Below are 57,671 nucleotides of genomic sequence, written 5' to 3'. Positions count from 1 at the left end.
GTACCGGCCAGCATTACCATTCCCGGCAGCCAGGGAGCCGCTTCTGCTCCTGCTATTACCGCCATCACTAATATCATACTGGATGATGAAGGTAAACTGGTGATTGATGGTGACAACGGTAACAGCAATATGCCGGCTACCAGTGCAGGTATATTTATAAAAGACTATACAGAGAAACAACCAAACGCCAGGAAAATGACACTTACTCCCGATGCCACACTGGTACCGGAAGGGAATAAAGTGATGGTAACGGTAACCGTGCCTTATGCATCTACAAAAGATGTAAGCATACAGCTGGCAGTTGATAATGCACTGACCACGGCCAGGAACACCGGCGACTATACAATGTCTGCTGCTTCCTATGTATTGCAGCGGGGACAAACCACCGCTACCTTTGAACTGCTGAAAACAGTAACAGATAAAGTGCTGGAAAAGAATGAAGCACTGGTGGTGAATGCTACTGCCAACAGGTATACGGTAAATAATCTGCCGCTGACCATACAGGATCTTACCCGTACAGATGCGGCTAACCTGGCGTTGAATATAAGCACCTGGAAAACGCCGCTCGCGGAAGGCGACAGCGGGGCATTAACCGTGAGCCTGCCTGCGGGTGTTACCACGGAAGTGCCTGTGCATATACTGCTGCCTCGATCGGGCGGCAATGCGGAAGCAGGACCAGATTATGTACTGGCCACCGATGTATACCTGAACAGCGGCAACAGCATGGTTACGGGGTTGAAGTTGAATAAAGATAACTTCACAGAAGGCCCGGAAAGCCTTACCCTTAACGCCAGCGCAACTGATGGTATCAGCACCTTTGCTATCAATAAACCTGTGATCACTATTAACGATGATCCAACACAGTATCCGTTGCCGGCTCCTGTAATACTGAACAGCACCCTGGTAGCTATTGATGAAAATGGCACCGGCGCCATACTGAGCGCGCAATTGCCCAATAACCTGCAGGCAGGCAAGGACATTACCATTCATGTAACAAAAGACAATGCGCTGAGTACTGCAATAAATGCGGATCACAATGCTTTGCCATCTCCCTATGATATTGTTATCAAAAAAGGACAGAACACAGGCACCCATACGTTTGCGCTGAAAGCGGTGAAAGACCTGGTGCTGGAAGATGATGAAACAATAGTATTAAAAGGCAACATTACGGATGCTACTTTCAGCACCGCCGTTGTAAAGGACACCACTATTACTATTAAAGACAGAACGCATGATGACCCGGTTACGGGCTTCATACATCTTACCGCTGTTACGCCCGGAACGAAAGTGCTGGAAGGAAATACCTACCAGATGAAGGTAAGCCTGGCGCCCGGCGTTACCGCCAGCAAGGATATTGTGGTAACATTAAACATAGGGGCAGGATCAGTGGCAACAGCAGGGGATATTGACCAGTTGCCTGCAACGGTAACCATTCCGGCAGGTATCCAGGATGCCACCTTCTTCTTTATTGCAAAGGCGGACCTGGTGCTGGAGAAACCGGAACTGTTGTGGATAGCTGCTGAGCCAAACGGTTTTGCCGGAATGAAAGGCGATAAGTTATCAGTAACAATTGATGATGGTACACGCCTGAACCCTGATAACCTGAAGATTGAAATGCGTGTAGACTCTTCCGTTATACACGAAGGCAGCGGAAGCGATGTAACTATCGGGTTTGCGAACAGCCAGATCACCTCATCAGAGGATGTGATAATTAATATAGGCAGGAATGTAGCATCTACTGCGGATGATGCTGACTATGGCGGCGTTCCCGCACAGGTAACGCTGGCCGCCGGCGAGCATAATATAGTTTACCAGCTGAAAGTAACCGCTGATAATATCCTGGAGGGAGATGAACAACTGCAGTTTACTGCGCAACTGGTAACAGCAGGTTATACGCTTACCCAGCCGGGTATGGTGCTGATCCCTGAAACAGGCGACATGCGGGTGCTGCTGCAGAAAGATAAAGATGCGGCTGAACCTGGTACCAACGGGGTTTATACAGTAAAACTACCTGGCTCCGGCACAGCAGCAGCCGATGTAAAAGTTGTATTCTATGTAAGCAGCATAGCAGGTACTACTAACATAGCGCCCATACAAACTTCCGCTGTAATACCGGCCGGGCAAAACAGTATATCCGTTCCCGTTAATGTGATAGATAATAAGGTAATTGAGGGAGATGAGCAGGTGAGGATGTCGCTCATGCTGGCGCAGATGAAGCGGTTCAACAGGAACATAGCGCTGGATGCGGCCGATAAGGATACCGTTACTTTAATTGTGCATGACGATGAAAGCAATGCGCCAGGCCGTGAAATGATGATCATCAAAACAGCGGATGCCACTGAGCCGGATATGCCCGGCGCCTTCAGAGTGAGGTTTTCTGATACGCAGTTATCTGCTGTGAAAGATGTGAGCGTTAACTATGCCGTAAGCGGTACTGCCATTGCGGATACCCGTTATCATAAGCTGAGCGGAACCCTGCTGATACCAGCTGGTCAGAATGGTGCAGACATTAAAGTAACGCCGATCGATAATAATATAGTAGAGGGAGATGAAGATGTGAAAGTGCAGCTGCAAACCGTTAGCAGCAACATGGCGGGTATTACGTGGCCGTTATCAGCCAGTGCATCAGCCGGTGTGATCATCCATGATAATGATACACTGGTAGTAGAAATATCGGCAGAAGCAATAACAGCTGAAGAAGGAAGTGGTGTGAAATTTACATTGAGCTCGCCTGCCTCCGCCGCCTATGATGTACCGGTAAGGCTGCGCATAACCCAGGATGCTGCGCGCACGTTTACTGCCGGTGAAGGAACGGTGAGCGGTAACATTTTAACCATCAATATGCCGGCCCTGGTAAAGCAACATTCGTTTGTTATTACTACCGGCGATAATGATATCAATGATGACGATGGATTCCTGAAGGCGGCTATACTTCCATATATTGGCGGCAACAGCACACTGGTATACAAAGCCGGCGCCACCGATACAGCGAGGGTGGCGATCACTGATAACGACCCGCTGACGCTTTCTTTCGCCGCTGATAAATTCAGTGTGAAAGAAGGTAACACAAATGAGAATACACCACTCCGGTTTAATGTACAACTGAGCAGGCAAAGCTCCCGCCCGATCACCATTAACTATGATTTTGAAGCGTCCACAGATGGAGTGTCATATCCTTATATGGACTTCAAAGCCACGCCGGGTGTAGATTTTGATAATACCATAAAACAAACGGTGATCGCCCCGCTGCAAACCATCGGGCAGGTAACGGTGAATATAAAAGGCGATACAAGCTTTGAACAGCATGAGACCTTTATCCTGAAAATGACTACTGTATCCGTTCCATCAGGGCAACATACACCCGCTTTAGGAGAGCCTTCCAAAGCAACAGGGGTGATCCTGAATGATGATCCGATGTGCAACAGCTGTGATACGGATGGGGACGGACTGTCAGACAAGCAGGAAGACATCAATGGTAACGGCGATCCTTTTGATGATGACACCGACGGTGATGGTATACCTAACTTCCTGGACCTGGATTCTGATGGCGACGACGTTGCAGATTCCGTAGAAAAATACACAACCGATGGCCGGCAGATTAATAACAACAGCGGTAAGATCAGGGTACACCCGGCGCTGTCGCCCAACAACGATGGTATTGGAAATGACGTGATGTACATTGAGAATATAGATAAGTACCCGGATAATGAAGTAGTGATATTTAACCGTTGGGGGGGTACCGTATTTAAACAGCAACACTATGATAACAAGTCGAAGAACTTCCGTGGAAAGGCAAATGCCGGCGGCAGTGCGGGGAATGATGTGCCTGATGGCTCTTATTTCTACAATATTGAGGTAACGATAGATGGTAAGAAGGAACGTTATACCGGGTTTGTAGTGATAAAACGTTAAGGGTTATACGAATTTGAAGCAGATGTATCTGAACAAAAATAATTAAGCTGATACCTATGAAAAAGCGCCTTATGAAAGCTTTAGGGATTACTATCTTATGCTGGTGTTGTTGTCTGCAGGTTGCTGCGCAGCAGGAACCGCTGTACTCTCAGTATATGTTCAACGGCATGATCATCAATCCGGCTTATCCTTCTATGGATGAATCTTCCAGTCTCACGGCAGTGGGCCGTAACCAATGGGTAGGAGTGGAAGGCGCCCCAAAAACAGCTACCGCTTCCTTTTATACGCCGATCAAGGCTACCAACACCAGTTTTGGCGTATCGCTGATGAATGAAAAGATTACTGTGAATTCGCAAACGGCGGTGAACCTGAATGTTTCCCAGCGGGTGAAGCTGAGTGAGAAAATTTACCTGGCGCTGGGACTGAAGGGCGGTATGTCTCATTTTAAGGAAGACAACAGTTCACTGAGCACTACCGATCCTGTTTTTGCGCAGAACCAGAGTTACTGGAAAACAGATGTAGGCTTTGGGTTCATGTTGTTTACAGACCGTTTCTTTATAGGGTTGTCGTCACCTACTTTCAAGAGCTTCGACCTTGGCAACAGTGTGAATAAAGTAGTGGTGGAGTCGCACTACTATCTCCAAACAGGTTACCTGGTGAATATTAATGATGATGTAAAGCTGAAGCCAAACGTGTTATTGCGGCAGGTGAAGGGCGCAGGTTTCCAGTATGATCTGAATGCCAATATCCTCCTGAAGAATGTAGTGTGGCTGGGCGCATCCTGGCGTTCCGAGAAAACAGTGACAGGACTGATACAGGTGCAGGCCACCAAAAACCTGCAGATAGGATATTCTTATGATACGCCTATGCAGTCGAACCTGAAAGGCGCGCAAACGGTGTCGCATGAAGTGATGATCAATTACCGCTTCTCGTGGTCGAAGTGGAAAGTGGTGGCGCCGCGTTATTTCTAAATTTAAAATCAAGAATGGTATGCGAAAATACAAATTCTCTTCCCTCATACTTTTCCTGGGTATTATTCCCCTGTTTGTTTCCTGCAGCTTTGTAAAGGACCGCGTGCAGCTGGGCGGTGTAGGCAGTATGGCCAAGGTAAAGCGTGCCGAACGGCTTTATAAAAGACAGGAGTATGAAAGAGCTATCTCACTGTGTAATGAAGTGATTAATAATGGCAGCAGTGAGGAAATATTACGCCGTGCGAAGTTGCAGTTAGCCCGGGTGTATTTTGAAACCAGGCAGTTTGAGAAAACGATCAGCCTGTGCGACGAGTTATTATATAAACCAGGAAAAGATGTACTGGTAACAGATGTAACCAATTACATTGATCTGCTGAAACGTACCGGCAGGGTATTGAAAGCGCAGGAGATCAGTGCAGTGTATGCCAATAACTATAAGAACAATGCACGCTTTACCAACCTGAAAGAGTCCCTGGTGAACTATTACAGTTTCTTTAACCGTGATTCCATGGAGAATGTGAAAGTGGACAGTTTGCGCCTGAATTTACCCGGTTACCAGTATGGCCTCGCTTTATACCGTAATAATATTGTATTTCTTTCCAACGACATCCGGAAAAACGAACAGCAATCTTTCTATACCAACTCCAGATTATACCAGATCTCTGAAGATGGGGTAGAGCCTTTTAACAACAGCCTGCGTGGTGTGTTACAGGTAGGACCTGCCTCTTTTTTTGATAACGGGCAAAAGGTGATCTATACTTCCAACCGTTTTACCGATGTAAAGAACGACAAGAACTCCTATATTAATTATAACAACGGCACACAATTGTTATCGGCTGTTTACCAGCAGGAGCATGATATGTGGAGTAAGCCGGTGCCGGTGAAGCTGGTGAAGAATATGGACACTTATTCTTTCCTGCATCCGTCAGTTGCTCCGAATGGTAAACGTTTGTACTTTGCATCCGATATGCCTGGCGGTCAGGGGGGTACGGATATTTACTATGCCGACTGGGACAAAACCGCCAAACGGTGGAAAACGCCGGTGAACCTGGGGCCGCAGGTAAATACCAATGGAAATGAGCTGTATCCTTTTGTAGTGGGTGATAAGCTGTTCTTTTCCTCTAATGGCCTTCGCGGGTTTGGAGGATTGGACATCTTCATGATAAATATTAAAAAACCGGAAGAAGGAACCGTACATTTGCCCTATCCTGTGAATACACAGTTTGATGATCTGAACCCTGTGCTGGATGAAAATAAATTGTTACTATACTTTACATCAGACCGTTCTGGAGCTCATGATAATGATCACATTTATGTGCTGAACCTGAAGAAAAATCCTTTGAAACAGCTGGATCTGCCTTATCCCGGCAAACCAGTAAAAGAAGACGACCCTGTGCCTTATACCATGAACCAGACGGATAGCCGCCGTCAGCTGACTTTAGTAGGAACCAGAGAATACGACAATCTCCCTGTGCAACAACCGGTGGTGGATAGCGCCGTGTTAAAACTCATTCCCGCTATAGCCGTTACCGTTAGTGCTGAGCGCAACATGGCAGACTATGCCAGTGAAGTTACAGACAGTTCTCCCGAAATGATTCCCTGGCAAAACGATCATCCCGGTACCACCACTACAGCATCCACGGTTACAGTTACTACTGCTGCCCAGGCAGCAACTATTGGCGGAACAACTTACAGTAACCCGGCAATGGTGCCCTGGCAACAAGCAAGCAAAGCTTTCGCTATACCTAACGGTACCGGTTACACGCTGATGAAAGACAGCACCGTAAAGGCCCTGGAAGCCTTGTGGAAAGTGCCCGGCGTGATCTATTATGACCTGAATTCCTTTATACCACAAGACCAGGAATGGCGTAAGCTGGATTCTATATTCAGAATATGGAAGGCTAACCCTCACCGGATCATACTGGTGAACGGGCATACGGATATTATTGGCACCGAGCGGTATAACCTGTCGCTCTCAAAAAACCGTGCGGTATATATCCAGGAATGCCTGCTCAGCAGGGGCGTAGCGGCAGATAAAGTAAAGATCAATTATTTCGGATCTACCCGCCCGGTATGGATGGCCGGGAATCTGAGGCTGGAAGAGAACAGGGATTATTTTATACAACTGCTGGGTGTAAACAGAAGGTGCGAGATCAGGATTCAATAAACTATTTATCGGTTATTTTTTAGCGTATATCAAACTAATACAAATGAACAAATTTTCCTCACTAATGCTATTACTGGCGGTAGGCACACAAGCCTTCGCACAGGAGATGCCTGTTGTGTTCAACAAGAGTTTCAGCGCTCCCAAAAACCAGTACAGGAAGCTGGCCATCGCGGAGAACAACGCTATTGTTGCCATCGGGGGTGGAACAGATAATGGTTGCATTACTAAATTATCTGCCACAGGCACGCTTATTTACAATGCCAAATTGAATAAAGGCGGCCTGGTAGCGTACCAAGACCTGTTGCTGCTGCCCAAAAATGAACTGGTAGCAGTAGGCGGTGGTACCATTGCCTATGGCAATGCACGTATTACAAAACTATCGGCCACCGGTGAAGTAGTATTTGACAAAAGCATCGGTAACGGCCAGGGTGGCTATTTTACCAGGGTGATTACCGACCGGCATGGTAATTACATTACCGTGGGCGTTGATGGCAGCAAGCCCGCACAGGCACGCATCACGAAGATGTCGCCCGATGGTAAAGTAGAATTCGACAAGGGTTTTGGCGCGCATAATGTGTTTACCAATGTGCTGATAGATGAAGATGAAAATATTGTTGCTGTAGGCGGCGATGTGGGTGACGGACAGGGAAAGGCTTATATGGTAAAAGTAGATGGAAAGGGAGAGAAACAATTTGAGCTTTCCTTTGGTAAACCAGGCGCTACATTTGAAAAGATGTTACTGCTGGAAGATGGCGCCGTACTGGCTATGGGCGGAGGTGCTTATGGCACCGGCAATGCCAGCCGTATTGCTAAAGTAAACGCTGAAGGACAAGTAGTATTTGATAAAGAGTACAGCACGGCGGATGGTAAGTTCAACGCCATGAAGGTGAACGACCTGGGGCAGATTTTTGCATGCGCAGAAGAGAAAGACAAAGGCCGTATTGTGAAACTGCGCCCGGATGGTACAGAGCTGTTCAACAGGGAAACAGATGCCGCATTATATGCACTGGAAGTAGGCAAAAACGGGAAAGTTGTAGCTGCCGGTGGCAATGTAAGCAACAACACGGGTAAGATCGTGAAGCTGCTCCCTGACGGTACTGTTTCCATTGATAAAAACCTGGGCTCTGTGTTCCAGCACCTGTTACTCACAGAAGATGATGAGATCTGCGTAGTGGCAAAAGAAGGCTACCGTATGATCAAGCTAAGCCCCGACGGTGAAATGATGTTTGATAAACAACTGGGCAAATACGATGCAAAAACTACATTGGCATCGTTGCTGATGAGCCCTTCCGGCGAGATCCTGGCAGCAGGCGGCGGTGATGAAGACGGTAACCGGATCATCAAGATCAGTCATGGCGTATCCATTAATGATATTGCCGTTTCCGAACCATTGAATGGGTTATCCAATGCTACACTGACCATTACCTTATCCGGTTTTTTAAGAAGCAACGGTGTTCGTACGCCCGTTAACGTGCATTATAAAACCATCCCGCATAAAGGTGGCGCCGGTGCATCGGATTTTGATGTAACCGAAGGAACCATCTCTTTTGTGCCTTCCGAGTTTGCCGCAGGCGCTATCATTTCCAAATCTATCCAGATCCCTGTTAAAAGCGATAACCTGCTGGAAGGTAAAGAAGCTTTCCACGTAGAAGTACTGGATGCTTCTGAGCTGTACCTCACCAAGGCAAAGGGCGAGGTAACCATTTTGGATCAACCGGCTATGGTAAAATTCATTGGCGGCAACAACGGCGCAGAACCGGCTACTGATGTAGTATTTTCTGCGGGTTTGTTTAAACGCGATAATACCCCGCTGATCAATGCCACTTCCAAACCGGTTAGATTAACTTATAAGTTCGGTAACGGAACAGCTTTGCCCGGCGCTGATTTTATCAGCAGTATCAAAGCGCCTTTTGTGATTGACAGTGGCGCCACCACTGCCAGCCTGAGCGTGAAGGTAAAAGACGATAACCGGTTTGAACTGGCTGAAACTATTGTGCTGGTGTTAAGTGAAATTAAAGCGGAGAATGAAGCGGTGGTTGGATATAATGGAGATGTAACTTCTATATCTGCTTCACAATACATACAGGATCAGGCTGCTTATATTACCCTGGTGAAACTCACTGATGCAAATGAGTCTGCCACCGCCCCGGTAAGTATGTTTAAATGTATACTGGTAAAAGCATCCGATCAGAGCGTGCAAACAAATTGCACAGGAAGTGATATCAATATTTTCTTCGGGGTAGACTCTTCCAGTACGGCTGCTTACGGTAAAGACTATGTGATTATGAACGGCGACATGGTAAAGATCACCGGCGATTGCGCTTTCAGTGAAACCGACATACAGGTGGCGCTGGTAAACGATCGTGTAAAGGAAACGGATGCGCTGGTATCTGTAAAACTGCGCGATGTTATAGCGGCAGCTAACGCAGGAGTATTGAAGATTTCACCTGAGCTGAAGCTACATAAGGCGGTGGCTGTTATCCACGACGATGATAACGATGAAGGCACTGTGCTTACCGCCAAATAACAACGGCTTGGATCAATAACCGATATACGCGCTTCAGGCACACTACATTCCCGCATATTTAATTATGCGGGATTTTTTTTGATATTAAACTTAAAAGCAGCATCTTTTATATTAGAATATAAAAGATGCCGCTTTTTTATATATGGATAAATCCGCTTATTAGCTGTTCTCGTAGATAACAATAGATTAACATTATTTTTTTTAAAAAAGAGTTGTGTCTTTTAATGGTTAACTTGGGAATAGCCTGGTATCTCCTTACCGGGCTTTTTTATAGTGGTTTACGCATCACATAATCGTCCATGATATAGCCGTTGCCGATATCTGTTTTCTTCTCTTTCAATACGCTGAATCCCTGTTTTTCGTAGAAGTATTTTGCTTTGTTGAAGCGGTTTACATCGAGTTCCAGCGTATGGGCGCCGCGGTCTTTCACCTGGTCTGCCACCTGTTGCAGCAGGAATTTGCCTACTCCTTTTCCCTGGTAGCTTCCATCAAGATAGATCTTATGCAGTTTAAAAATGCCGGCTGTATCTGTAGTGCCGTAAGCGGCAAAACCGATAGGCGCGTTGTCATCCAGCAGGATGAAGAACTGATGTCCAAGCTCCGTGATCTGTTTGTTCAGGGAGGCTGTGCTGTACATCATGTCTAGCATGTATTCTATTTGTTCCGGTGTAAGAATGGATTGATAGGTAGGTCGCCAAATCTTTTCTGTGAGTTCCTGTATAACAGGAATATCGTTAACGGTAGCTGCTTTGATGTGGTACATAATTATTGAAGGCTGTTATTTTCTTTCAGTATGTTTTCTATGGTTTTTTCCAGTTGATCGAGGGGTGCATATCCCCTGGTGCAGAGGTACAATTGTTTACCCGTGTCCAGGATGGCAGCGGGGAACCCGGTGATGCCCCAGTTCTGGATCAGCTGGAATTCCTGCTGGGTTTCGTAGCGGTAATTTTCATCATGCAGGCGGCTGATAAATTCATCTTCCGGCAGGCTGAACTTTTTGATCAGCGAACGGTAGGTACTGTCGTTATTCAGGCTCTGGCCATTATAATTCAGCGCTACCTGCATGTCGTGCGCAAAGGTGATGGCGTTTTCCGGCTGGTATTGTTTAAAGACTGTAAGCGCGATCCCTGGTTTTTCGGAATCCATGATCTCTTCTGAAGGAAGTAGTTTTTCCAGGAAGGCTGCGCCGAATTTTGCGCCCGTCATATTTTCCACATTGGTGTGCTCCCGCAGGATATATGCCTTCATGGAAGAAAAGGGATGGCGGTTATCGCCGGTGATCATTCCCCCGGAGAGGATATCAAATTCCATGTTCCCGTTATTGCGTTCCTGTAGTTGTTGTACTACAGGAGTAAAGCCATAGCACCAGCCGCACAGCGGATCGTAAATATAAATGAATCTCATAGCAGTAGCTTTTAGGCCCTGTAACAAAGGTACTAAAAGCTTACTGCCGGAAATGGGAGTTACTGGTTGTCCCGTTCAAAAAAATGTTCCTCATGTAGTTTTTTCGAGAGGGCGCTGTCCTTTCGTATAGCCTTGACAGAAAGACGTATTGCGAATACAAGGGTAATAACAGAAGCGCACATAAGAAAGATGTTATTGCCGAGAAAAAGGAAGAAATCGAATGTTCCGTGAAAGAAAACGGCGATGAGGAGTGCTCTGAACAGGAGCGCGCTGCTTTTTTGCGGTATAAATTTAGCCAGGCCGGCGTAGTAACCCATTAGTACGGCAAAGGCGCCGTGGGCGGGCACGGAAAGGAACATGCGGGCAATACCGGTGCCCACGCCGAACCTGCCTACGTAGGCAATATTTTCCAGAGTGGCAAAGCCCATCCCGATCATAACGGCATACACGATCCCGTCCAGTGGTTCATTGAATGCTTTTTTGGGATAGGCGAACAGCAGTAGTACCAGGAATTTAGCCAGTTCTTCAGAGATGCCTACCACGCCATAAGCAAATGCGGCTGTGCCCAGTATAGTGCCGTTATTTTCGCGGAGGCCAAGTTCAGCGGCGAGGCCCTGTACTGTAAGTGGCAGTGCCACGCAGAGCATACCAAGCAAAAAGCTTTTTACCAACAGGTTGGTGGGCTCCCGGTCGTATTTGTCTACCAGGTATATAAAAAGACAGATAGCAAAACCAGGGGCCACGGCCAATGCCAATAACATCATGGAAGGATATTTTTTTGTTGCTTACGTTGCAGCAGGTAGTTATTGAGCATGTCAACAGTGAAACTGCTAAGATTGTTTGCTTTTGTGATACCTCCTTTCTGTGCGGCGAGGGTACCATACTTAATATCCTGGAACCCCGGGATGCTGTGGGCATCGGGATCTATGGAGATGAGCACCTTTTTTTCCAGGGCATAATGCAGCCAGGTCCAGTCGATATCGAGGCGGCGTGGATGTGCATTGAGCTCTATCACTACATTGTTGGCAGCGCATGCGTCGATGATGGCCTTATGATCCACGGGGTAACCATTGCGGCTCAGGAGCAGGCGGCCGGTCATATGCCCGAGGATGGTGGTATATGGATTTTCGATGGCTTTCAGGAGCCTGGCCATTGCTTTTTCTTCTGTCATTTTGAGATTGGAATGCACAGAAGCAATTACAAGGTCAAATTTAGCCAGGATCTCGTCCGGGTAGTCCAGTGCGCCATCGTTGAGAATATCGGATTCTATGCTTTTAAAAATGCGGAATGGGGCCAGTTTTTTATTCAGCTCATCGATCTCGGCATGTTGGGCCAGGATCCGTTCTATCTGCAGGCCATTCGCATAAAAAGCGGTGCGGGAGTGATCGCTGATCACTAGGTATTCGAAGCCCTGAGCTTTGGCCGCGATGGCCATTTCTTCCAGGGAGGATTCGCCGTCGCTCCAGTTGCTGTGCGAGTGGATAATGCCTTTGATATCGGAAGAAACGATGGTTTCCGGCAGCTGATGGTTGCGCGCCAGTGTTAATTCGTTGATGCCTTCCCGTAGGAACGGTGGTATGTAGTCCATTCCGGCCGCGCTGAAAATGGCTTCTTCAGAAATGGCATTGTGGATGAAGGCAGCGCCGCCTGCCGCGTTGAATTTATCGATAAAGGCAGGGGAGCCGGTGGTGTTAAATAAGGTAGCTGCAAAGCTGGCTGCATCGCAGCAGTGGGTGATCACTTTCAGTTTTTCATCCAGTTGCCATACCAGGTTACCGGCATTGGCAGTGGTGAGGGAAAAGCCGGGCAGGGTGGATAGTTGTTGTTGTACTACCTCCACCGGGGCTGCTATGAGCAGTTCTATTTCATCGATGATAATACTTTGGCGGCGGAAGGCGCCGGTGAGCGACACAGCAGCGGGTGCCATGAGCTGTTGCAGTTGTTTTTCCAGTTCCTGGCCGGTAGCCGCTACTTCTGCGAAGAGGAAGCGGTGGCGGTTGGAGAGATAGAATTCGATGTTCTGGCGAACGCTTTCCTGTGTTTTGGCGCCGAATCCTTTGAGGAGCATGAGGCGGTTTTCATTACAGGCGTAGAGCAGTTCACCCATGGATTCTATTTCCAGTTCTTTCCAGATGGTGGCTATTTTTTTAGGGCCCAGGCCTTTGATCTTCATGATTTCGAGGATACCGGCCGGGGTAATTTCCATGTAATGGTTCAGAAGTGAGCATTGCTGGGTATCGAGCATTTCCAGGATACTTTTCCCGGTGGATTCGCCTATGCCTTTGATCCTGAATATCTCATCACGGGGAATATCTTTGAGGGGGCTGGGCAGTTTTTCGATGGTGAAAGCTGCGCTGGCGAAGGATTTGGCTTTAAAGCTGTTTTCTCCGTGGATATCCATCAGTTTGGACAGGAGGGAGAAGTTATCTGATATTGAATAATTATCCATGCCGTAAAAATACGGAGTTACGGGGATTGTGTTGGGGGGTGGGTATAAAAAAAGATCCCGGCACATATGCCGGGATCCTTATAACTACATTTTGTAATTCCGATCTTAGTTAGCCGGAGCTGGTGGAACTGTTGGTGCAGCAGGTGCTTTTTTAGGAGCAGCTTTCTTCTTAGCAACAGCTTTCTTAGCAGGAGCGGCTTTCTTGGCAGCAGCTTTCTTTTTAGGAGCAGCTTTCTTAGCAGCGGCTTTTTTAGGAGCGGCTTTCTTAGCAGCAGCTTTCTTTTTAGGAGCAGCTTTCTTAGCAGCAGCTTTTTTAGGAGCGGCTTTCTTAGCAGCAGCTTTCTTTTTAGGAGCAGCTTTCTTAGCGGCAGCTTTTTTAGGAGCAGCTTTTTTTGCAGCAGCTTTCTTAGGAGCAGCAGCTTTCTTTTTAGGTGCAGCTTTCTTAGCAGCTGCTTTTTTAATTGTTGCCATTGTTTTTTGAATTTGGGTTAGTAAAAAAATTGGGTATTAAAAAAAACTTTATGGCTAACACTGATTAGGCTTCCGCCTGAGCAGTGGTATCAAATGCTTTAACAGAAACGTAAGTCTTGTTTTCGCGACCTTTTCTGAATTCCACAACACCGTCTGCTACTGCGAAAATGGTAAAATCTTTACCAACGCCTACATTTTGACCGGGATGATAAACCGTACCTCTCTGGCGAACAATGATGTTACCGGAAATAGCTGGCTGACCACCGAAGATTTTTACTCCCAGCCTTTTGCTATGGGAGTCACGGCCGTTCTTTACACTACCTTCACCTTTTTTATGTGCCATTGTATAATTACTTTATAAATTGTCTGATAAAAAATTCAGCTTAATCAGGGAATTAAGCTATTTCATTGATTTTGATTCTTGTAAAGTGGGTACGGTGACCAACTTTCTTTCTGAAGCCTTTTCTTCTCTTCATTTTGAAAGCGATGACCTTGTCACCCTGAACATGAGCCAGAATCTCTGCTTTTACTACTGATTTTACATCAGTGCCTACGGACAGCGTACCAGCATTATCTGTTAACAGTACATCGGAAAACTCCACTTTGTCTCCAATATTTCCCTGTAACTGCTGTACAAAAATTTCCTGGTCTTTTTGTACTTTAAATTGCTGACCTGCGATTTTTACAACTGCAAACATAATTATCCAAAATATAATTTCCGCAAAAGTAACCTTTTGTTTTCTAATAGACAAAGTTTTTCGGTCTTTTTTAAATCACAATGTATAAACACATAGGACGGACCGTTTAAAGCTTAATCTTTTCAAAGATACATACTTTCCTGAATTTTAAATTATTTTAACAAATAATGATTTCCGGCCACGGGCCGCCACATCCACTTTTTATCCTGTTTCCCGATCTCTTAAAAACAGCTATCTTGCTGTGCAAACCAACGCAATTTTGTATACTTTTGTCGTTTACACGAATAAAAACAGATAGGATGAGCACATTTACTTATTTATCTATTTAATTAATAAGAGGGCCATTTCTCCCGAAATTCCTCATAATCAATTAAATCTTCAGTAAATAAATATGCCCAACTGTAGTCTCTCAATTATAAAACAACAGGCATGAAGTTTAAATCACTGCTGGCCAAACCGTTTGCTTCTATCGTATATAATAAGATAAAGAAGGAAATGTTAAGGGCGGTAGAAGATCAGGAGGCTATCCTGCAGGAGCTCCTGAAGACAGGCAGAAAGACGGAATTCGGAACAGAACATAGGTTCAGCGGGGTACAGACACACGACGATTTTAAGCAGGCCGTGCCTTTGCGGGATTATGAACAGTTTAAGCCTTATATTGAAAGGATCAAGGAAGGCAAGCAGAATGTATTGTGGAAAGGACAGCCGATTTACCTGGCCAAAACCTCCGGAACTACCAGTGGTGTTAAATATATACCCATCTCCAAAGAATCTGTGAACAATCATATAGATACAGCCCGTAATGCGTTGCTGAATTATATGGGAGAAACCGGTAATACGGCGTTTGCAGATGGTAAAATGATCTTTTTATCGGGGTCGCCGGAGCTGGAAAGGGTTGGAGGCATCCCTACCGGAAGGCTGAGCGGTATTGTGAACCATCATATTCCCAGGTACCTGCGCACTAACCAGCTGCCATCGTACGAAACCAACTGTATTGACGACTGGGAAACGAAGCTGGACAAAATTGTGGAAGAAACCATTAACCAGGATATGACGCTGATCAGCGGCATACCACCATGGGTACAAATGTATTTCGACCGTCTGATAGAGCGCAGTAATGGTAAGCGGATCAGGGAAATATTTAAGAATTTTGATGTGATGGTATACGGAGGAGTGAACTTTGAGCCTTATCGTTCCAAGCTCATGGCCTCTATCGGGGCGCCGATCCACACAGTGGAAACGTTCCCTGCTTCCGAAGGCTTTTTTGCTTTCCAGGATTCGCAGGATAAAGAAGGGCTGTTGCTCAACACCAATTCAGGCATCTTTTATGAATTTATACCGGCACAGGAAATTTTCAATGAAAATCCTACGCGACTGTCGCTCAAAGACGTGCAAACCGGCGTAAATTACGCAATGGTGGTCAACAACAACGCCGGTTTATGGGGATATAACCTTGGCGACACGGTGAAGTTTGTATCTACCAATCCTTATCGTTTGCTGGTAACCGGCCGGATCAAGCATTTTATTTCCGCGTTCGGGGAACATGTGATCGGGGAAGAAGTAGAGCACAGTCTCATGAAGGCCGCTGCGGAAGAAAATGTGCAGATCACCGAATTTACCGTTGCCCCGATGGTGCAAACCGACGGCGAGCTGCCTTATCATGAGTGGTTTGTAGAATTTGAGAATATGCCGGAGAACCTGGAAGTATTTTCCAGGAAGGTGGATGAAAACCTGCGTCAGAAGAATATTTATTATGATGATCTGCTGACGGGAAATATCTTGCAACCCCTGAAGATAAGGACTGTACGTAAACAGGGCTTTATCGACTATATGAAAGCTATTGGAAAACTGGGAGGCCAGAACAAAGTGCCTCGTTTGAGTAACGACAGGAAGCTGGCAGATGAGCTGGCTGCGTATTTAAAAAAGTAAATCACCGTAATGAATAAACGAAAGATTGCCATCTTCGGATCCACCGGATCTATTGGCATACAGGCACTGGAGGTGATCGCTGCGCATCCCGACAGGTTTAGTGTAGAGGTACTGACGGCACAGCAGAATGCTGACCTGCTGATTGAGCAGGCGCTGAAATTCAAGCCCAATGCGGTAGTAATTGGCAGTGAAGCAAAATACAAACAGGTAAAAGACGTATTATTTGATAAAGGCATTAAAGTATTTGCCGGTGCGAAAGCCATGGTGGAAGTAGCCTCATGGAGCTCGATCGATATGGTACTGGCAGCCATCATGGGGTTTGCCGGCCTGGCGCCTACGTTGTCTGCCATTGAGCAGGGAACCCCGGTGGCATTGGCCAACAAGGAAACCCTGGTAGTGGCCGGTGATATTGTTATGGCTACCGCCCGCAGGAAAAATGTGCCTATTATACCGGTTGACTCAGAACATTCCGCTATTTTCCAGTGCTTGCTGGGAGAGCCTTTCAGCAAGGTGGAGAAAGTGATCCTTACCGCTTCCGGCGGGCCTTTCCTGGGAAAGAAACCGAACTTCCTTATCAATGTAAAAAAAGACCATGCCCTGCAACATCCCAACTGGAGCATGGGCGCTAAAATCACTATTGATTCCGCCACCCTGATGAATAAAGGGCTGGAAATGATTGAAGCGCGCTGGCTGTTCGGCCTGGCGCCTGAAAATATAGAGGTGGTGATACATGCACAATCCATCATCCACTCCATGGTACAGTTTGTAGATGGTTCCCTTAAAGCACAGATGGGATTGCCGGATATGAAACTGCCCATCCAGTATGCGTTGGGATACCCCGACCGGCTGGCCAACGATTTTCCCCGTTTCTCTTTCCGCAATTATCCGTCGCTTACTTTTGAGCAGCCGGATACCAAAACTTTCCGGAACCTGGCCATTGCCACAGAGGCGATGCACAAAGGCGGAAACGCTGCGTGCGTAATGAATGCAGCCAATGAAGAAGTAGTGAATGCTTTCCTGAAAAACAGGATAGGCTTCCTGCAGATGACGGAGGTAATTGAAGAAACGCTGGGCAAAATACCGTTTATTGAAACCCCAACCCTGCATGATTATTATGAATGCGATAATGCCGCACGTGAACACGCTGCATCCCTTATCAATTCTATCGTTATATAAATTGCCAGTAAAAATTAACAAAGAGTTTTGCCGGAATATGTATTAAAACTGATATATTAGGCAGATTAAAGCAGAAACAATTAAATGACTACAGAGGTAATATTGGTGAAAGCCGGACAGTTGTTACTGTCCCTTTCTATTTTGGTAGTGTTGCATGAGTTAGGCCATTTTATCCCGGCCAAGTTGTTCAAAACCAGGGTGGAAAAATTCTATTTGTTCTTTGATCCGTGGTTCTCTCTCTTCAAAATAAAGAAGGGTGAAACTGAGTATGGTATCGGATGGCTCCCTTTGGGCGGATACGTAAAGATATCCGGGATGATAGATGAAAGTATGGACAAGGAGCAGCTGGCCAAACCCCCGCAGCCGTGGGAGTTCCGCGCCAAGCCGGCCTGGCAGCGTCTTATTATCATGATAGGCGGCGTTACCGTGAATATTGTCCTCGCGTTTTTCATATATGCCATGATCCTATGGCACTGGGGGGAAACCTACCTGCCTACCGCCGCAGCCAAATACGGTGTGGTAACAGATTCACTGGCCCGCAGCATTGGAATGAAAGACGGTGATAAGATCCTTACCATCGATCATCACCACGTAGAAGCGTTTGAAGCTATTCCCGGAGATGTGATCCTTTCCGAAGCAAAAAGCATCCAGGTAGAGCGCGATGGCAAGGCTATTAACCTTCCCATTCCCGCGGGTTTTACCCGGCAGCTGCTGAAGCAGAAAGCGCCTTTTGCCATGCCCCGGCTCCCTTATATTGCCGACAGCACCCTCCCGGGATCAGCTGCTGCAACAGTGGGAGTGAAGAGCGGCGACCAGCTTATCGCCATTAATGGACAGGCAGTCCCTTATTACCATGAGTTTGCAACGGAGATCAGGAAACATAAAAATGAAAATGTGATAGTGACCGTTGTACGTGGCAATGATACCCTGAACCTGGCTGCCAAACTGAATGAGAAAGGCACCTTTGGCGTATATCCCAGGGATCCTTTTGAGTATAAGGTAAAGAAATACACTTTCCTGGAGTCTTTCCCCGCCGGTTTTCACAAAAGCATCGACAAGCTCGTTAAATATGTGCAGCAGCTCCGCCTGATCTTTGTTTCCAAAGAAGTAAAGGTGAGTGAGTCGCTGGGTGGTTTTATGACCATTGCCAAACTGTTCCCGGATGCGTGGGACTGGCAGATGTTCTGGGAGATGACCGCATTTTTGTCTATTATCCTGGCATTCATGAATATCCTGCCCATCCCGGCGCTGGATGGAGGTCATGTGTTGTTCCTGCTGTATGAGATCGTTACAGGCCGCAAGCCAAGCGAGAAGTTCCTGGAATACGCGCAGATTGTGGGTATGCTGATCCTGTTCGGCCTGTTGATCTTTGCCAACGGACTAGATGTTTGGCGAAATCTGCTGAGCGGATTGTTTTAAAATATTGCCGGCATTTGATTTAGTTTTCAAATGCCGGTTTTTTTTAGTATCTTTGTGAGCTATTTTAGCTGGGGGTGCCTGGTTTTGACAGCATAGATCTTTGAGAGTGTAAGCATGCCGTGCGTTGGATAATTAGCACGATAATCTGAATATTCAAACTTTAATTGGCGAATCTAACTACGCCATGGCTGCCTAATTAAATTAGGTATCCATTATAGCCGCCCGGAGTTGTCGCCTTATGCGACTCCCGCCGCTGAATCATAAACCCATAGGGATAGGTATTCATGGTTTCTGTGAGTGAATGCCGAAGCTACAACGGATAAGGAGACGGTTGGTTCGTTACGCCCCTGCCTGATCCCGACAAAACAATGCGTAAATAAGCATGTAGAAAGCTTTCGGCGAATATGTTTGGACGCGGGTTCGATTCCCGCCACTTCCACTTTTGAACGCGGGTTCATTCCCTGTTTTTCAAGATCTTAAAAGTCACTGATTTTCAGTGGCTTTTTTTATTTGTATAAGCTTAGAAAAGGCATTTAAACTGGTTATCCGGTTAGTTTTCTGTGTATGGATTTTACAACGGGAAAGCCTATACGCTACATATGGTTAATTCCAAATTGACAAGGCTGTTCTTTTTTGTTAATCGATGACCGTGCTTTTCTTAGAAAATTCTTTCGTATCGATATTATAGTTTGCCACATAGGTTTTATCAATTACCCTTAGCAAAAGCCCATTGCGTTCTTTCCATCTGCATATAGTCTCTATCTCCCTGGTTTCGCGAATATACCTATAGGCAAATTCATACCTGGCAGTAAAAGCATGAAAGTCCTTTTCTTTCTTTAGCACTTCTTTTTTATCCGCTTCCGGAATCACTCTGTCAATGAATGTTTTCCTTATATGCAATACATCCAGTTTAGTGTAATTTACTTCTGCCAGATCCGTATTCTTTACCTTAAGGAAATCGAGCAGGCGGGACCAACGATATAATCCGAAGTAAGTATAAACACTATCCCTGTAAAGCTCCTGTACTACTGGTGCTATGCTCATTTTCCTGGAAGAACCCTCATCTTTCCTAAGATAATAATCAATAAACTGGTCAATGGCAAATTCTCTTGCAAGTGCTGTGTGCTGACCCTTGCTTGCTTCGTTAACAAATACTTTTCTTATCTGACTGATATCTTTTTTTGATGGCTGGCCAAATGAAGGGCTGCATATAAAAGTAAAGGTGCAAATCAATATGATTATTCTTTTCATGTTCCGGACTCTTTCCAATCATAATTTACGACTTTTTTACAGTCATACTTCATCTTTTATTTCCAGGAAAACCAGGTGTATCCGGTTCCTTATCTATCTCAGAAAATAAGATTTTCCGCATCTCGTAAATCTTTTTCCCGTTTTCGAAAGCCTTTTTCGCCGGAAAGCAGCAAATTGCGGCCTGAAATTCCTGCAAATGCACGTAGCCGAGAAAGCTCCTACTCATATAATACAGACAGGCCAGGAGCCGGATACGGCAAACCGGGGGCATCTCTCATACCCGGATAAAAGCAAAAAGAAGAAAAATAACGGCAAAAAGCAGTCTTTTTTCCGGAAACTGGCAGGAGTGTTACACCTCTGGCTGGGTCTTATCTCCGGGATAGTGATCATTATTGTGGCATTAACCGGGGCGATTTATGCCTTCCAGCCTGAACTGACAGACGCCTTCCAGCCCTACCAGTTTGTGGAAAAAGCAGACGGCCCTATGCTACCTGTTTCCAGGATCAGGTCTATTGCCGAAGCTCAGCTACCCGGGAAAACAGTAAGCAGGATCACTTTTTCAGGGGCGGAACGCTCTGTAGGCGTCAGCTTTAATAAGAAAAAGGAAGGGTACTACTATATGGTATATGTAAATCCATATAACGGGAAAGTGTTGCAGGTTAAGGATATGGACAGGGATTTTTTCCGCCAGGTACTAAACGGTCATATGCATCTTTGGTTACCCGACCCGGTAGGCCATTATATTATCATATATGCCACCCTGATTTTTGGTCTCATCATCATTTCCGGTATTGTTTTGTGGTGGCCCAGAAAGTGGAGTAAGTCTGCAAGAAAGCAAAGTTTTTCGGTTAAGCTAAACGCATCTCCTAAACGGCTCAACTACGATCTGCATAATGTATTGGGGTTCTATGCCAGCTGGGTGATGATCTTCGTGGTGTTCACCGGTTTGGTTTGGGGATTTGATGTGGTGCGTAATGCAGAGTACTGGGTGTTTAGTGGTGGAAAGAAATATCCTGCAAAAGAGAAGACAGCAGTGGCGAAACGACCTGTCGCGCCCCATCAGCAGATGGCTTCCGGTGAAGATCCGCTCGACCGGATTGACGCACAGATCAGGGAGCGTTATAATATCGCCTTTGGCAGAACACAGTTCCTCTTGCCTTCCGGCGAAAAGGGAACAGTCACCGTCCGTTATTTTCCTGAGCAAAAGCGCAGCTTCAATGCAGACTATCTTGTATTTGATCCGTATACCGCTGCAATTTTACCCGCCGGCGTACGCGGGAAGTATGTGGATGCAGACGGGGGCGACAAGGCCAACAGGATGAACTATGATATTCACACAGGCGCCATCGGTGGATTTCCCCTGCGGCTGATCGTTTTCCTGGCAGCTCTCATTACTGCCTCATTACCCGTTACCGGTTTTTATATCTGGTGGGGAAAAAGGAAAAAGAAACAACGGTAGCCGTTCGATATACTATATTCTAAATTTTATTTTAGCTGTTCCAACCATGACCAGATACCTGTTATCTATTTTACTATGCATTTTTATAAACACTCTTGTTTCCGGCCGGCAGCAACCTGCAGGTAATCTGCATGGAGTAGTATTAACAGAGAAGGGAAAACCGGTTCCGGCTGCTTCTATAGTACCTGAAAAAGGAACACCGGTGGTAACAGATAAAGAGGGCCGTTTTTTACTGGATCTGCCGGTAGGAACGCAGCATATCACGGTGAGCGCGGTAGGATTTGCAACCCGGAGTATACAGGTAGATATAAAGGAAGGGAAAGATGAGCAACTGAATGTGGTGCTAACGTCTGAAAGTTTTTTGAACGAGGTGGTGGTTACTGCAGGTCGCAAAGCAGAGAGTATCCGGGAAGTGCCTTCTTCTGTTACCATTGTACGTGAGAAGGAAATTCGTGAACAGGCGGCCATTAATCCATCTATAACTTCCATTCTTGGCAATATCGTTCCGGGCCTGGGCACGTTTACCAACAAGGCTACCAATTCCGGACAAACGTTGCGGGGCCGCTCTGTGCTGGTACTGATAGATGGTATTCCGCAGTCCACCCCGCTGTTGAATGGCAGCCGCGATCTGCGCTCCATTGATCCCGCTATCATAGCGCGTGTTGAAGTGATCAAGGGCGCCACCTCTATTTATGGAAATGGTTCCGGGGGTGGTATCATTAATTTTATTACAAAAAGCCCGGAGGGCGATAAGAAGATTGGTGGTGAAACGAGGATCGGTTCCGATGGTAATCTTTTTCATACCAATAATACCATAGGTTACCAGCTTTCCCAATCCTTATATGGTAAAATCAACCGTTTCTCTTACCTGGTAAGTGGCGTGTATAATCGTACCGGTGCATTGAAAGACGCAGACGGGAATGTAATTGCCCAGGCGGATGGAATGAGTGAAACCCGGCTTTTTAACGGTTTTGCCAAGTTGGGTTACGAGATCTCCGATAAGCAGCAACTCACTTTCTCCTATAATCTTTTTACAAGTCGTCAGTATACCGACTATGTGAACAAAGAAGGCGTTTATGGAGTTTCTCCCGCTATTGGTATTAAGGGTACTGATCCCGGTGAACCGGCAGGAACGCCACACAGTCACAATATGTACCTGAGTTACCGGGTGAAAGATCTTCCGGCAAACAGCAGCCTGGAAGTGATACTGTATGATCACCGTTTTCAATCGCTGAACAGGTATGTTGAAAAGTCCAACAGCTGGTACGGCCCGGGACAAACATATATCCAGTCTTACAAACAAGGCATCCGCGTGAACCTGAATACTCCCTGGAAAACAAAACTTATTTCCGGAGATGTGACTTATGGACTGGATCTGCTGAAGGATCGTACCAACCAGGTGCTTACCGACGGACGGGTATTTGTGCCGGATATGAACATGCTTAATATTGCGCCTTTTGCCCAGGTGAAAGCGGATTTTCACCAGCTGGTATTAAAGGGCGGTATACGTTATGAAAATGCAGGCATCCGCGTGAAGGATTTCAACACCATCGCCAAAGGCCAGAATGGGGAAGGCAGTACCTTTATCAGGGGAGGGCGTCTTAACTATAATGCAGTGATGTTTAATATAGGGGCACGTTATAACCGCTGGAACATGTTCAGTCCCTTTGTAAGTTTCTCCCAGGCATTTGGTTTGAATGAATTAGGCCGTATACTACGCAGTGCTTCTGAAAATACGCTGGAGCAGATCCAGACAGACCCGGTAGTTACTAACAACTATGAAGCCGGCTTCAGCAGCGAGTTTGGACCGTTCAATTTTTCGGCTTCCTATTTTGTGAGCACATCTAAACTGGGAGCGAACCTGGTGGAGGAGAACGGTATCTTTGTTACGCAAAGGGAGCCTGAGCGCGTTTACGGTTATGAGCTGGTGGCAGAATCACGCATTGGTAAGCATATAAAAGCAGGGGGCAGCTATTCGTTTGTAGAGGGTAAAACGGAACAGGCCAACGGCGAAGAAAAGTATATGAACGGGGAGCGTATTATGCCCGCTAAAGCAACAGGCTTTGTGAACTATCAACCGGCGGATGCATTGAATTTGCAGCTTTCTATGGTATATACAGGTAGCAGGAGCCGCTTCGAACCGCGTAGTACCGGCGCCTATGGTTTGAGTGAAGGCCCTGTGAAACCGGTTACCTATTTTAATTTCAGTGCTGGGTATAAAATAAATAATGCCTTTAACCTGTCATTAGGTGTAGAGAACTTATTCAACCAGGCCTATTATCCACCCAGAAGCCAATACAGGGCGCAGAACCTGGAATATGTACAGGGAAACGGTGCAAGACTGAGTTTGAGTGTAGGGTATAGGTTTTAATGGAATTTAACAGAAAGGGCGTCCCAATTATTTTGGGGATGCCCTTTCTGTTAATGAATGAATTTACCCCCTGTTTTAAACGATTTACTCCCCCTGTGTCTTTGAAGAACTCTCCTATATTGCCTTAATTCCATGATAAACTGATCGCATTACCCCTCATCTTTCACGGTCAAAAAAATTCTTAGTTATGAAAAAATTACTATTCTATCTTCCCCTGGTAGCCCTGTTGTCCGGCTGCTCGAAAAATTTAAAGGAGGGCATTTTACCGGCTGATATAAAGGCAGACAGACAAATTACTGCAATGGCCCTGCAGGACGTAACTCCCGCAGATTTTAAGGGCGTTAACTGGGCCGATCCGTCAGATAATTTTAAAGATGATTATGTAGTGCCCACGGGATTGGTTTCTTCAGACAGCTATGCCACTACCAAAACAAAGGCGGCAAATATTATCAATGCTTTTAAACAAAGAGGTGCTAATACCATCCGGATGCCCATTAACCCGTCTTCCACATTACAGGCCTGGTGGAACAGTTATACCGCTGCCATTGATACCGCTGCCAACAGCGGGATGAAAGTGATCCTGGCTTATTGGGAAGGCAGCAGCTCACGCGATGGCCTGGTAGACAACACCACCCAGTTCTGGAACATGTGGCAAACGGTAGTGAACAAATATGTTAACAATAGCAATGTTTATTTTGAAGTATTTAATGAACCGCATGGTTATAGTTTATCAGATCTGAATAACCTGTATGCCGACTGGCTTGCACATTATCCCAATGTGCCCCGGAACAGGATATTACTGGATGGTGCAGGATATGCAACAAATGTAAATGGAGTGGGAGCCGACAGCCGGCTGAATACCTGCCTGTTATCCTACCATGATTACACCTGGTTTGATAACAACAAAAACACCACCGCAGATTGGGAGTCTGCTATTTCTGCTATCAGTTATCCCGAAAGAACAGTAGTAACTGAGTTTGGTATTCCAATGACCAATGGGAAAAACTATCTCGGCGCGCCCGGGCAGGACAGGGAAATCGCCTATTTCCAGGGCATGACCAACCGGGTGCTTTCACGCGGTATTGGCTGTATTTACTGGCCGGGATTAAGAGAGGGAGATAGTTACAGCTTATTAACATTAAGCGGCACTACGGTAACTACCAATAATGCTTCGGGGCTTTCCCGCCTGCAATATGCCTGGGGCCTTACCACTATCACACAGCCTGCTGGTGTATTTGATAGCGCGGCATGGTATAAAATTGTTTGCAGGCAAAGTAACAAAGGGCTTGATGTAAATGGCTCCTCTACTGCCAACGGGGGCAGTATTGTGCAGTGGGATTATTGGGGCGGTAATAACCAGCAGTGGAAATTGAATAGCCTAGGTGGGGCACGTTTCAGTATTACCAACCGTAACAGCAACAAATCGCTCGATGTGAATGGCAGTTCTACCACTGCCGGTACAGATATTGTTCAGTGGGATTACTGGGGCGGTACAAATCAGCAGTGGACTGTAACAGACATCGGCTTCGGGTATTACCAGGTTACCAATGTTGGCAGCGGGTTGAGCCTGGATGTAAATGGAGCTTCTGCTGCTAATGGCGCAGGTATTATACAGTGGTACTGGAGCGGGGCACGTAATCAACAGTGGCAGGTAGTAAAACTATAACCAGGTAATATCCGTTTTTCATGGAATAAAATAGACCGGGCTTCATCATGATGAGCCCGGTCTATTTTATTATTTACTTTCAGGCAAAGCAACAAACCGTATCACGTTCTTCCCGCTCAGGTAAAGCTTTGAAGCGGTCTTAACAGACATGCTGTTAATTTCACCCAGTTGTTTTTCCATGTCGGGAAGTTCTTTCAGTGCCTCATTGGCTTCTATTTTCCCTGAGATGTATTGCAGCCAGAATTCATTGCTTTCAGACTCCAGTTCATACTGCTTGCGGAAGCCTGCTTTGAATTTTTCCACCTCGTCGGCAGTGGCGCCCTGCTGCTGTAAATTAGCGATGTCCTGCTGTACCAATCCTACCAGGTGTTCCACATGTTCAGGCGCACAGCCAAATGATACATTGATGGCAAAGCGCTGATCAGGTTCTTTCACCATTGACCCGTCTACAGAAGGAGTATATACTTCTCCGGCATTTTCCCGGAGACTTGTTAACAGCCTGTATTGCAGAATTTCAGACAGTGCCTGCAGCTGCATTTTGTTGCCCGTGTTGTAAACACAGTCGCCATTGTACACCAGCAACACTGTGGCTTTATTATCCTTTCCCTTAGTGACGGTTTTTACCAGCTGCCCTTTGGGCACATGAACGTGGAGTTTAACCGCTTTCTCGTTTTTATGAAGAGAAGGCAATGCGCCCAGGTACTGTTCCAGCAAGGGCCGGATGCTGTCTGTATTGAAATTGCCTGCAAATACGAAATTGGCCTGTGAGGCGTCTGCAAACCGGTCGCGGTAAACTTCATAGGCCTTTTCCAGGCTGATGCTGTCGAGCCGTTCCAGTGTGGAAGGGCTTGTACGGTAATGATAGCCGGTTAATACGGCGTTGATGGTATCCCTAAATACAGTACCGGGATCACTGTAGCGGTTTCGTATTCCTTCCCTGGATTGTGCGATGGCATTTTCAAATAATCCAGTGTCTTTCCGGGGGGCGGTAAACCGGAGGTATATTAATTGCAGTGCTGTCTCGAAATCTTTTACAGTGCTGGCGCCGCCGATTCCCTGGCTACGCCCGCTGATAAAGGTGCCTACAGATGCAGATTTGCCGTTCAGCATTTTTGCCAGTTGAACAGGAGAGAAACCTGCAAGTCCTGATCCGCCTATGATTCCGTTGGCGCTGGAGGCGCTGGGGAAATCTGCATCTGAATATTTATTGATACCGCCGGGTGCAAAAGAAAGGAACTGGATGGCATCATTTTTATAAGTAGTGGGTTTGAGCCAGGCCTTTACGCCATTGCTGAAAGTGAATTGCTGTATACCTAATGCAGGGTAATTTTTTTCAGCAACTATTTTCCCGGGCGCCGGTAATTTACTTAACAGGGCCTGGTTGGCAATATTATCGCTGTACTGCTTCAGCGGGCTGGCGGCTATTTTTGCGAGCCATCCGTTTACTGTAACCGAATCAGGAAGATGTTCCTTTTCTTTTTCCGGGGCGATGATAAAAATATCCCGGTTGATATCTCTGATATATTCATTCGCTATTGTATTCAGATCATCGGCGCTAATAGCAGGGATGGCTGTTTTCAGGAAGTTGTATTCCCAGTCGAATCCTGGTGATGGTGTTCCGTGAAGGAACAGTGCCTGGTATTCCGCTACATAAGCTGCGGAAGGCGTTTTATCTTTTTCACGGGCCGATTTTTCCAGGTTGTTCAGAAAGGAAAGTTTGGCGCGCTCCAGTTCAGATGAAGTGAACCCGAAGCGTTTTACTTTTTCTATTTCCGACCAGCCGGCGGCAAATGCCTCTTCCAGTTTGCCGGCTTTTGCAGTTACTGAGAAGGAAAATTGATCCAGCCCGCCAATTAAGTTAGCGATACCTGCCTTTACCCCGAGGAAGGGAGGATCAGGCTGCTGGCTTAATTCCCCGATCCTGGCGCCGAGCATCTGGTTGAACAGCGATCTTTTCAGTGAATTAAGGTATCCGGTAGTGGTGGTCCACTTATCTGCTGTATGCTTCACCATCATTTCCAGGCCGGTGGTAGTTACTTCCGGATCGGTAACTGTCATGAAGTGATTTTTACCGGTAAGCGGAATATTATACGTGGGCCTTTTTTTTTCGTTCGCCGGATTTTTCAGATCTGCGAATTGTTTCCTGATCTGTTGTTCTACCTGGTTCACATCTATATCACCTACCACGATGATGGCCTGCAGGTTGGGCCGGTACCAGTCGTGGTAAAAACGGCGGATAGCAGCAGGGGGGAAGTGCAGCAGTATACTGTCGATGCCTATGGGTGAGCGTTCGGTATATTTACTGTGGTTTAATGCTATGCGGGAGGTTTGTTCCTGTATGCGTTCTCCTACGCCTCCGCGCAGGCGTTTTTCTTCAATGATCACGCCGCGTTCCTTGTCGATGTCGCCGGTTTCCAGCAATGCTTCCTGTGCCCAGTCGCGCATAATATCCAGGCCGTGGCTTACCATTGCGGGATCTGTGGTAGGAACGGGCAGCTGGTATACGGTTTCATCAAACGACGTATATGCGTTCAGGTCAGCCCCGAACCGCACGCCTGCTTTCTGCAGGTAATCTATCAGTTTATTTTTAGGGAAATGGGTAGTGCCGTTAAAGTTCATGTGTTCCATGAAATGCGCCAGTCCCTGTTGGTCATCGTCTTCCAGGATAGATCCTACCTTGTTCACCAGGTAAAACAATGCCCGTTTGGCAGGTTCATTGTTTCTGCGGATATAGTAAGTGAACCCATTGGGCAGCTGACCGGTATGAACGGCGGTATCCAATGGAATGGGGCGGTCCTGCCCGGCGCCCTGCGCAAAGCTTCCAGCCAGCGAGAAGCATAGCAACCCGGCGGTGGCCAGATAACGATAATGCATAGTTGTTTGTCTTTTGGTGGTTTTTGTGTGTAGCATGGTTCCGTTTATAAAAGATGGATGCCGGTTACAGCATCTCCAGTATACCTTCATTTTCAATAATGATCATGCCCTGCCGGTCGGCTGTGATACCGGGTTGCAGCCGGTAGGTATACCTGGGCACAGCGCCTTCCATCACGGTAGGCAGGAATACGAACTGTATGTTATTGCCTTTTATTTTCAGCTCTTCGCCCACTTCGAAAATATGTGTTGAAATAATAAAGAAGCATGATGTAAAGGCGTTGAATGCAGTAGTTACTGCAAGTGTGGCATCATAGGCGTCTTTTACATTGGTACCTTTAAACAATTCATCAAAGATGATAAAGAGACGTTTTTCTGCTGCAACTTCTTCTGCTACTTTTTTTACACGGAGCACTTCCGCATAAAAGTGGCTGTATCCTTTGTTCAGGTCATCGGGTACATTTACGGAAGAATAAAGCCCGTCGAGAACGGAGAACTGCACTTCTTCAGCGGCCACAGGGAACCCCATATGCGCCAGGTACAGCATGATGCCTGTTGCTTTCATGAGGGTGGATTTACCGGCCATGTTGGCGCCGGTAAGGAACAGTACATTGCTGTTGCCGTTGAAGGATAGCGTATTGGGAACGGCTTTATCCAGGCCGGGATGTTTAACCCCTTTTGCGTGCAGGAAATTTTTTTCTTTGGGAGAAGCAACAGCGTAGGAAAATCCTTTCTCCCTGGCAATACCTGCAACTGTAATGTATACATCTATCTCATATGTAAGCTCCAGCAGGGTTTTTAAATGCGCCTGGAACACATAGGTAAGCAGGTGATGCAACCTGGCGGTTTGCAGCAGGGATCTTTTTGCAGGTGTGCGTTCCTCCAGCACCGTTTTCAGCTGCTCGTCGCGCGTAATGCTGCGGACGATGCGGGCCCAGTTTTCCCAGGGTGTGCCTTTATCGCGGCCTTCATTTTCGAGTTGCTGAAGTATGCGCGCACCGCTTTTTAAAACGGCGAGGCAGTTATTGATCCCTTCCTGCAGCAGGGGATAGGTATCCTCTTTTACCAGGATTTCCATCAGTCTTTTCCTTCCGGTACGCAATATGGCAAGAGGCAAACCGGGGTCACCTGCTTCCTCCAGATAGGCTTCTGCACGGGTCAGCAGCACAGCATCAAAAGGAAAGGAAAAAGTGTTGTCATGGAAGTAACGGAAGGCTTTACTCCTGTTATTGATGGCATCCGCATCTGTGAGCGGGTGATTGAACATCACATCCAGCAGTTTTTCACCGCCCCGCGTGTTTACCTGGTTAAACAGACTGAAAACTGAGTTGGTATTATATTTCCCTAACAGCGACAGGTCATCCAGTGTTTGTTTATCGGCAATAAAGCTCATGTGTTTTCCTTTATTGATTTTTCCTGGTTAATATATCCAGTATACCTTCATTTTTTATAATAACCATCCCGTGCCTGTCGGAGGTGATACCGGAGGCCAGTTTGTGCGTATACACGGGTTTATTCCCTTCCATTAACGTTGGCAGATATACGAAGTTGATGTTGCTGCATTTTTCCCTGAGCACATCGCCGGCTTCAATGATATGCGTGGATACCACGAACATGCAATTCTGCCTGCGTGCAATAGCGGAAGTGATGGCAATGGTTGCCTCATATGCATCTTTCACATTGGTGCCGCGGAACAGCTCATCAAAGATCACGAACAGGTATTTATCCCTGCTTAGTTCCCTGGCAATTGTTTTAATACGCAATACTTCTGCATAAAAATGGCTGGCTCCCTGGCTCAGGTTGTCGGGCAGGTTAATGGTGGTATAGATACCATCTCTTACAGAAAATTCCATCCTGGAAGCCGGTACCGGAAAGCCCATCTGGGCAAGGTACATGGCTATTCCCAGCGCTTTCATGAAGGTAGACTTTCCTGCCATGTTTGCTCCCGTCAGGAAAATAATATTGCTGGAAGAAGTGATGGATAGTGAGTTAGCCACCGGTTTGGTCAGGCATGGGTGATAAAAATCTTCCAGCACTACTGTCTGCAATTCTTTTGGTAATGCCACAGGGAAGGAATATTTTCTCTCTCTGGCGGTGCGTGCCACAGAAAGGTATACATCTGCCTGATAAATTTGCCGCAATAACTGCAGGATGTTTTCCCGCTGCCGGAAGCGGAGTACTTTATCGTACTCCGCAATCCTGGCAAAGGAAAATTTTTGTTTGGCATGTTCCTGTATCAGCGGCTTTAATTCGTTCAGGCCCAGCAATTGGTCTATGGCTGCCAGTTCTTTACTGTAGGGAATATCTGCCACCTGCTGCCGGATACTTTCTGCAAATGCTTTGGTGGCCTGCAGTATATGGATTAAGCATATCACGCCCTTTTCAAGGGCCTTGTATTCGGTATCGGCAGCAATGAGCTGGTTGAATTTGCGGTTCAGTGTATCCTCATGCTCATTCAGCCGGGTGCGCTCGTCGGTGTTCTGCAAGTGTTGTTCTGCAGCATCAAACCATTCACTTTCATACGGGAAAGGGATCTCCTTCCCGGAAAAGGCACGGATAATGCTGCTGCGTGCGTTGATCGCATTTTCATCCGACAACGGGTTGCGGAACATTTCTTCCAGCAGTTCTGATCCGCCACGGGTGAAGGTCCGGTTAAAGATGGCGTACACTGTATCGCCACCTCCTTTCCCGAAAATATTCAGATCGTTCAGCGTTTGTTTATCGGTCATTAAGCTCATACCAGCTATCTGTTTTACTTTCTTCTTCTCCTGATGAGTAAAATGGTGCTTCCAATTAATAATATACCCGGAATAACACCCATCAATCCGTATCTCACCACTTTCAGGCTTTCCTTGGTGAGGAAGATCTCGTTGTCTGACCCAACAGGGCGGCTTACGTCAACAGGTACCGTGGCGTACGACAGCCAGTGGAACATACCCGGGATCAAAGAAAAGTTGGAAGCGCCGTATATCCTTATGGGTGGTCTCATACCACCGTTGCTGATACAGTCCGCATCCCCGATGATCATGATACGTTGTTCCTTGTTACCTACTTTTCTTGACAGGGCCAGCGCGGTTACAAAGCTGTCTACTTTCTCACCGCTGGCAACATCCACGGTAGCGGAGTCGTTTACATAGTCGATGGTTTGCAGCTCATTCCATGTTTTCATGGTATCGGTTTGCAGAACGGGAACGGCTTTGAAGCCTTTGTTTTCAGCCATTACAAGCCCTGCTGATTTCACCATGCCTACATACAGATGCCGCTGGATCATATCGGTGAACATCGGTGCAATTTTTTTGGACGCTTCTGTTGGCCGGCATATCACTACGTTGGCAGCAACATCCTGCTTGGGTTGCACCAGCTGGCCCGGTATTGTTTTAACGCCAAACTGTGCAATGAACGATTCCATTATTTCAGATCCTGGTTTTAACGTAATTGCCAGGTTGCCACCGTTGGCGATGTATGCGTCCAGTTTCTTTTTCACAACGGAATCCATGAGTTGTTGCATATCGGAGATCACGATGATGTCTACTTCTTTCGGGATCTGTTTATCGCCGGAAAGGTCCAGTGTTTCCACGTCGCAGCCCTGGTTGGTAAGTGCATAGCGGAATGTTTTAACGGAAGAGAACAACGTATAGTCACGGATCCTGTCGCCTTCTATTTTCCTTTCACCTTGCCCTTCGAGGAAGCCGATGCGGGGAAGTTTCATCACCATGCGTTTGAAAACCGCGGAAATTTCAGCTTCATCCGGGAATTTCATCATGTCGTCATAAATTCTCAGGAAAGCTTTTTGCCCGTTCTCTCTTTCCACGAGGCGTACAAAGGTGTTGCCTTCATCAGTGAGATTGATCTTCTTTTTTACCTGTTCCTTTTTAATTTCTTCCGGAGAGAGGAATAAATCAAAATCCAGGTCTTTGATATCGGCTTCTTTCTTGGCCTGTTCAGCGAGACTCATATTTTTATAGAGAAATTTGAGCCGCGGGTTGTTACTGGGTTCGTCGTAATAATAAACGTATTTCAGTTTTATTTCCGGTTTAAAGCGGATGTATTGTTTCAGGCGTTGTTTGTCTTCATTTACCTGGTCGGGCATACCAATATAATATTCCCTGTCGAGCAGGTTCACATAAGTGGTGATCGTCATACCGCCGTCGAGTTTGGCCATAATAGCCTGGCTGTTGGGTGTAAGGGTATTCCGTTTTGTTTCGGTGGTATCATAGTAAGCCATCAGTACCGGTCTTGAAGTGGCGTATCCCAGCGCCATAGCAGAAAGCACTACCAGGCTGTATTTTCCCCACACGCTGGAGAAAGAGGCATGGGTGCGGTTGGCCTGGAGCTTCAGCACGCTGAGGGTGAGGAACATGCATACCACAATAATGAAGTATAGTACGTCTTCACTGCAGATAAGGCCCATGATCATTTCATTACAGCGGCCTGAAATAGAGAGCCAGTAAGTAATGTCCCGCACAAAGCTGATATCCTGCCATACCCTGTTCATGTAGCTGAGGCTGGCCAGCAATACGAGCGTGCCCAGGGCTGCTACTACCTGGTAGGAGGTAAGGCTGGACATAAACAGCCCGATGGCAGAGTAGGCGCACATCAGCAGGTAGATGGACAGTAAACCGGAGCATACGGATGGAAGATCGAAATGATCTACCGTGCATACGCCTATCAATGTATAGATGAGCAGCACGCCCATCAGCAGTAAGCTGTAGAGCATCATGGCAAGGAACTTACCACGGATGATCTGGGAAGAAGTAACCGGGGAAGAATACAGTAATTTAATAGAGCCGCTGCTCAGTTCCCGGCTCATCAGCCCCATGGTGAGCAATGGCATATAGAGGTACAGGTAATTCTGCACAGTTACCAGCAAACCGAGTTGCCCGGAAAAGATATTGGCAGTAACGAAACTATTGCCAAAGCCGATGCGCTGCGCCCGCAGTATTTCCTGCAGGTGCTCTGCAAAAGCCATCCCTGTCTGGAAGGTAAATACGATAAGGATCATCCAGGCGATCGGTGAATAAAACAAGGTGAATAACTCTGCTTTAGCGATCTTGAAAACTCGTCTCATTTAATATTTTTTTATCAGCTTTTTATTTGTTGTTTTTTTTCGACAACCTCGCAAATACCGCATCCAGCGAGCTCTTTTCAATGATCAGTTCCATCAGTCCCCAGCCTTTGCCCACGCTTATTTCCGCCAGTTGCTGCACGGTCTTCTTCTCGCCGTCGTATCCCAGCCTGAAACGGGTGGGTGCTACCTGTTCTATGGATCTGATGCCTTCCAGTTTAAGCAGCTCATCATGGGCAGGAGGCATATCCAGGGATATGACCAGTGTATTGGGCTCAATGTAATTGTCGAACATCTCAATGGTGCCGGAGAAAACCATCTGGCCTTCTTCTATCATTTTGATCTCCTTACAGGTGGCCTGCACTTCCGTGAGGATATGCGTGGAAAGCAATACGGAGCGGTCTTTCGCAATTTCCTTGATGAGGTTCCTTACTTCCACGATCTGGTTGGGATCGAGGCCGTTGGTAGGTTCATCGAGCACTACAAACCTTGGGTTATGCACAATAGCCTGCGCGATGCCTACACGTTGCTGGTAACCGCCGGAGAGGTTCCTTAGCAGCCGTTCCCTGAAATGGGCTACCCCACATCTTTCCAGCGCCTGCTGTACTGATTTTTTCACCTGCGTTTTCTCCACCATCCTGAGGTCGGCGCAATACGTCAGGTATTCTTCCACGGTGAAATCCTGGTACAGCGGAAGCTTTTGGGGCATAAAGCCGATATTCCTTTTGGCTGCCACAGGATCATCTTTCAAATTAACCCCGTTAACCAGCACATCGCCTTTTGTTTGTTTCAGCACTCCACAAATGATGTTCATGGTAGTGGATTTACCGGCTCCGTTGGATCCCAGCAGGCCAACAACTCCCTGGCTATGGATCTCAAAATTTATATCTCTGACCGCCCACTGTGAGTTATAGCGATGAGATAAGTTTTCAACTTTTACAATGGCGTTTTCCATTCATTACGGATTGTTTAATAAATAAAATAGCGGTGCAAGGTGTTGCTTACACGATGCTTTGTTATTAATAAAATGTTATGAAGATGACTGCTGATGTGATGTTTCCCGGGATTTGATCCCCGGGAAACGGTCACGGGTAAAGGATTAATAGGTGGCGTTGGCAATAGCGCGAACGTCTATACGATATTTTGTTTTATAATAGTTAACCAGGATATCAAACTTTTCTTTGATCAGCGGGTAAGTGAGATAAGGCGCTATCTGTGCATCTGTCCTTTGCGTGATGTTCAGGATAAAGGAGTTGATATCATTTGATTTGGCAGTGGCCCAGGAATAGGTACCGTTATGCCATTCAAAAGGTGCGCCGGACACTGCGTTATAGGAAGATGGCAGAAAGCCTTTCTCCCGGTAAGCCGCTACGTTGGCAGGGTTGGCTGCATTGATCGGAGTTGCGGGAGCGGCGTTGGTGTAATTGCTGATGGTGTAGAACTCTGCAGGGATATCAAGGATATTATTACTGATATAATAATTCCAGATAGCAGCTGTGAGAGTATTCTTTTTCTCCACCTTTTGTGCGGGTGTCATAGTACGCAGGGATGCGTTCATGCCGGCGAACGTAATGGATTTTCCCACTATTTTGAAATCGAAGTAAAGATATTCCCTGCCCGGGGGATAACCGGTCCTGTATTGTTTGATGGTATCGGCCATCAGTACACGGTAGGGTATTCCCTGTTCTTTCTTAAAGTCTTCCGGCAGGAATTTTAACCAGATGTCGTCCAGGAAATTGAGCATATCACCTGTATAAGCGGGATCGCCCAATACGGCTGTATCAATCCTTGAGGCGCTGCCCCCGGCGGATTGCATCCATTCAAAATCCTTTTGTGTAAACACATAAAGGAAATATGATCCATAATTGTCGTAGAGTTGCTGGATTTTATCATTCGCCTCTTTAGGTGCATTTCCCTGCGGCAAAACATAGTCTGGCGCTATTGGCGTAAGAGGACCTATTTTATGATCCTTCGCGCAGGAGAATAATAATATACTGGAGATGCAGCCAATAAGAAATATATGCTTCATGTGATAATGGTATTGCTTGTTTAACATTTACTGCCCGATCCTGTCCGGCATAGTAGCGGATGGATTTTGTTTCAGCGCGGGATTTCTCTCGAGCAAACTGGTAGGAAAAGGCAGTGTATACATCGGATCTTTTTCTTTCAGCGTGTAGTGGAGAATTGCTTCACCCAGTTCATGCTGATACCGGTGTGTGATGGCAGGCATGCCGTAGCGCCGGAGATCAAACCAACGGAATCCTTCCAGGAAAAATTCTTTGCGGCGTTCCAGGCGTACTGCTGCAAGCAGTGCGTCTTTGTTGCCAATACTTTCATCTGTATAACCAATGATACGGGTGCGCCGCAGGTCGTTCAGGTCTTTCATGGCAGCCGGCAGTTTGCCCAGTTGCACATTAGCCTCCACCCTGTTCAGCAGTGCTTCTCCGGTACGAAGGCATTGAACCAGCTCTCCGTTCACGTTTGTATATTTATTGATGAGGGGAGTGCCATTTGAATTGGAGATACCGTATTTGAAGCGTACATCATTATCCTGGTCAAAAATTGACCGGAATTCGGCAGACGGAATATAGCTGTTTTGATCGCCTGCCTGTGATCTGCCGCCAAACATCCATTCAACTTCAGGGTTGGTGTAGGTGAGCCAGTTGCCGGAGGTGATCCCGGTCATGTTCATCAGTACACCTGCCTGTTCAAATACTTTATTGGCTTCTGTTACACATTCCTCCCACTTTTCCATATAGAGGTATACCCTTGATAAAAGGATATGAATGGCCGGCTGATTGATGTGGAAATCCCTGCGTGCAATAGGCAGTGGATCCATCAGGGTGGATGCCTCTTTCAGGTCGTTTACAATTTGCTCATATACTTTAGCAACGGTGGCCTGCGGCATATATTCCGCAGAAATATCCGAGGTCAGTTTTAAAGGTACAGCAAGAGATTGCGGATTACTGTTGTAAGGCTCGCCATAAAGATTAACCAGCCGGAAGTAATAGAAGGCGCGAACGGCAAGTGCTTCCGCTCTTACCCTGTCTTTTTCCTGCCGGCTGCCAATAGCAGCATTGATATTATCCAGTACGGCATTGCACCCTTTTATCAGCTCATAAAAAGTATAGTAGGCGGTGTTGGCGGGATCTGTGCTGATAAGATCTCCCAGGCCGTTCCTGTCAGCCAGTGTTGGTTGCCAGGTATAGTAGAGGTAGTCCGTTTTAGCCCCGGGAGTTCCTACAATGGAATATGGAGTGCCAATTCCCCATTCAATATTAAAATCCACATCGTCATCCATGAAAGAAACGAAATCGGTAGGGTCTTCGTTTCCTATGTAACCTGATCCCATCAGTAACTCCCTGAAATCGGCGGCTGTTTTCGGAATTATTTCACTTTGAGACTGTTCTTCAAGGAATTTTGAACAGCTGCTGAATACCAACAGCGTAAATACAGAGAGAACAGAGAATAATTTATATTTCATGCGCTTCAATATTAGAAAGTCATATTAAAAGATAATGACGCCGTTCTGCGTGCAGGCCATCCGTTTGTTTCAGGATCGTAACCTCTCCATGCATCATCAAAAGTCAGCAGGAACGGGTTGGTCATGCTGAGCGATGTGCTCAGGCGTTTGATATGTACCTTTTTCAACAATGCCTGTGTAAATTCATAGTTCACTGCAATCTGCCGGCAGCGGATAAAATCTGCATCTGCCACCATGTAATCTGATTGATTATACAGCTGGTATGGTGTTGCTATGAACAGATTTGGTGTAGGCATGGTCAGCTCTATCCTGCGTGGATTTCCAGGGGGAACAGCCGGAACATTGGTATGTAATTCATCACCTGGCTGTTTCCAGCGGTCGTTCAGGATCCTTGGAGCGTTTTGCTCGGGAGTGGGCGCTCCGGAAGGGTTATAGAAAACCGGCAGGCGTTTCTGATTGCCGAAAGCCATGGCAAACTGTGCACTCACTGAAATGTTCTTATACCTTAACATGGTATTGAACCCACCGGAAAAATCAGGTTCCAGTTTACCGGTTTTTACCAGGTAATCGAGGGGATTCTCCGTAGGTTTAATATCCAGGTTTTTGAAAGTGGGTACACCGTTAAAATGGTTTAAGCCTGCGTAAGCATAGGAGTAAAAGGTGGAATAAGCCTGTCCGTTCACAATAGCCGTTCCGTTCAGATAGTCATCCAGGGTGTTGATCCTTTCATTTTGCTTCAGCTTATTCCTGGCAAGACCTGTATTTACAGAAAACTGCCACATGAAATCTTTGGTACGCACCGGTGTAACGCTTACAATAAGATCGTACCCGGTGTTTTCCATCAGGGAGCCAAATACAGTAGCGGCATTCATTCCGTTTTCCACCGGTACCTGCCGGGAAGCGAGGATATTACTGCTTTTCTTATACCAGTTGGCGGTAGCGCTCACACGGCCGTTGAACAGGGCTATATCCAGCCCGAGGTTCCATGTTTTTGTTTTTTCCCATCCCAGTTCGGGGTAAGGCAAAGATTTTATATTCAGGATATACTGTTTGAATATATTGCTAAGTCCACCGTCGGTAGCGATCAGGTAGGGCGATACTTCTTCCACTGCCATTCCCTGGTAACCATAGCTGGCAGATACATCAAAGGCGTTCAGCCATTTTGCGGCGGTCATGAATTTTTCATTCGCAACACGCCATTTTCCACCCACCGACCAGGTTGGCTGGAATCGCTTGTTTTTATCTTGTCCGAATCGGTTGGAGGCATCCAGTCTCGCGTTGAAATTGAATACAAAGCGTTGATCAAAACCATACACTGCAGAAAAGTATTCACTCAGATAATTACTTTTCTGATTAACGATCCCCGAATTGGTACGCATGAGATCATACAGGTTATCTTTGGCTACAGAGTTCATTGCCGGCATGGTGGGAACAGGTGCATAGCTTTCACCGCGGTAACGGAGATAACCATAACGGGTATCGGTGTTACCCTGGGTCAGAGCGGATCTTGCTTCAATACCTCCCTGGAGCGTCACATTGTGAACTTTTCCCAATAACCGGCTGTACACCAGGCTGTTTCGCCAGGTATACCCGTTGTTATTGGCATTCTGCAATTGCACCAGTCCTCCGAAAGGCAGGCGGCTGGCGAGCTCCTGTGGGGAGTTCGACAATACGCTGCCAAACTCATATCCTCTTGTTTGGGTGATATAGTAAGATAATTCTGTGGCGTACGATTTAACACCGGAATTTGTAAGTGTATAAGATAACAAGCCCTGGTACTGCAGATCCTTTGTTATCTGGAGGTTTACATCGGCGGTGGTAGACAGGTTAGTGGTTACATTTTTGTTGCCTGTGTTATTAAGTTCATTCTGAATGTTATAGAGGTAACTGGTATTACCGGGATAAACGGTGCTTGGTTCTCCTCTTTTTTCGTGGTAGAAGAGCGAACCATCATCATTGTACATAGGAATGGTCCTGGCAGTGTTATAAGCATAAGAGAACGGATCCACTTCATAGGCAAAACCATCTGTTTCGCGCCTGCTTCCATTCAGCATCAGGTTTACGGTGAGCCGTTTTCCCAAACGAAGCGTCGTATTGGAAGATGCCGCAAAAGAGGTAAGGTCATTGCCTTTGGCTTCACCATTCTGCTGCTGCATGCTGAATGAAGTTCTGTTCGAGATCTTTTCATTACCGCCGGAAAGGCTCAGGCTATGATTCTGACTGAACGGATTACGGAACAGCAGGCCAAACCAATCCGTATTGCGGGTTTCCAGTTTCCTGTACATTTCTGTATAAGTGGCGTAATCAATCTCTTTCCGCTGTAACTGCTGGATCAATTTAGCATAACCGATTGGCAGCACATCGGAGGTATAGCTGTCGCGTGCTTCGTATACTTCTTTTGAAAATTGCATCAGCTCCTGAGAATTCATCAGGTCGAAGTCGCCATAGGAAGGCCTTTGGCCAACGGTGAAGGAGGAGTTATAAGAAACTGATAACTGGCCGGGCTTAGGCTTTTTTGTAGTGAGTACAATTACCCCGTTGGCAGCCTGTGAGCCATAGATGGCGGTTGCCGAGGCGTCTTTTAATACCGTGATGGTTTCAATATCATTTGGATTCAGCCAGGAAATAGCATTGGAAGCGATCAGGCGCAGCTCTGTCATATCTCCTGCCAGTGATCCGCTGCCATTGGGCATTGGTAAAGGATCCCGCTGGATCACACCATCTACCACCCAAACCGGTTCCTGGTTGCCAAGAATAGTAGAAGTGCCGCGGATGCGGATCTTAGGGCTGGAACCCACCTGGCCCGATTGCACCATTACCGACATGCCCGGCACCACACCCTGCAGCATCTGGTCGATGCTGGTTTCACCGGCGATCTTTATATCATCTGCTTTCACAGAATAAACAGCACCCACGTAGTTGCCTTTGTTCACGTTCATATAACCGGTGATCACCACATCTCCTATCTCCATATCCTTCCTGTGCAGCGTGATATTCATCACCAGGTTATTGCCATCCGTTACCAGTAACGACTTCGACTGGTCTTTATCCACCGTATAGGCGGTGTAGCCGTTCGTTCCTTTACGCACGCCGATTTCCAGCGTTTCATACCCCAGCATAGTGATGAGGAGCACGGTGTTTTCAGGGAGATGGGTAAAGTAAAAAGCCCCATCAGAAGAAGTGACCGTTCCGGTAACCGTGTTCTTTATCCGGACAGAAACGCCCGGGAGCAGTTCACCGGTAGTGGACCGGATCACCCCGCTGATGGTGGTTGGAGGCGCCGGAATAGTCAGGACATTGGCGGAAGGAGGCGCCTTGCGCGACAAAACAATTGTTTTGTCTTTGATCAGGTAAGTAACAGGAAGATCCTTCAATACCATATCCAGCAAGTCTTTCAGCGGCATATCGCGTACTGAAAGCGATACGCTCTGTGCGTCGCTGATAGTGTTGGTATTGCTGAAAATCACATAGCCTGTTTGTTGTTTAATGGCAGTAAATACTTTTTTGATAGGTATAGTTTTACCCGATAGCGTAACGGTTTGTGCATGTCCCGAGGCATTTGCCTGGAAAATGGCGGCTGCTAATAAAATGACAGTTAGTCTCATTACCAGAAAGATTTTGGTTAGGCCCATCTGTTTTCCCGGGCGATCGGGCGGCCAATAGCATTTTTTTTGCATAAATTGCAAGGGATTTGGTTGTTAATAAATGTGAATTGCAATAAACCGTTTAGAAACCAACTGAGTCAAATACACCGTCACGGCCGCAATCCGTGACGGTTTTTTCTTAGTGGTTAGTTTGATTCAAATAAAATAGTCTGGCCGGGCCATAAAGGCCCCTGCTGTGTTTCTCCGGTGCAGCGTATCTGGTACTTATTTATTCAGCACAATCAGTTTGCGCCCTTCTACTCTAAAGTCTACTTCTGTCCTTCTTAATATTTCCAGCAGGTCCGAAAGGGAAATCTGCCTGCTCATTTCTCCTATAAATTGTATATCCGGTATACCATTTTCATATACTACATCTATATTATACCATCGTTCCAGCTGTCGCATTACTTCTTCAATACCGGCGCCTTCAAAATTGAACAGGCCGTTTTTCCAGGCCATGGTTTTTTCCATGTCAGGATGATTGATAATTTCAATGTTCCCTACCGGTTTATTTATACCGGAGGCTGTGCTGATCTGTGCCTGCTGACCAGGTTTAAGGACAATGCTGGCGGGATGAATAGCTACTTTTATGCTTCCGTTAAGCAATGTTGTATTGATCGTTTTTTCATTCTCGTAGGCATTTACGTTAAACAACGTGCCCAGTACTTCTATGGATGCCTTATTATTTACATTCACCAGGAAAGGTTTGCCGGCATCTCTGGCTACTTCAAAACAAGCTTCCCCGTATACCTCCACTTTCCGTTCATTGCCGGTAAAAGCGGTAGGGTAACGGATAGAGCTGGCTGCATTTAACCAAACTTTTGTTCCATCGGGCAGTGTTACTTCGAACTGCCGCCCTTTAGGCGTAGTCATTTTGTTGTATTGAATACCATCAGCGGCTTTACCTGTAGGATCATACTGTAGTTTCCCTTCAGATAATACCACGGAGGTACCGCCCTGGTGCGCCACCACGCCGCTGGCCATACTGTCCAGCACCACCTGGCGCCCGTCGGCCAGTGTAAGTATAGCGCCCTGTGTGCCCGGAGTGATCTCCACTGCCTTTGTTGCTATTGGCGCCGGCGTATCTTTTTTATTCACCAGGAGGTAAGCGCTTCCTGCAAGTAACAATGCCACAGCGGCAGCCCAGCCCCATCTGCGTATAAAATGGACGCGGTGAACCGGTGTCATTACCGGTCCAAATGCAGGGACCTGTTCACTGATCCTCCTGGAAATCCTGTTGGTATCATATGCATAGAACTGTTGAAGACTAGCCACCAGCTGTTGCGGATCGTTGAGCTCCGCAAAAAGACGGCGGTTATCTTCGGAGGCATTGATCCATTCCGTTAATGCGCTTTCTTCCTCCGCATTCAAACTATTTTCCAGGTATTTGCCAATCAGGCCGGCTATATAATGATTGTTCTCTGTCATGTTGATACTACTAAAACAACTAACGCTGCTTTTTATACCGCCCTTTTTAAAAAAAAAGTTACCGTTGCAGCATCAGCAACGCGGAAACCAGCACTGGCAGGGATATGAGCTCGTTTTTTAAAAGCGCGGTCCGTAATAATCCTACTCCTTTTGCCTTTTGGTTCAGTACAGTTTGATAGGCCATATTAAGTTCAGCGGCTATTTCCTGTGCGCGTTTTCCTTCAATAACAGAAAGACGGACCACCTGCCGGCATTGCGGCGGCAGCTTTTCTATTTCAAGAAAAATAGCCTGCATGACCTCTGTTTTAATATAGGCTTTTTCCACATCTATGGAAAAGCGGTCGGCATCCCTTTCTATCAGCTGGTGAATATCGCCATGCCTTTTTTGCGCTTTAATATGGTTAAGCGCAGCATTCCTGGCGGCAGTGAACAGGAAACCCTTCAGCTGGGCCAGGGTAGGGAAGTCTTCTTTTTTTTGGAATGCCTGGATGAAACATTCCGAAACAATATCTTCAGCAGCCATAGTGTCGGAGGTCAGCTGTTCTGTGAAAAAGCATAGGGCACGCTGATATAACGCATAAACCTGGTGCAGTGCTTTGTGCTCGCCCTGCTGAAAAGAAGAGATCAGCGCAGTTTCCTCGTATGCTTGGTTGCTTGACAATGCCTTATATAATGTTCATGTTTGGAGGCACAAACTAGAGTAAAAAATCTCAAGGACAAAGCACTGTTATTAAAATGCTGGGAATTAATTAGTTATAGATGCCGGTAAAAAATGAAGCACCCTGCATGGGTGTAGCCTGATCCTTCCCGGAAAAGGAGGCGGTTGCTCGAGCTGCTGTTTTAATCATCCCTTTTGTTGCACATTTTTCCCATAGCAACCGGGAGCTTTGGGTAAGGGGGTTCCGGGCAGAACCGGCAGGTTTCTCTGTGTATAAAACCTGGCAGATTCCCCGGTTTAACCGGGGCCGGGTGGCCGGGTTTTTGTGCCGCTTAGTATGAGTTGCAACCATTTCCTCATCCTTAAAAACCAATTTTATGGCTATCGTAAAAGTAATTGAAGTCATTTCTTCTTCCGAAAAAAGCATTGAAGATGCTATCACTAATGCAGTAACAGAAGTGTCAAAAACGATCCATAATATAGATTCTGTTTTTGTGAAAGATATTAAAGTACATGTAAAAGATGGGAAGATATCCACTTACGGATTAATCTGTAAGGTTTCTTTCCGTATAGATGAAGAGGAACGGAACCAGAAAACGGCATAGCCGTAGCGCAGGTTCCGGCCTGTTTCAAAAAAGGAGGGTATCATGAAAAATTTATTTTTCTGCTGTTGTACGCTCACGGTATTATCGGGACTGTGGAGTTGTAATAACAGGTCCCGACAGCGAAAAGAAAGCTAAAGCCGCTAATGAAGAAAAGATCGACAGCCAGATCATGAGCAACCGGTTGGCCGATACGGCTGTAACCATTCCTGCCAAAACAGATGCAGACTTCCTGGTGGAAGCAGCCAGTGGAGGCATGACGGAAGTGCAGTTAGGTCAGCTTGCACAAAGCAATTCTGTAAACCGGGAGATAAAAGCATTTGGAGAGATGATGATAAGGGATCACAGGAAAAGCAGGGATAAATTGAAGACCCTGGCCCAATCAAAAAATATTGTGCTTCCTGATGATATCTCCAATCATCAGCAAAGAATAAAAGAACGGCTGGAAAAAAGAAAAAGAGAGGAGTTCGACAGGGCCTATATCAGTCTGATGATTGATGATCATAAAAAAGATATCCGGGAATTTCAAAAGGCAGCAAAAAATGCGGCAGACCCGGAGATAAGAGCTTTTGCCATGGATCAGTTGCCCGTATTGAATTTGCATCTCGACTCGGCCCGGAACCTGCAAAAGAAGATGGGCATTGCTGTTGGCCCGCCGCCTTATGAGTAAGGAGGCAGCAGTGGATTTTATCTGACTCAGGATTATGATGATTTCGCTGATTTGTTTGATTTTATAATTGTAAGGGAGATATAAGCGATTGGCTTACATCTCCCTTAATTATTTCCGCTAAAAAAAACATCAGCGAAATCATTATAATCATCATAATCCTGAGTCAGACGAATCGCTCACCATCTCCCTTAATAATTTCCGCTAAAAAAAACATCAGCGAAATCATTATAATCACCATAATCCTGAGTCAGACGAATCGCTCACCATCTCCCTTAATAATTTCCGCTAAAAAAAACATCAGCGAAATCATCATAATCATCATAATCCTGAGTCAGACAAAATCCGCGTAAATTTTTTTTGGACAATTCAACATCGGAAATTATATTTGTAGAATAGTATAGTATAGTACAGATATAAATAACACAAATCAACTAAAAGCACGTTATGAATGACGGGTCGCCACACCGTTCGCCATTCGTATTCCATTTACGTTTTAAATTAAAGAAAATGATTGCCAGACACTTGCTGAAATGCTTTATTGCATTTCTTGCTGCCTTTTGTTTGTGTATACCAGGGTATGCCCAGCAAAAAATATTCAAGGGTAAAGTCATCAGTTCCACCGACAAATCACCGCTACCATTCATCTCCATAGTTGTAAAAGGCACAACCACCGGCGCAAAAACAGATGCTAACGGGCAGTTTGTGCTTAATGCGCCCCCGGGCAACAATACAGTGATCGTTTCAGGCATAGGCTTCCGGCAACAGGAACTGGTGCTCACAGAAGATTTCACCACCATTGCGCTGGAAACATCTGTTGAAACACTGGGCGATGTAGTAGTGGTAGGTTATGGCACCGCGAAAAAAGCAACATTAACAGGTTCTGTAGCAGCTGTGAAAAGCGCGGAGATAGTGAGAAGCCCGCAGCCGAATATTTCCAACTCACTCGTGGGCCGTATGCCAGGCCTCATTGCACCCAACACCAGCGGAGAGCCAGGCTACGATGATGCCCGCCTGCTGATCCGCGGTGTGGCCACCACCGGTAACTCAGCCCCCCTCATCGTAATTGATGGAGTACCCAATGCACTGGGTGGCTTCTCCCGCTTAAACCCCAGCGATATTGAAAGCATCAGTATCCTGAAAGACGCGTCTGCAGCTATTTATGGCTCACAGGCGGCCAACGGTGTTATCCTCGTCACCACCAAAAAAGGAGAAGCCGGTAAAACAAATTTCAGTTTTAATCTTAACCAGGGCTTCATTAAGCCTACCCGGTTACCGGAATTTGTGGATGCCGCTACCTATGCCACTATCGTCAATGAAATAGGCTATTATAATAACCCTTCACAGGGCACGCACCAGCGCTATTCAGAAGAAGAAATAGAATTGTTCAGGAACGGGAAAGACCCGGTGTCTTACCCGAATACAAACTGGGAAAAGGAACTGATGAAACCAGTGGCGCCTCAAACTACTGCCAACCTTTCCTTCTCCGGCGGCAGCAACAAACTGTCGTATTACATCTCCGGCGGTTACCTGAACCAGGAAGGATTGTATCGTAACAGCCCTCTCAATTACAAACAATATAACATCCGCGCTAACTTCGATATCAACTTCTCTTCTAAATTCAAGGCAACGGTACAAATGTCCGGTCGCCAGGAAGAAAAGACTGCCCTGGCCGGTTTTGGTGCATCCAATGTATTTGAGTTCCTTTACCGTACCTACCCAACACTTCCTGCTTACTATCCCAATGGGCTCATGGGTGCGGGCGTGGAAATGGGAAAGAACCCGCTGGCAATGGCACAGTTGTCGGGTGCGGATAAAAGACCCATTACCACTGGTAGCATCATCGGAAAAGCAAGTTATGAACTGGCAAAAGGATTATCTGCAGATGGAATGGTGTCTATCGACAAACGTTTTGAATTTGATAAACAGCTGGCCCACAACTGGATCGTGTACCAGTATGATAAAGGCGCACAAACCTATGACCCGGTGAAAGGCGGGCCCAATAACCCTTCCCTGTCGGAAAGCCAGATCAACTATACATTGATGAACTCTTTCCTGCGTTTGAGCTATGATAAACACTTTGGTAAACACCAGCTCAGCGCATTTGCCGCGGTACAACAATCCAAAACAACATATGAAACTTTTGGAGCGGCGCGGCAGAACTATATTACTACCTTACTACCGGAACTAAGCCAGGGTGGCGCCTTGCCAACTGATGCCAGCAACTATGGCAGCAGCTATATCATTACCCGCAGAAGTTACTTTGGCCGTATTAGTTACAACTATGCAGAAAAGTACCTGCTGGATGTACAACTCCGTGAAGATGGGTCATCTATTTTTGCGCCGGGAAAGCAATACGGCTTTTTCCCCAGTGCCATGGCTGCATGGCGCATTTCGGAAGAATCCTGGTTTAACAGGAATTCCATCAACAGCTTAAAGATCCGTGCTTCCTATGGCCTGCTGGGAAATGAAAATATTAAGCCGGATGATGCCCCGGGCTATCAATATCTGCAGAACCTCAACCTGCAAACAAATGTGCTGAGCACATTAACCAGCTCCGGCCAGCCTTATGGCGCCAATATTCCCACCATTGTATACGCCAAGCTTGCTAATCCCAACATCACCTGGGAAACCGCCAGGAAAGCCAATATCGGTGTAGACGCATCTTTATTCAATCATTTTAATGTGACCTTAGATGTGTTCAGCGAAACGAGGAACAACATCCTGGCGCCACGGAACCTGAGCATCCCCGGTGTAAGCGGTATCAGCAGCAGCCAGATCCCCGACGAAAATATAGGTAAGGTAACCAACAAAGGCGTGGAAGCCTCTGTGATGTATGAAACCCGCTTCAATGAAGTGAAATTCAATATCGGCGGTAACTTCAGCTTTATCAAAAATAAAGTCATCTTCCTGGACGAAGCACCGGGAACACTCTCCTACCAGAAAGTAGAAGGCCATCCCATTAATGCCGGCCTGTACTACCGCAGCATCGGTATCTTCAAAGACCAGGCACAGATAGACGCTACGCCTCATGCGCCAGGCACAATGCCCGGTGACCTGATCCTGGAAGACTATGATGGAGATAAACAGATCACAGCTGCCGACCGTGTACGGATAGACCAGAACAATATCCCGCAAATCGTATATGGGATCACGTTAGGCGCTTCCTGGAAGAGCTTTGACATCAATGTTTTATTCCAGGGACAGGGAGAATCCGCTCAATATCTCCTCTGGGAATCCGGTGAATTTGGCTCTTTCCTCAAGGAATGGGCAGATAACCGCTGGTCGCCGGAAAACACCAGCGCTTCCTGGCCACGGCCGGTATCAAGGCCCAACTCCAGCAATCTTGGCGCTTACCCAAGCACTTTCTGGAACTGGAATACTTCTTTCATTCGTCTGAAGAACCTGGAAATAGGCTACAACCTGCCCGCAGCACTGGTATCCAAAGCATCTATCAAATCAGCCCGCTTTTATGTGAATGGCTTTAACCTGCTCACCTTTACAAGAGTGAAACAGATAGACCCGGAAGGCACAGACGGCAGTGGGTATTTTTACCCGCAGCAAAAAGTGTTTAACGTAGGCGTGAACGTGAATTTTTAAGAGGGAGAAATAAATCATTTACTATTTCAATTGCAAAGAAATGAAGACTAAAAATATTTCACTGATCCTGGTAGCTGCTGCACTGGCTGCATTGGGAGCATGTAAAAAGGATTTCCTGGATACCACGCCTACCAGCATCATCACTGATGCAGCCGTATGGGGCGATTCCTCGCTGGCGGAAGCATACATTACAGGCCGGTATATTGGCGTGGGCGGCAGCAATGATGGAGGAAAACCCGGCTTTGGCCGCGGCTTTGAAGACGCCTGGATGAGCTCTGTAACAGATGAATCGGTGGTAGTATGGGATAACAATACCTGGTTTGTACAACAAGGCGCCCTCACACCCGACAGAACCGGCTGGATGAGCGATACCTGGGTAAGAAGCTATCGCAGCATCCGCGAAATAAATTACGCACTGGCCAACATCGATAAGGTACCGATGAGCGATTATGGTAAAGAAAGATTGAAGGGCGAGCTCCATTTTATCCGTGCATACCGATACCAGGACCTGATCCGCAATTTCGGTGATGTGCCCCTGGTAGGCGATCGTGTGTACAACCTGGACGATACCAATTTCGATTCGCTCTTTATCCGCAAACCGGTGCAGGAATGTATTCAGTATGCAGTGAGTGAACTGAATACCGCGGCTACCATGATGCAGGATAAGAGCTATCCCATTGGCCGCGGTTCCTATGCCGCCGCACTGGCATTGAAAGCACGCCTGCTGTTATATGCTGCCAGCCCCTTGTATACCAATAACGTGAACGATAAAACGAAATGGGCGGCTGCCGCCTCCGCTGCCCAGGCAGTGATGGCGCTGAATAAGTTTACATTGTACAATAATTATAAAACCTTATTCACCATCAGCGGTACCAGTGAGGATATTTTTGAAAGAGTATATTCCCCTACCAATGAGCACACCAACCTTGAACTGGTAAACGGGCCTAATGGCTATGGCGGATGGGGCGGTAATACTCCCATGCAAAACCTGGTAGACGATTATGAAATGGCGGATGGCTCCCGGTTCGACTGGAACAATCCTGTTCAAAAAGCAAATCCTTACCAGAATAGGGATCCGCGCTTTTATGCCAGCATACTTTATAACGGCGCTCCTTACAGGAACCGTAATGTGGAAACATTCCGCCCCGGTGGTAAAGACAGTAAAGATGGTAATGGCAACTGGAATACCAGTCCTACCGGCTATTACGTAAGAAAATACATCAACGAGGGCAACCCGGTGGAAAACCCGAACCAAACCGCTTACCAGCCCTGGAAATATCTGAGGTATGCAGAAGTGCTGTTGAACTATGCCGAAGCGCAGAACGAAGCAGCAGGGCCCGATGCCACTGTATATAAAGCAATAAACGATATCCGCGCAAGGGCCGGGATGCCTGAGCTGCCGAAAGGACTTTCAACTGATAGCATGCGTATCCGTATCCGCAATGAGCGCCGCATTGAGCTGGCCTTTGAAGAGCACCGTTACTTTGATGTGCGCAGGTGGAAAATTGCAGAAGTAACAGAAAACATTCCTGCATACGGCGTATTGCCCTCCAAACAACCGGATGGCAGTATCGTATATACAAAGATCATTGCGCTGGATAACCGCAAGTTTGATAAGGCAAAGAATTACTGGGTACCTATTCCCCAGTCAGAAATTAATTCATCCGGAAGAAAGCTCCGCCAGAACGACGGCTACTGAGCTTCTTTTTAAAAACAATACGGATAACGGTACACCGTTATCCGTATTGTTTATATATTACTGTAGCAATTAGCTTAAAAAGATTTTTTTCATGATACGATCCATTCATTTGAAACGGAGCTGCTGGTTACTGGCAATAACTTGTGGGCAGGCCGCTGCACAGGATGTAAAACCTGTTACTATACCCCTGGAATCAAAGAACAATGCCATGGTATTACAGGTAGATCCCAAAGGGCAGTTATCTACACTCTATTTCGGTACAAAACTATCCAATGCTGCAGAATACAGCCAGGTACCATCGGCCTATAAACAAACGGAAGATTACTCAGAAGTAGCCGGCGCGGCCTATACCGCCGCTGGTACAAAAAACCTGCTGGAACCCGCTATCGCAGTTACACATACAGATGGCAACAATGGATTGGATCTCCGTTATGTAAACCATAAAACAGTATCCCGCGGACCTGGCATAGAGGAGACCAGCATCCTGCTGAAAGATCCTGTATACCCCTTTGAAGTAACCCTGTACTATAAAATATACAAAGCGGAAGATGTGATAGAGCAATGGTCCGTGATCAGGCACCAGGAAAAAGGAAATGTTACCCTGCAGAAATTTGCCTCCGCTAATCTTTATCTCAAAGCCCCGAAGTACTGGCTCCGGCAATATCACGGGGATTGGGCCAAAGAAATGCAGCCGGAAGAAACCCCGCTCACACATGGCATTAAAACCCTCGATTCCAAACTGGGTACCCGCGCCAACCTGTTCCAGCCGCCGGTATTCATGGTATCGCTCGGGCAGCCGGCTACGGAAGACCAGGGCAGTGTGTTGTATGGCTTAATGGAATGGAGCGGCAATTTCCGCATCGACCTGGAACTTGACAACCTGGATAACTTACGTATCATAGCCGGGATCAATAATTACGCATCTCCCTATATATTAAAAACAAATACCGCTTTTGAAACGCCACCTTTCCTGTACACCTTCTCCGATAAAGGAAAAGGAGAGGCCAGCCGCAAACTGCAAAGCTGGGCCAGGAATTACAAAGTACGGGATGGCAAGGGCGGCAGGCTCACGTTATTAAACAACTGGGAAGCCACCTATTTTAACTTCAACGAAGATGTACTGAAAGGATTACTGAAAGATACCAGGGACCTGGGCGTGGACCTGTTTCTGCTGGATGACGGCTGGTTTGGAAATAAATTCCCGCGCAACAGCGATCACGAAGGGCTGGGCGACTGGCAGGAGAACCGTACAAAACTGCCTAACGGCATCGCGGCCCTTGATAGCATGGCGCAGGCCACCGGCGTAAAGTTCGGTATCTGGATAGAACCGGAAATGATAAGCCCGAAAAGCGAATTGAGCTCCCAACACCCTGATTGGGTACTACGACAACCAGGCAGGGAAGAACATTACTTCCGCCACCAGCTGGTGCTGGACCTTAGTAACCCGAAGGTGCAGGACTTCGTTTTCAGCGTGGTGGATTCCCTGTTTATAAAAGCACCCAAACTATCTTATATCAAATGGGATTGCAACGCGGTGATCTATAACGCATGGTCGGCTTACCAAAAGCAGCAGCAGTCGCAGTTATACGTAGAATATGTAAGAGGACTGTACAAAGTGCTGGCCCGTGTGCGCGCCAAATATCCCCATGTGCCCATGATGCTTTGCTCCGGTGGGGGCGGTCGGGTAGACTATAACGCGCTGCAGTATTTTACCGAATACTGGCCAAGCGATAACACTGATCCGCTGGAACGGATTTTTATCCAATGGGAAAATTCTTATTTTTATCCCGCTATTACCAGCGCCAACCATGTAACAGACTGGGGCAAGCAACCGATCAAGTTCAGGGTAGACGTAGCCATGATGGGCAAGCTGGGCTTTGATATTGTGGTAAAGGACTTAAAAGAGAAAGAGCTGGCTTTCTGCAAAGAGGCCATCAGTAATTATAATGCTTTGAAAGAGGTGATCTGGCATGGCGACCAATACCGCCTGGCAGACCCGCACGAGGGCAGCGTAGCGGCAGTAATGTATGTGAATGAAAAGAAATCTTCCGGCGTACTGTTCAACTACCTGGTTAATTACCGGTATGGAGAAGGCAGTAAATTCCCCATCCGTTTAAAAGGCCTGGACCCCGCAAAGAAATACCGCCTGGAAGAAATCAATGTATATCCCGGTGAGGCATCAGCCATACTGGGAAACAACACATTTACCGGCGAATTTTTAATGAATATCGGGTTTAATCCACAACTGAATGTTAAAAGAACCAGTGTGGTGATCCGGATCAGCGAAGTTTCCTAATCATCATCTATGAATAATTTCCAGTTAGAAGAACATCCACATCAGCGTCTGAATATCCTGACAGGCGAGTGGGTATTGGTATCGCCACACCGTACAAAAAGACCGTGGCAGGGTAAAGTAGAAAAAATAAATAAAGACCCGCTGCCGGAATATGATGCCGCATGCTATTTGTGCCCGGGCAACAGCAGGATGGGCGGGGATCTGAACCCGGCTTACACAGCACCTTATGCATTTACCAACGACTTTGGCGCACTGATGGCAGATACGCCTGCCGGCGCAGATATTATCGACAACTTACTGCACGCACGCGGTGTGAAAGGCACCTGCCGCGTGATCTGTTTCTCACCCCGGCATGACCTTACGCTGCCGTTGCTGGAGGTGGACGACATCCGGAAAGTGATAACGCTGTGGCAGGATGAATACCGCCAGCTGTCTGCCGACAAAGACATAAAATATATCCAGATCTTTGAGAACAAAGGGGATATCATGGGCTGCAGTAACCCCCATCCACACGGGCAGATCTGGGCAACGAGCGATTTGCCGGCAGAACTGATCAAAGAAACATCTCACCAGAAAAAATATTACGAAGCTACCGGCAAAAGCCTTTTGCAAAGCTATGTTGCCCTGGAGCAGGAAAAACAGGAGAGGATTGTTTGTGAAAATGAGCACTTCATAGCACTGGTGCCTTTCTGGGCAGTATGGCCATTTGAAACGATGATCATCAGCAAACGGCATGTAACCAACCTGCTGCAGTTTGATGAAGCGGAGAAAAATGCGCTGGCAGATATTTTAAAGAGACTGACCATTAAATATGATAATCTTTTTGAAACCTCTTTCCCTTACTCCGCCGGTATGCACCAGGCGCCCGTAAATTCCGGAGATCATCCCGAATGGCACTGGCATATGCATTTTTATCCGCCACTGCTGCGTTCTGCCACCGTGAAAAAATTCATGGTAGGATATGAGCTGCTGGCCAGTCCACAGCGCGATATTACGCCGGAATGGGCCGCGAAGAAGTTACAGTCGCTCCCCGAGATACATTATTCACAGGCAGTTGCAGGTATGGAAAAAACACAATAGCTTAGTAGGATAGTATAGTACAGTCAATTTTTCCTTACATGCAGGACGTATACGAACAGATACATGAACTGGATGGCATTCCAGGCCTCTCCAAACACGAACAGTTTGTTCAGGGAATTATTAATGCCATTAACTCGAAACTGTTATCGAGAGGCGATTCCCTGCCTTCTGTGAATAACCTGATCGGGGAACTTGGTTTTGCAAGGGAAACTATTGCCAAAGGCTATAAGGAACTGGTGGAAAGAGGCATTGTTGCCTCACAGAACAGGAAAGGGTTTTTTGTAAGCAGCGATGATACAGGGCAACAGCTGAAAGTAGCGCTGCTGCTGTTTGCATTCGATACCTTCCAGGAAACATTTTATAAAACCTTCCGGGCTAATATTGGTGGAAATATCCAGCTGGATGTATTCTTTCATCATAACAACATCGAGGTATTTGAAAGCATCGTAGCGTCTGTAAAAGGCCGTTACGGGATGTACGTGGTGGCGCCTATCCCGCATCCCAGAACAGCGGAGATACTGAAAGGCCTGCCAATGGATAAGTTCCTGATGATTGACCGGTACGAGCCGTTGCAAACAGACTGCTCTTACATTGTGCAGGAGTTCGGGGAATCTTCCTACCGGGCTTTTTCCACGCTGGCAGATACCATCCGGCAGTTCGATGAAATGATCTTTTACTACCGGCCATCTACCGATACGCCCATAGAAATACTGAAAGCGTTTAAACGTTTCATAAAGGATCATAGGATCAACGGGGTAATTAAAACGGAGTATGAGCCCGGCACCGTTGTCAAAGGGAAAGTATATTATACCATCAATAATACGGAACTGTGGGCCATCCTGAAAGATTGCGTGGAAAAGAAACTGACACTGGGCAAAGACGTAGGCATTCTATCCCATAATGATGATGTGGTGAAAGAAATTATCTGTAACGGCATCACTACTTATTCCACCGACTTTAAACTGATGGCGGAAAAGGCAGCCGCTTTCGTGCTGAACAGGGAAAAGATCCAGGAAACACTGCCTACTGTACTGATAAGAAGAAAATCTTTGTAACTGTAATTATTAATGCCTCTTTCTACTATTATAAGCTTTGCATTTTTTGTAGTGCTCATGACGGTATTGTCGTGGTACATTACAAGAAGGCACCAGTTGAAAACTGCGGCCGACGTATTTCTCGGCAGCCGCAGTTTAAACTGGCTGGTAATAGGCGGTGCGCTCATTATGACAAACATCAGCGCCAACCAGTTTATTGGTGAAAACGAATCTGTTTTTATCAACAACATGTCTATTATGTCATGGGGAGTTACTTCAGTATTTGCCATGCTGCTGGTGAGTGAATTCCTGATGCCCATTTATCTCCGCATCGGGGCCGTTACCACGCCCGATTTTCTGGAGGTTAGATACGACAGCGGTACCAAGAAGATTGTATCTGTTATTTTCCTGCTCAGTTACCTGGTGAACCTGATCCCGGCTGTGTTGTATGGCGGGGCAGTGGCATTCAACGGCATTTTTCACCTGAATGAGCTGCTGCATCTCAGCTACTGGTCCACTATCTGGATGCTGGCCTGCCTCATAGGCATCACCGGCTTTTTTTATAACGTGCTGGGCGGCTTAAAGGTGATCAGCATTTCAGATACGTTGCTGGGCGCCGGTATGATCATAGGCGGACTGCTGCTGCCTTATTTCGGGTTTAAATACCTGGGGCATGGCGATGCGGAAACAGGCCTGCTTACGGTATTGGGAAGTCATACAGATCACCTGAATGCTATCGGATCAGTGCACGATGCAGTACCTTTCAGCACTATTTTCACCGGTATGCTGCTGGTGAATATTTACTATTGGGGCATGGAGCAGTTCATTGTACAGCAGGCACTGGGCTCAGTGAACCTGGAGCAGAGCCAGAAAGGAATTGCGCTGGCATGTTTGTGTAAACTGTTATCGCCGCTTATGCTCAATATTCCCGGCCTTATTGCGGTGCACCTGTACATTCATCCCCAGGCAACGGCGGAAATATTTCCAAGGATGGCCGCCGATGTGCTGCCGCCGGTATACACCGGTTTAATTGCCGCCATCGTTTTTGGCGCAGCACTCAGCACTTTTAATGCAGGGCTGAACAGCGTGGGCACCCTGTTCACCATGAACCTGTATAAGCCCTTTATGATAGCCCGTAAAGGCAGCGTGTCCGATAAGGAACTGATCAGCCGTACCCGCCTGTTCCAGGTATTGGTATTGATGTCCGGTATTATCATAGCGCCCTTTATCATGTTGTTCAAAGGCGGATTTTATAATTATATACAGATGCTGGCAGGATTTTTCAGCATCCCTATTTTTACCATCATGGTAGTAGGTATGGCTACCCGGTATGTGCCGCCGGTAGCGGCCAAAGCCGGACTGGTATTTTTTCTGGCCATGAATGTGTTACTGCAATGGGTGTTTGATACAGGCATCCATTACCTGCACCTGCTGGCCATCACATTTGTGGTAACAGCACTGCTGATGCTGATCATCGGCAAAATAAAACCAATGGCAGTACCTTACCAGCCAGCGGTGATCCCCGTAGTATCTGTAGAGCCGTGGAAGCACCGGCACTGGTACAGCGTTGCTTTACTGATACTAATGGTATTGTTATTTATCATCTTTTCACCACTAGGACTTGCAAAATGAATAATGCGCTGATCTGGTTCAGGAACCTTTTACCTGTTACAGGAATGCTTTGCCTGTTAACACCGCTGTACGCCCAACAGGCGGCTCATGTAAAAAATATTCCCTTTGGGAAAAACAACCATATTGCCTACGATCTACATAAAGGCACTTATACCGTGTGGACGGGGAAAAAAGCGGTGATCCGTAATGCGTTTGCTTTTTATGAAGATGCCGGTAAGCCGGATACCCTTCCTGTACTGCGCACTTTTGCCAGCTCCCGCATAAAAGATGGGACCCGTTATGTGATCACATCTGCCGGTAACGGCATAAAAAAACAACAGGTATTTTATGTTTATAACGGGAAAGAAGGCTTTTATACCTCGCTAACCCTGCAGGGCAAAGGAGCGCGCTCCCGCGCCATGAGCCCTTTAACAGGGGAAGCCGCGTTGTATACCAGCGGTGTAGTAGCCCCGTTCGATAATGACGCCTGGATCAAATACCGGGTGGCGGATCAGCAAGGCCCTGCATTTACCAGCTCTGAGGTAACCGCCTTGTACGATAGCACCACCAATGCAGGATTTATACTGGGATCGGTAGAGCATAACGATTGGAAAACCGGCGTAAAGGTGGAAAATACCCACGTTTCCGTGGTAGCCGGTTGGACAGACAGCCTTATCACCCGCGATAAAATACAACATGGGATCGTTACGCAGGGCGATACCCTGTGCAGCTCACCGAAGATCTTTGTACTGCCCACCGCCAACTGGCGTAAAGGCATGGAACAATATGGCAGCGCCAACCGCCTGGCAGAGCCACGTTATATTTTTGAATGGACGGGCGCCAAACCCCTGGGATGGAACAGCTGGGGCAGTATGCAAACAAAACTGAACCTTGCCAAAGCCAAACAGGTGGTCGACTTTTTCGCGGACTCCTGTAAAACATTCCGTGGTAAAGACGGCAGCATTTACATTGATCTCGACTCCTACTGGGACAACATGACCAAAGGCGGTATGACCGGCGATTTCAGCCAGCTCAAAGCATTTGTGGACTATTGCAAGCAGCGCGGATGCAAACCCGGTATTTACTGGGCCCCGTTTGTAGACTGGTCAAAATCCTCCCGCACCGTGGAAGGCAGCCATTACAATTATGAGGAAACATGGACAAAAGTAAACGGACAATACCACGATTTTGATGGCGCCCGTGCCATGGACCCCACGCATCCCGCTACCCGCGAACGCATCGCTTACCTTATCAACCGCTTTAAGGAAACCGGTTTTGAAATGATCAAAATAGATTTTATCGGGCATGCGGCAATAGAGGCAGATACTTATTATGATCCTTCCGTGCATACAGGCATGCAGGCTTTCCGCAAAGGAATGGAGTTCCTGGTAGACCAGATGGACGGAAAGATGCTGGTATATGCTGCAATTTCGCCCAGCCTGGCCACCGGCCGGTATGTGCATATGCGCCGCATTGCCTGCGATGCGTTTAAAAATATCGGCGAAACCGCCTATACCCTCAACGCTACAAGTTTGGGCTGGTGGCAAAATAAAGTATACGATTTTACGGATGCTGACCATGTAGTGTTTGCCGGTGCAACACCCGGTGAAAACAGGGCCCGCCTCACTTCGGCTATCGTTACGGGTACCGTTATTACCGGCGATGACTATTCGGAATACAGCAGTGCTTCCAGTGTGGCACAGCAACTGCTGCAAAACCGGGATGTACTGGAAGCAGCACAGCTACCCAATGGCTTTGTGCCGGCAGATCATCATAGCGGAGATACGCCTTCCAGCCTGTTTGTGCATAACAGTGGCCGTTATACCTATATTGCCGTGCTGAACTATAACAAAGAGGCAACTACCTTTGAAGCCGGCTGGGAGAAACTGGGACTGGCTAAGGGTGAATATCGCTGTAAAGAATTATTCTCCGGTAAAACATCCACAGAAAAGGGTGGGTTCCATTTCAAGGTAGCCGGGGCCGACGCCATAATTCTCCGCCTGGAGAAGAAATAAAGCATCATTGCCCCGAAAGACAGCCCTTTGTTTTCCATTTTTATCTA

General features: G+C 46.8%; 37 protein-coding genes and 1 other RNA gene (1 of these 38 cut by a window edge). 20 read left to right on the top strand and 18 right to left on the bottom strand.

Features of this window, described 5'->3' with window-relative positions; genetic code table 11:
* The 4 genes from FN124_RS03005 to FN124_RS02990 form a co-directional block, all read left to right on the top strand.
* Positions 1 to 3,912: the final stretch of a Calx-beta domain-containing protein gene (locus FN124_RS03005; RefSeq protein WP_185937071.1), read on the top strand. Its footprint begins 4,314 nt before the window's first position; the window shows 3,912 of its 8,226 coding nt (coding positions 4,315-8,226); the start codon falls outside the window, past its left edge; its stop codon occupies positions 3,910 to 3,912.
* 71 nt (positions 3,913 to 3,983) lie between these two features.
* Positions 3,984 to 4,883, top strand: coding sequence for a PorP/SprF family type IX secretion system membrane protein (locus FN124_RS03000; protein ID WP_185937070.1), 900 nt, complete (start codon positions 3,984 to 3,986; stop codon positions 4,881 to 4,883).
* Positions 4,884 to 4,902: 19 nt separating this feature from the next.
* The gene (locus tag FN124_RS02995) at positions 4,903 to 7,050 is read left to right on the top strand and encodes an OmpA family protein (protein ID WP_142683302.1); all 2,148 of its coding nucleotides are present in this window, start codon (positions 4,903 to 4,905) and stop codon (positions 7,048 to 7,050) included.
* A 43-nt stretch (positions 7,051 to 7,093) separates the two neighbouring features.
* The gene (locus FN124_RS02990; RefSeq protein WP_142683301.1) at positions 7,094 to 9,577 is read left to right on the top strand and encodes a Calx-beta domain-containing protein; all 2,484 of its coding nucleotides are present in this window, start codon (positions 7,094 to 7,096) and stop codon (positions 9,575 to 9,577) included.
* A 268-nt stretch (positions 9,578 to 9,845) separates the two neighbouring features.
* On the opposite strand, the gene FN124_RS02985 is transcribed toward FN124_RS02990, so the two are convergent.
* From FN124_RS02985 to rplU, 7 genes are all read right to left on the bottom strand, one after another.
* Complete coding sequence (locus FN124_RS02985; protein WP_142683300.1) at positions 9,846 to 10,340, bottom strand: GNAT family N-acetyltransferase; 495 nt, start codon at positions 10,338 to 10,340, stop codon at positions 9,846 to 9,848.
* A gap of 2 nt (positions 10,341 to 10,342) precedes the next feature.
* A complete protein-coding gene (locus tag FN124_RS02980) occupies positions 10,343 to 10,981 on the bottom strand; it encodes a DsbA family protein (RefSeq protein WP_142683299.1) in 639 nt (212 codons plus the stop codon).
* 59 nt (positions 10,982 to 11,040) lie between these two features.
* Positions 11,041 to 11,745, bottom strand: a complete 705-nt coding sequence (locus tag FN124_RS02975) for a PrsW family intramembrane metalloprotease (RefSeq protein ID WP_142683298.1) — start codon at positions 11,743 to 11,745, stop codon at positions 11,041 to 11,043.
* A complete protein-coding gene (locus FN124_RS02970) occupies positions 11,742 to 13,430 on the bottom strand; it encodes a DNA polymerase/3'-5' exonuclease PolX (RefSeq protein ID WP_142683297.1) in 1,689 nt (562 codons plus the stop codon). Before FN124_RS02970 ends, FN124_RS02975 begins: the two co-directional genes overlap by 4 nt.
* A 105-nt stretch (positions 13,431 to 13,535) precedes the next feature.
* Positions 13,536 to 13,901 carry a histone gene (locus tag FN124_RS02965; RefSeq protein ID WP_142683296.1) on the bottom strand — a complete coding sequence of 122 codons (366 nt, stop codon included), beginning with the start codon at positions 13,899 to 13,901 and terminating at the stop codon, positions 13,536 to 13,538.
* A gap of 64 nt (positions 13,902 to 13,965) precedes the next feature.
* A complete protein-coding gene (gene rpmA / locus FN124_RS02960) occupies positions 13,966 to 14,244 on the bottom strand; it encodes a 50S ribosomal protein L27 (protein WP_079468897.1) in 279 nt (92 codons plus the stop codon).
* 52 nt (positions 14,245 to 14,296) lie between these two features.
* Positions 14,297 to 14,653, bottom strand: a complete 357-nt coding sequence (gene rplU, locus FN124_RS02955) for a 50S ribosomal protein L21 (RefSeq protein ID WP_246121200.1) — start codon at positions 14,651 to 14,653, stop codon at positions 14,297 to 14,299.
* A gap of 375 nt (positions 14,654 to 15,028) precedes the next feature.
* On the opposite strand from rplU, the gene FN124_RS02950 reads away from it, so the two are divergent.
* The 4 genes from FN124_RS02950 (at position 15,029) to ssrA (ending at position 19,565) form a co-directional block, all read left to right on the top strand.
* Entirely contained in the window at positions 15,029 to 16,528 is a 1,500-nt protein-coding gene (locus tag FN124_RS02950) for a GH3 auxin-responsive promoter family protein (protein WP_142683295.1), read from the top strand.
* A gap of 9 nt (positions 16,529 to 16,537) precedes the next feature.
* Entirely contained in the window at positions 16,538 to 17,704 is a 1,167-nt protein-coding gene (locus tag FN124_RS02945; RefSeq protein WP_142683294.1) for a 1-deoxy-D-xylulose-5-phosphate reductoisomerase, read from the top strand.
* 84 nt (positions 17,705 to 17,788) lie between these two features.
* Positions 17,789 to 19,123, top strand: coding sequence for an RIP metalloprotease RseP (rseP, locus tag FN124_RS02940; protein ID WP_142683293.1), 1,335 nt, complete (start codon positions 17,789 to 17,791; stop codon positions 19,121 to 19,123).
* A 70-nt stretch (positions 19,124 to 19,193) separates the two neighbouring features.
* Positions 19,194 to 19,565, top strand: a transfer-messenger RNA (tmRNA) gene (ssrA, locus tag FN124_RS02935).
* 194 nt (positions 19,566 to 19,759) lie between these two features.
* Here the strand turns inward: ssrA and FN124_RS02930 are convergent.
* On the bottom strand, positions 19,760 to 20,374 hold the full coding sequence (locus FN124_RS02930) for a hypothetical protein (protein ID WP_142683292.1): 615 nt from the start codon (positions 20,372 to 20,374) through the stop codon (positions 19,760 to 19,762).
* A 196-nt stretch (positions 20,375 to 20,570) separates the two neighbouring features.
* On the opposite strand from FN124_RS02930, the gene FN124_RS02925 reads away from it, so the two are divergent.
* From FN124_RS02925 to FN124_RS02915, 3 genes are all read left to right on the top strand, one after another.
* Positions 20,571 to 21,833 (top strand): PepSY-associated TM helix domain-containing protein, encoded by a 1,263-nt coding sequence (locus FN124_RS02925; protein ID WP_142683291.1) that lies wholly within the window; start codon positions 20,571 to 20,573, stop codon positions 21,831 to 21,833.
* A gap of 46 nt (positions 21,834 to 21,879) precedes the next feature.
* The gene (locus FN124_RS02920; protein WP_142683290.1) at positions 21,880 to 24,204 is read left to right on the top strand and encodes a TonB-dependent receptor; all 2,325 of its coding nucleotides are present in this window, start codon (positions 21,880 to 21,882) and stop codon (positions 24,202 to 24,204) included.
* Positions 24,205 to 24,391: 187 nt separating this feature from the next.
* Positions 24,392 to 25,870, top strand: a complete 1,479-nt coding sequence (locus FN124_RS02915) for an RICIN domain-containing protein (protein ID WP_142683289.1) — start codon at positions 24,392 to 24,394, stop codon at positions 25,868 to 25,870.
* Positions 25,871 to 25,939: 69 nt separating this feature from the next.
* Here FN124_RS02915 and FN124_RS02910 read toward each other — a convergent pair whose 3' ends face one another.
* From FN124_RS02910 to FN124_RS02865, 10 genes are all read right to left on the bottom strand, one after another.
* Entirely contained in the window at positions 25,940 to 28,744 is a 2,805-nt protein-coding gene (locus FN124_RS02910) for a M16 family metallopeptidase (RefSeq protein WP_142685455.1), read from the bottom strand.
* A 64-nt stretch (positions 28,745 to 28,808) separates the two neighbouring features.
* Positions 28,809 to 30,134, bottom strand: coding sequence for a MutS-related protein (locus FN124_RS02905; RefSeq protein ID WP_142683288.1), 1,326 nt, complete (start codon positions 30,132 to 30,134; stop codon positions 28,809 to 28,811).
* Positions 30,135 to 30,144: 10 nt separating this feature from the next.
* Entirely contained in the window at positions 30,145 to 31,479 is a 1,335-nt protein-coding gene (locus FN124_RS02900) for a MutS-related protein (RefSeq protein WP_142683287.1), read from the bottom strand.
* A 14-nt stretch (positions 31,480 to 31,493) separates the two neighbouring features.
* Entirely contained in the window at positions 31,494 to 33,809 is a 2,316-nt protein-coding gene (locus tag FN124_RS02895; RefSeq protein ID WP_142683286.1) for a Gldg family protein, read from the bottom strand.
* Between the two features lie 22 nt (positions 33,810 to 33,831).
* Positions 33,832 to 34,761, bottom strand: a complete 930-nt coding sequence (locus FN124_RS02890) for an ABC transporter ATP-binding protein (RefSeq protein WP_142683285.1) — start codon at positions 34,759 to 34,761, stop codon at positions 33,832 to 33,834.
* Positions 34,762 to 34,905: 144 nt separating this feature from the next.
* Positions 34,906 to 35,835: a hypothetical protein gene (locus tag FN124_RS02885; RefSeq protein WP_142683284.1), complete on the bottom strand. Its 930-nt coding sequence runs from the start codon at positions 35,833 to 35,835 to the stop codon at positions 34,906 to 34,908.
* 27 nt (positions 35,836 to 35,862) lie between these two features.
* Positions 35,863 to 37,290, bottom strand: a complete 1,428-nt coding sequence (locus FN124_RS02880) for a RagB/SusD family nutrient uptake outer membrane protein (RefSeq protein WP_142683283.1) — start codon at positions 37,288 to 37,290, stop codon at positions 35,863 to 35,865.
* 11 nt (positions 37,291 to 37,301) lie between these two features.
* Entirely contained in the window at positions 37,302 to 40,895 is a 3,594-nt protein-coding gene (locus FN124_RS02875; protein ID WP_142683282.1) for a SusC/RagA family TonB-linked outer membrane protein, read from the bottom strand.
* A 264-nt stretch (positions 40,896 to 41,159) separates the two neighbouring features.
* On the bottom strand, positions 41,160 to 42,362 hold the full coding sequence (locus FN124_RS02870; protein ID WP_142683281.1) for a FecR family protein: 1,203 nt from the start codon (positions 42,360 to 42,362) through the stop codon (positions 41,160 to 41,162).
* Between the two features lie 58 nt (positions 42,363 to 42,420).
* Positions 42,421 to 43,023: an RNA polymerase sigma factor gene (locus tag FN124_RS02865; protein ID WP_142683280.1), complete on the bottom strand. Its 603-nt coding sequence runs from the start codon at positions 43,021 to 43,023 to the stop codon at positions 42,421 to 42,423.
* Positions 43,024 to 43,397: 374 nt separating this feature from the next.
* Here FN124_RS02865 and FN124_RS02860 point away from each other — a divergent pair, with 374 nt between their 5' ends.
* The 9 genes from FN124_RS02860 (at position 43,398) to FN124_RS02820 (ending at position 57,624) form a co-directional block, all read left to right on the top strand.
* Positions 43,398 to 43,625, top strand: coding sequence for a dodecin family protein (locus FN124_RS02860; protein WP_142683279.1), 228 nt, complete (start codon positions 43,398 to 43,400; stop codon positions 43,623 to 43,625).
* Between the two features lie 169 nt (positions 43,626 to 43,794).
* A complete protein-coding gene (locus tag FN124_RS02855; protein WP_142683278.1) occupies positions 43,795 to 44,292 on the top strand; it encodes a DUF4142 domain-containing protein in 498 nt (165 codons plus the stop codon).
* A 507-nt stretch (positions 44,293 to 44,799) separates the two neighbouring features.
* Positions 44,800 to 47,889, top strand: a complete 3,090-nt coding sequence (locus tag FN124_RS02850) for a SusC/RagA family TonB-linked outer membrane protein (RefSeq protein ID WP_185937069.1) — start codon at positions 44,800 to 44,802, stop codon at positions 47,887 to 47,889.
* 40 nt (positions 47,890 to 47,929) lie between these two features.
* Positions 47,930 to 49,588: a RagB/SusD family nutrient uptake outer membrane protein gene (locus FN124_RS02845; RefSeq protein ID WP_142683276.1), complete on the top strand. Its 1,659-nt coding sequence runs from the start codon at positions 47,930 to 47,932 to the stop codon at positions 49,586 to 49,588.
* 91 nt (positions 49,589 to 49,679) lie between these two features.
* Positions 49,680 to 51,884, top strand: coding sequence for an alpha-galactosidase (locus FN124_RS02840; protein WP_142683275.1), 2,205 nt, complete (start codon positions 49,680 to 49,682; stop codon positions 51,882 to 51,884).
* Between the two features lie 9 nt (positions 51,885 to 51,893).
* Positions 51,894 to 52,964, top strand: a complete 1,071-nt coding sequence (locus FN124_RS02835) for a UDP-glucose--hexose-1-phosphate uridylyltransferase (RefSeq protein ID WP_142683274.1) — start codon at positions 51,894 to 51,896, stop codon at positions 52,962 to 52,964.
* A 38-nt stretch (positions 52,965 to 53,002) separates the two neighbouring features.
* Complete coding sequence (locus FN124_RS02830; RefSeq protein WP_142683273.1) at positions 53,003 to 54,019, top strand: GntR family transcriptional regulator; 1,017 nt, start codon at positions 53,003 to 53,005, stop codon at positions 54,017 to 54,019.
* 12 nt (positions 54,020 to 54,031) lie between these two features.
* Positions 54,032 to 55,630 carry a solute:sodium symporter family transporter gene (locus FN124_RS02825; protein WP_142683272.1) on the top strand — a complete coding sequence of 533 codons (1,599 nt, stop codon included), beginning with the start codon at positions 54,032 to 54,034 and terminating at the stop codon, positions 55,628 to 55,630.
* The gene (locus tag FN124_RS02820) at positions 55,627 to 57,624 is read left to right on the top strand and encodes an alpha-galactosidase (protein ID WP_142683271.1); all 1,998 of its coding nucleotides are present in this window, start codon (positions 55,627 to 55,629) and stop codon (positions 57,622 to 57,624) included. Before FN124_RS02825 ends, FN124_RS02820 begins: the two co-directional genes overlap by 4 nt.
* Positions 57,625 to 57,671: the final 47 nt, after the last annotated feature.

This window comes from Chitinophaga polysaccharea (assembly GCF_902150045.1).
Lineage (GTDB): Bacteria > Bacteroidota > Bacteroidia > Chitinophagales > Chitinophagaceae > Chitinophaga > Chitinophaga polysaccharea_A.
The sequence above is the reverse complement of the archived record's forward strand: the minus strand, read 5'-3'. Positions and strand labels throughout refer to the sequence as shown.

Coding starts and splice junctions, on each gene's coding strand:
- FN124_RS02845 (WP_142683276.1), top strand. CDS start 47,930: ATGAAGACTAAAAATATTTCACTGATCCTGGTAGCTGCTGCACTGGCT.
- FN124_RS02950 (WP_142683295.1), top strand. CDS start 15,029: ATGAAGTTTAAATCACTGCTGGCCAAACCGTTTGCTTCTATCGTATAT.
- FN124_RS02890 (WP_142683285.1), bottom strand. CDS start 34,761: ATGGAAAACGCCATTGTAAAAGTTGAAAACTTATCTCATCGCTATAAC.
- FN124_RS02820 (WP_142683271.1), top strand. CDS start 55,627: ATGAATAATGCGCTGATCTGGTTCAGGAACCTTTTACCTGTTACAGGA.
- FN124_RS02980 (WP_142683299.1), bottom strand. CDS start 10,981: ATGAGATTCATTTATATTTACGATCCGCTGTGCGGCTGGTGCTATGGC.
- FN124_RS02915 (WP_142683289.1), top strand. CDS start 24,392: ATGAAAAAATTACTATTCTATCTTCCCCTGGTAGCCCTGTTGTCCGGC.
- FN124_RS02825 (WP_142683272.1), top strand. CDS start 54,032: ATGCCTCTTTCTACTATTATAAGCTTTGCATTTTTTGTAGTGCTCATG.
- FN124_RS02990 (WP_142683301.1), top strand. CDS start 7,094: ATGAACAAATTTTCCTCACTAATGCTATTACTGGCGGTAGGCACACAA.
- FN124_RS02905 (WP_142683288.1), bottom strand. CDS start 30,134: ATGAGCTTTATTGCCGATAAACAAACACTGGATGACCTGTCGCTGTTA.
- FN124_RS02995 (WP_142683302.1), top strand. CDS start 4,903: ATGCGAAAATACAAATTCTCTTCCCTCATACTTTTCCTGGGTATTATT.
- FN124_RS02965 (WP_142683296.1), bottom strand. CDS start 13,901: ATGGCAACAATTAAAAAAGCAGCTGCTAAGAAAGCTGCACCTAAAAAG.
- FN124_RS02875 (WP_142683282.1), bottom strand. CDS start 40,895: ATGAGACTAACTGTCATTTTATTAGCAGCCGCCATTTTCCAGGCAAAT.
- FN124_RS02975 (WP_142683298.1), bottom strand. CDS start 11,745: ATGATGTTATTGGCATTGGCCGTGGCCCCTGGTTTTGCTATCTGTCTT.
- FN124_RS02900 (WP_142683287.1), bottom strand. CDS start 31,479: ATGAGCTTAATGACCGATAAACAAACGCTGAACGATCTGAATATTTTC.
- FN124_RS02830 (WP_142683273.1), top strand. CDS start 53,003: ATGCAGGACGTATACGAACAGATACATGAACTGGATGGCATTCCAGGC.
- FN124_RS02835 (WP_142683274.1), top strand. CDS start 51,894: ATGAATAATTTCCAGTTAGAAGAACATCCACATCAGCGTCTGAATATC.
- FN124_RS02910 (WP_142685455.1), bottom strand. CDS start 28,744: ATGCATTATCGTTATCTGGCCACCGCCGGGTTGCTATGCTTCTCGCTG.
- FN124_RS02870 (WP_142683281.1), bottom strand. CDS start 42,362: ATGACAGAGAACAATCATTATATAGCCGGCCTGATTGGCAAATACCTG.
- FN124_RS02840 (WP_142683275.1), top strand. CDS start 49,680: ATGATACGATCCATTCATTTGAAACGGAGCTGCTGGTTACTGGCAATA.
- FN124_RS02930 (WP_142683292.1), bottom strand. CDS start 20,374: ATGAAAAGAATAATCATATTGATTTGCACCTTTACTTTTATATGCAGC.
- FN124_RS02895 (WP_142683286.1), bottom strand. CDS start 33,809: ATGAGACGAGTTTTCAAGATCGCTAAAGCAGAGTTATTCACCTTGTTT.
- FN124_RS02985 (WP_142683300.1), bottom strand. CDS start 10,340: ATGTACCACATCAAAGCAGCTACCGTTAACGATATTCCTGTTATACAG.
- FN124_RS02970 (WP_142683297.1), bottom strand. CDS start 13,430: ATGGATAATTATTCAATATCAGATAACTTCTCCCTCCTGTCCAAACTG.
- FN124_RS02850 (WP_185937069.1), top strand. CDS start 44,800: ATGATTGCCAGACACTTGCTGAAATGCTTTATTGCATTTCTTGCTGCC.
- FN124_RS02885 (WP_142683284.1), bottom strand. CDS start 35,835: ATGAAGCATATATTTCTTATTGGCTGCATCTCCAGTATATTATTATTC.
- FN124_RS02920 (WP_142683290.1), top strand. CDS start 21,880: ATGACCAGATACCTGTTATCTATTTTACTATGCATTTTTATAAACACT.
- FN124_RS02880 (WP_142683283.1), bottom strand. CDS start 37,290: ATGAAATATAAATTATTCTCTGTTCTCTCTGTATTTACGCTGTTGGTA.
- FN124_RS02925 (WP_142683291.1), top strand. CDS start 20,571: ATGCACGTAGCCGAGAAAGCTCCTACTCATATAATACAGACAGGCCAG.
- FN124_RS02945 (WP_142683294.1), top strand. CDS start 16,538: ATGAATAAACGAAAGATTGCCATCTTCGGATCCACCGGATCTATTGGC.
- rpmA (WP_079468897.1), bottom strand. CDS start 14,244: ATGGCACATAAAAAAGGTGAAGGTAGTGTAAAGAACGGCCGTGACTCC.
- FN124_RS02855 (WP_142683278.1), top strand. CDS start 43,795: ATGAGCAACCGGTTGGCCGATACGGCTGTAACCATTCCTGCCAAAACA.
- FN124_RS03000 (WP_185937070.1), top strand. CDS start 3,984: ATGAAAGCTTTAGGGATTACTATCTTATGCTGGTGTTGTTGTCTGCAG.
- FN124_RS02860 (WP_142683279.1), top strand. CDS start 43,398: ATGGCTATCGTAAAAGTAATTGAAGTCATTTCTTCTTCCGAAAAAAGC.
- rseP (WP_142683293.1), top strand. CDS start 17,789: ATGACTACAGAGGTAATATTGGTGAAAGCCGGACAGTTGTTACTGTCC.